The 54,263-nt window shown below is 72.6% G+C and carries 63 protein-coding genes (1 of these 63 cut by a window edge); 48 read left to right on the top strand and 15 right to left on the bottom strand.

From position 1 onward, the window contains the following. Positions 1-412 precede the first annotated feature (412 nt). Entirely contained in the window at positions 413-1,456 is a 1,044-nt protein-coding gene (locus tag K1J50_RS01770) for a uroporphyrinogen decarboxylase family protein (RefSeq protein ID WP_220115708.1), read from the bottom strand. Positions 1,457-1,655: 199 nt separating this feature from the next. Here K1J50_RS01770 and K1J50_RS01765 point away from each other — a divergent pair, with 199 nt between their 5' ends. From K1J50_RS01765 to K1J50_RS01755, 3 genes are all read left to right on the top strand, one after another. Then, the gene (locus tag K1J50_RS01765; RefSeq protein ID WP_220115707.1) at positions 1,656-2,627 is read left to right on the top strand and encodes a Bug family tripartite tricarboxylate transporter substrate binding protein; all 972 of its coding nucleotides are present in this window, start codon (positions 1,656-1,658) and stop codon (positions 2,625-2,627) included. A gap of 79 nt (positions 2,628-2,706) precedes the next feature. Further along, a complete protein-coding gene (locus K1J50_RS01760; RefSeq protein WP_220115706.1) occupies positions 2,707-3,633 on the top strand; it encodes a dioxygenase family protein in 927 nt (308 codons plus the stop codon). A 54-nt stretch (positions 3,634-3,687) separates the two neighbouring features. Next, on the top strand, positions 3,688-5,124 hold the full coding sequence (locus tag K1J50_RS01755; protein ID WP_220115705.1) for an NAD-dependent succinate-semialdehyde dehydrogenase: 1,437 nt from the start codon (positions 3,688-3,690) through the stop codon (positions 5,122-5,124). Positions 5,125-5,275: 151 nt separating this feature from the next. On the opposite strand, the gene K1J50_RS01750 is transcribed toward K1J50_RS01755, so the two are convergent. Then, positions 5,276-6,046, bottom strand: coding sequence for an enoyl-CoA hydratase/isomerase family protein (locus K1J50_RS01750; protein ID WP_220115704.1), 771 nt, complete (start codon positions 6,044-6,046; stop codon positions 5,276-5,278). After that, positions 6,043-6,495 (bottom strand): PaaI family thioesterase, encoded by a 453-nt coding sequence (locus tag K1J50_RS01745; protein ID WP_220115703.1) that lies wholly within the window; start codon positions 6,493-6,495, stop codon positions 6,043-6,045. The genes K1J50_RS01750 and K1J50_RS01745 overlap by 4 nt, the downstream gene beginning before the upstream one ends. 191 nt (positions 6,496-6,686) lie before the next feature. Here K1J50_RS01745 and K1J50_RS01740 point away from each other — a divergent pair, with 191 nt between their 5' ends. Further along, a complete protein-coding gene (locus tag K1J50_RS01740; protein ID WP_220115702.1) occupies positions 6,687-7,877 on the top strand; it encodes a CaiB/BaiF CoA transferase family protein in 1,191 nt (396 codons plus the stop codon). 28 nt (positions 7,878-7,905) lie between these two features. Here the strand turns inward: K1J50_RS01740 and K1J50_RS01735 are convergent, their stop codons facing one another. Together K1J50_RS01735 and K1J50_RS01730 are read right to left on the bottom strand one after the other, a co-directional pair. Beyond that, positions 7,906-8,241 (bottom strand): cupin domain-containing protein, encoded by a 336-nt coding sequence (locus tag K1J50_RS01735; protein WP_220115701.1) that lies wholly within the window; start codon positions 8,239-8,241, stop codon positions 7,906-7,908. A gap of 14 nt (positions 8,242-8,255) precedes the next feature. Then, complete coding sequence (locus K1J50_RS01730) at positions 8,256-8,651, bottom strand: RidA family protein (protein ID WP_220115700.1); 396 nt, start codon at positions 8,649-8,651, stop codon at positions 8,256-8,258. A gap of 243 nt (positions 8,652-8,894) precedes the next feature. Between K1J50_RS01730 and K1J50_RS01725 the strand changes: the two genes are divergently transcribed. Then, a complete protein-coding gene (locus tag K1J50_RS01725; protein ID WP_220115699.1) occupies positions 8,895-9,200 on the top strand; it encodes a DUF1330 domain-containing protein in 306 nt (101 codons plus the stop codon). Here the strand turns inward: K1J50_RS01725 and K1J50_RS01720 are convergent, their stop codons facing one another. The 3 genes from K1J50_RS01720 to K1J50_RS01710 are packed head-to-tail and all read right to left on the bottom strand — an operon-like array spanning position 9,201 to position 11,559. Continuing rightward, complete coding sequence (locus K1J50_RS01720; protein ID WP_220115698.1) at positions 9,201-9,503, bottom strand: putative quinol monooxygenase; 303 nt, start codon at positions 9,501-9,503, stop codon at positions 9,201-9,203. Between the two features lie 15 nt (positions 9,504-9,518). Then, the gene (locus K1J50_RS01715; protein ID WP_220115697.1) at positions 9,519-10,697 is read right to left on the bottom strand and encodes a vWA domain-containing protein; all 1,179 of its coding nucleotides are present in this window, start codon (positions 10,695-10,697) and stop codon (positions 9,519-9,521) included. Between the two features lie 13 nt (positions 10,698-10,710). Next, positions 10,711-11,559: an AAA family ATPase gene (locus K1J50_RS01710; RefSeq protein WP_369413498.1), complete on the bottom strand. Its 849-nt coding sequence runs from the start codon at positions 11,557-11,559 to the stop codon at positions 10,711-10,713. A gap of 152 nt (positions 11,560-11,711) precedes the next feature. Here K1J50_RS01710 and K1J50_RS01705 point away from each other — a divergent pair, with 152 nt between their 5' ends. Beyond that, positions 11,712-12,239 (top strand): thiamine pyrophosphate-binding protein, encoded by a 528-nt coding sequence (locus K1J50_RS01705; RefSeq protein ID WP_220115695.1) that lies wholly within the window; start codon positions 11,712-11,714, stop codon positions 12,237-12,239. Beyond that, on the top strand, positions 12,236-12,850 hold the full coding sequence (locus tag K1J50_RS01700) for a thiamine pyrophosphate-dependent enzyme (RefSeq protein ID WP_369413497.1): 615 nt from the start codon (positions 12,236-12,238) through the stop codon (positions 12,848-12,850). Before K1J50_RS01705 ends, K1J50_RS01700 begins: the two co-directional genes overlap by 4 nt. Before the next feature lie 83 nt (positions 12,851-12,933). On the opposite strand, the gene K1J50_RS01695 is transcribed toward K1J50_RS01700, so the two are convergent. Continuing rightward, on the bottom strand, positions 12,934-13,308 hold the full coding sequence (locus K1J50_RS01695; protein WP_220115694.1) for a response regulator: 375 nt from the start codon (positions 13,306-13,308) through the stop codon (positions 12,934-12,936). Between the two features lie 180 nt (positions 13,309-13,488). On the opposite strand from K1J50_RS01695, the gene K1J50_RS01690 reads away from it, so the two are divergent. The 4 genes from K1J50_RS01690 (at position 13,489) to K1J50_RS01675 (ending at position 17,839) form a co-directional block, all read left to right on the top strand. Continuing rightward, on the top strand, positions 13,489-14,718 hold the full coding sequence (locus K1J50_RS01690) for an acyl-CoA dehydrogenase (protein ID WP_220115693.1): 1,230 nt from the start codon (positions 13,489-13,491) through the stop codon (positions 14,716-14,718). Then, entirely contained in the window at positions 14,715-15,515 is an 801-nt protein-coding gene (locus K1J50_RS01685; protein ID WP_220115692.1) for an SDR family NAD(P)-dependent oxidoreductase, read from the top strand. Before K1J50_RS01690 ends, K1J50_RS01685 begins: the two co-directional genes overlap by 4 nt. A gap of 4 nt (positions 15,516-15,519) precedes the next feature. Next, positions 15,520-16,593, top strand: a complete 1,074-nt coding sequence (locus tag K1J50_RS01680) for a phosphotransferase (protein ID WP_220115691.1) — start codon at positions 15,520-15,522, stop codon at positions 16,591-16,593. 79 nt (positions 16,594-16,672) lie between these two features. Next, positions 16,673-17,839 (top strand): acyl-CoA dehydrogenase family protein, encoded by a 1,167-nt coding sequence (locus K1J50_RS01675; protein ID WP_220115690.1) that lies wholly within the window; start codon positions 16,673-16,675, stop codon positions 17,837-17,839. Positions 17,840-17,853: 14 nt separating this feature from the next. On the opposite strand, the gene K1J50_RS01670 is transcribed toward K1J50_RS01675, so the two are convergent. Then, the gene (locus K1J50_RS01670; RefSeq protein ID WP_220115689.1) at positions 17,854-18,330 is read right to left on the bottom strand and encodes an MmcB family DNA repair protein; all 477 of its coding nucleotides are present in this window, start codon (positions 18,328-18,330) and stop codon (positions 17,854-17,856) included. Between the two features lie 87 nt (positions 18,331-18,417). Here K1J50_RS01670 and K1J50_RS01665 point away from each other — a divergent pair, with 87 nt between their 5' ends. Beyond that, positions 18,418-18,831, top strand: a complete 414-nt coding sequence (locus K1J50_RS01665) for an Rrf2 family transcriptional regulator (RefSeq protein ID WP_220115688.1) — start codon at positions 18,418-18,420, stop codon at positions 18,829-18,831. Positions 18,832-18,888: 57 nt separating this feature from the next. Here K1J50_RS01665 and K1J50_RS01660 read toward each other — a convergent pair whose 3' ends face one another. Together K1J50_RS01660 and K1J50_RS01655 are read right to left on the bottom strand one after the other, a co-directional pair. After that, positions 18,889-19,560, bottom strand: coding sequence for an SDR family NAD(P)-dependent oxidoreductase (locus K1J50_RS01660; protein ID WP_220115687.1), 672 nt, complete (start codon positions 19,558-19,560; stop codon positions 18,889-18,891). Between the two features lie 35 nt (positions 19,561-19,595). Beyond that, positions 19,596-20,612 carry an alpha/beta fold hydrolase gene (locus K1J50_RS01655; RefSeq protein ID WP_220115686.1) on the bottom strand — a complete coding sequence of 339 codons (1,017 nt, stop codon included), beginning with the start codon at positions 20,610-20,612 and terminating at the stop codon, positions 19,596-19,598. A gap of 227 nt (positions 20,613-20,839) precedes the next feature. Here K1J50_RS01655 and K1J50_RS01650 point away from each other — a divergent pair, with 227 nt between their 5' ends. The 4 genes from K1J50_RS01650 (at position 20,840) to yddG (ending at position 26,199) form a co-directional block, all read left to right on the top strand. Next, positions 20,840-21,073: a zinc-finger domain-containing protein gene (locus K1J50_RS01650; protein WP_220115685.1), complete on the top strand. Its 234-nt coding sequence runs from the start codon at positions 20,840-20,842 to the stop codon at positions 21,071-21,073. Positions 21,074-21,155: 82 nt separating this feature from the next. Beyond that, positions 21,156-23,948 (top strand): DNA polymerase I, encoded by a 2,793-nt coding sequence (gene polA / locus K1J50_RS01645; RefSeq protein ID WP_369413500.1) that lies wholly within the window; start codon positions 21,156-21,158, stop codon positions 23,946-23,948. Positions 23,949-24,159: 211 nt separating this feature from the next. Then, positions 24,160-25,287, top strand: a complete 1,128-nt coding sequence (locus K1J50_RS01640; RefSeq protein ID WP_255574823.1) for a S1C family serine protease — start codon at positions 24,160-24,162, stop codon at positions 25,285-25,287. Positions 25,288-25,314: 27 nt separating this feature from the next. Then, on the top strand, positions 25,315-26,199 hold the full coding sequence (gene yddG / locus K1J50_RS19485; protein WP_220115683.1) for an aromatic amino acid exporter YddG: 885 nt from the start codon (positions 25,315-25,317) through the stop codon (positions 26,197-26,199). Between the two features lie 135 nt (positions 26,200-26,334). Here yddG and K1J50_RS01630 read toward each other — a convergent pair whose 3' ends face one another. From K1J50_RS01630 to gloB, 3 genes are all read right to left on the bottom strand, one after another. Beyond that, positions 26,335-26,949 (bottom strand): SAM-dependent methyltransferase, encoded by a 615-nt coding sequence (locus tag K1J50_RS01630; RefSeq protein ID WP_220115682.1) that lies wholly within the window; start codon positions 26,947-26,949, stop codon positions 26,335-26,337. A gap of 121 nt (positions 26,950-27,070) precedes the next feature. Further along, positions 27,071-27,673 (bottom strand): glutathione S-transferase N-terminal domain-containing protein, encoded by a 603-nt coding sequence (locus K1J50_RS01625; protein WP_220115681.1) that lies wholly within the window; start codon positions 27,671-27,673, stop codon positions 27,071-27,073. A 148-nt stretch (positions 27,674-27,821) separates the two neighbouring features. Next, the gene (gene gloB, locus K1J50_RS01620; protein WP_220115680.1) at positions 27,822-28,550 is read right to left on the bottom strand and encodes a hydroxyacylglutathione hydrolase; all 729 of its coding nucleotides are present in this window, start codon (positions 28,548-28,550) and stop codon (positions 27,822-27,824) included. A gap of 66 nt (positions 28,551-28,616) precedes the next feature. Between gloB and K1J50_RS01615 the strand changes: the two genes are divergently transcribed. The 32 genes from K1J50_RS01615 to secY form a co-directional block, all read left to right on the top strand. Next, positions 28,617-29,408, top strand: a complete 792-nt coding sequence (locus K1J50_RS01615; protein ID WP_220115679.1) for a class I SAM-dependent methyltransferase — start codon at positions 28,617-28,619, stop codon at positions 29,406-29,408. 138 nt (positions 29,409-29,546) lie between these two features. Beyond that, positions 29,547-29,981, top strand: a complete 435-nt coding sequence (rplK, locus tag K1J50_RS01610; protein WP_220115678.1) for a 50S ribosomal protein L11 — start codon at positions 29,547-29,549, stop codon at positions 29,979-29,981. A 4-nt stretch (positions 29,982-29,985) separates the two neighbouring features. Next, positions 29,986-30,708, top strand: a complete 723-nt coding sequence (gene rplA, locus K1J50_RS01605; RefSeq protein WP_220115677.1) for a 50S ribosomal protein L1 — start codon at positions 29,986-29,988, stop codon at positions 30,706-30,708. A 359-nt stretch (positions 30,709-31,067) separates the two neighbouring features. Next, complete coding sequence (gene rplJ / locus K1J50_RS01600) at positions 31,068-31,601, top strand: 50S ribosomal protein L10 (RefSeq protein ID WP_220115676.1); 534 nt, start codon at positions 31,068-31,070, stop codon at positions 31,599-31,601. Positions 31,602-31,710: 109 nt separating this feature from the next. Next, positions 31,711-32,100 carry a 50S ribosomal protein L7/L12 gene (rplL, locus tag K1J50_RS01595; protein WP_220115675.1) on the top strand — a complete coding sequence of 130 codons (390 nt, stop codon included), beginning with the start codon at positions 31,711-31,713 and terminating at the stop codon, positions 32,098-32,100. Positions 32,101-32,364: 264 nt separating this feature from the next. Then, complete coding sequence (gene rpoB / locus K1J50_RS01590; protein WP_220115674.1) at positions 32,365-36,555, top strand: DNA-directed RNA polymerase subunit beta; 4,191 nt, start codon at positions 32,365-32,367, stop codon at positions 36,553-36,555. A gap of 114 nt (positions 36,556-36,669) precedes the next feature. Next, positions 36,670-40,863, top strand: coding sequence for a DNA-directed RNA polymerase subunit beta' (gene rpoC / locus K1J50_RS01585; RefSeq protein ID WP_220115673.1), 4,194 nt, complete (start codon positions 36,670-36,672; stop codon positions 40,861-40,863). A gap of 344 nt (positions 40,864-41,207) precedes the next feature. Then, a complete protein-coding gene (gene rpsL, locus K1J50_RS01580; protein WP_188901519.1) occupies positions 41,208-41,579 on the top strand; it encodes a 30S ribosomal protein S12 in 372 nt (123 codons plus the stop codon). Between the two features lie 14 nt (positions 41,580-41,593). After that, entirely contained in the window at positions 41,594-42,070 is a 477-nt protein-coding gene (gene rpsG / locus K1J50_RS01575) for a 30S ribosomal protein S7 (protein ID WP_220115672.1), read from the top strand. Positions 42,071-42,098: 28 nt separating this feature from the next. Then, on the top strand, positions 42,099-43,289 hold the full coding sequence (gene tuf, locus K1J50_RS01570) for an elongation factor Tu (RefSeq protein WP_220115671.1): 1,191 nt from the start codon (positions 42,099-42,101) through the stop codon (positions 43,287-43,289). 29 nt (positions 43,290-43,318) lie between these two features. Beyond that, positions 43,319-43,627, top strand: coding sequence for a 30S ribosomal protein S10 (gene rpsJ / locus K1J50_RS01565; RefSeq protein ID WP_220115670.1), 309 nt, complete (start codon positions 43,319-43,321; stop codon positions 43,625-43,627). A 24-nt stretch (positions 43,628-43,651) separates the two neighbouring features. Further along, positions 43,652-44,344, top strand: coding sequence for a 50S ribosomal protein L3 (rplC, locus tag K1J50_RS01560; protein WP_220115669.1), 693 nt, complete (start codon positions 43,652-43,654; stop codon positions 44,342-44,344). A 23-nt stretch (positions 44,345-44,367) separates the two neighbouring features. Next, a complete protein-coding gene (rplD, locus tag K1J50_RS01555; protein WP_220115668.1) occupies positions 44,368-44,988 on the top strand; it encodes a 50S ribosomal protein L4 in 621 nt (206 codons plus the stop codon). A gap of 65 nt (positions 44,989-45,053) precedes the next feature. Next, positions 45,054-45,335, top strand: a complete 282-nt coding sequence (locus K1J50_RS01550; protein WP_220115738.1) for a 50S ribosomal protein L23 — start codon at positions 45,054-45,056, stop codon at positions 45,333-45,335. A 4-nt stretch (positions 45,336-45,339) separates the two neighbouring features. Beyond that, positions 45,340-46,176: a 50S ribosomal protein L2 gene (gene rplB, locus K1J50_RS01545; protein WP_220115667.1), complete on the top strand. Its 837-nt coding sequence runs from the start codon at positions 45,340-45,342 to the stop codon at positions 46,174-46,176. A 7-nt stretch (positions 46,177-46,183) separates the two neighbouring features. Continuing rightward, positions 46,184-46,465 carry a 30S ribosomal protein S19 gene (rpsS, locus tag K1J50_RS01540; RefSeq protein ID WP_220115666.1) on the top strand — a complete coding sequence of 94 codons (282 nt, stop codon included), beginning with the start codon at positions 46,184-46,186 and terminating at the stop codon, positions 46,463-46,465. A gap of 10 nt (positions 46,466-46,475) precedes the next feature. Beyond that, complete coding sequence (gene rplV, locus K1J50_RS01535; RefSeq protein WP_220115665.1) at positions 46,476-46,883, top strand: 50S ribosomal protein L22; 408 nt, start codon at positions 46,476-46,478, stop codon at positions 46,881-46,883. Positions 46,884-46,885: 2 nt separating this feature from the next. After that, positions 46,886-47,563 carry a 30S ribosomal protein S3 gene (gene rpsC / locus K1J50_RS01530; RefSeq protein ID WP_220115664.1) on the top strand — a complete coding sequence of 226 codons (678 nt, stop codon included), beginning with the start codon at positions 46,886-46,888 and terminating at the stop codon, positions 47,561-47,563. Positions 47,564-47,574: 11 nt separating this feature from the next. Continuing rightward, positions 47,575-48,000: a 50S ribosomal protein L16 gene (gene rplP, locus K1J50_RS01525; RefSeq protein ID WP_220115663.1), complete on the top strand. Its 426-nt coding sequence runs from the start codon at positions 47,575-47,577 to the stop codon at positions 47,998-48,000. Between the two features lie 4 nt (positions 48,001-48,004). Further along, entirely contained in the window at positions 48,005-48,223 is a 219-nt protein-coding gene (rpmC, locus tag K1J50_RS01520; RefSeq protein WP_220115662.1) for a 50S ribosomal protein L29, read from the top strand. Positions 48,224-48,239: 16 nt separating this feature from the next. Beyond that, positions 48,240-48,560 carry a 30S ribosomal protein S17 gene (gene rpsQ / locus K1J50_RS01515; RefSeq protein ID WP_220115661.1) on the top strand — a complete coding sequence of 107 codons (321 nt, stop codon included), beginning with the start codon at positions 48,240-48,242 and terminating at the stop codon, positions 48,558-48,560. Positions 48,561-48,573: 13 nt separating this feature from the next. Beyond that, on the top strand, positions 48,574-48,942 hold the full coding sequence (gene rplN / locus K1J50_RS01510; protein ID WP_220115660.1) for a 50S ribosomal protein L14: 369 nt from the start codon (positions 48,574-48,576) through the stop codon (positions 48,940-48,942). A gap of 4 nt (positions 48,943-48,946) precedes the next feature. Further along, positions 48,947-49,267: a 50S ribosomal protein L24 gene (gene rplX, locus K1J50_RS01505; protein WP_220115659.1), complete on the top strand. Its 321-nt coding sequence runs from the start codon at positions 48,947-48,949 to the stop codon at positions 49,265-49,267. A gap of 170 nt (positions 49,268-49,437) precedes the next feature. Next, positions 49,438-49,971: a 50S ribosomal protein L5 gene (rplE, locus tag K1J50_RS01500; protein ID WP_255574819.1), complete on the top strand. Its 534-nt coding sequence runs from the start codon at positions 49,438-49,440 to the stop codon at positions 49,969-49,971. A gap of 57 nt (positions 49,972-50,028) precedes the next feature. Beyond that, on the top strand, positions 50,029-50,334 hold the full coding sequence (rpsN, locus tag K1J50_RS01495; RefSeq protein ID WP_220115657.1) for a 30S ribosomal protein S14: 306 nt from the start codon (positions 50,029-50,031) through the stop codon (positions 50,332-50,334). Between the two features lie 19 nt (positions 50,335-50,353). Further along, complete coding sequence (gene rpsH / locus K1J50_RS01490) at positions 50,354-50,752, top strand: 30S ribosomal protein S8 (protein ID WP_220115656.1); 399 nt, start codon at positions 50,354-50,356, stop codon at positions 50,750-50,752. A gap of 15 nt (positions 50,753-50,767) precedes the next feature. After that, positions 50,768-51,301 carry a 50S ribosomal protein L6 gene (rplF, locus tag K1J50_RS01485; protein ID WP_220115655.1) on the top strand — a complete coding sequence of 178 codons (534 nt, stop codon included), beginning with the start codon at positions 50,768-50,770 and terminating at the stop codon, positions 51,299-51,301. Beyond that, entirely contained in the window at positions 51,301-51,666 is a 366-nt protein-coding gene (gene rplR, locus K1J50_RS01480; protein WP_220115654.1) for a 50S ribosomal protein L18, read from the top strand. The genes rplF and rplR overlap by 1 nt, the downstream gene beginning before the upstream one ends. An 11-nt stretch (positions 51,667-51,677) precedes the next feature. Beyond that, positions 51,678-52,379, top strand: a complete 702-nt coding sequence (rpsE, locus tag K1J50_RS01475) for a 30S ribosomal protein S5 (protein ID WP_220115653.1) — start codon at positions 51,678-51,680, stop codon at positions 52,377-52,379. Beyond that, positions 52,372-52,584 carry a 50S ribosomal protein L30 gene (rpmD, locus tag K1J50_RS01470; RefSeq protein WP_220115652.1) on the top strand — a complete coding sequence of 71 codons (213 nt, stop codon included), beginning with the start codon at positions 52,372-52,374 and terminating at the stop codon, positions 52,582-52,584. The genes rpsE and rpmD overlap by 8 nt, the downstream gene beginning before the upstream one ends. Position 52,585: 1 nt before the next feature. Further along, the gene (gene rplO, locus K1J50_RS01465; protein WP_220115651.1) at positions 52,586-53,083 is read left to right on the top strand and encodes a 50S ribosomal protein L15; all 498 of its coding nucleotides are present in this window, start codon (positions 52,586-52,588) and stop codon (positions 53,081-53,083) included. A gap of 198 nt (positions 53,084-53,281) precedes the next feature. Further along, positions 53,282-54,263 carry the 5' portion of a preprotein translocase subunit SecY gene (gene secY, locus K1J50_RS01460; RefSeq protein WP_220115650.1) on the top strand. It continues 389 nt past the right edge of the window, so only the first 982 of its 1,371 coding nucleotides appear in the window; it begins with the start codon at positions 53,282-53,284; the stop codon falls past the right edge of the window.

The following is a 54,263-nucleotide window of genomic DNA, read 5'->3' as shown; positions in this document are numbered from 1 at the left end:
TCCGCCGGTGCCGGCGCCGCCCCGCCGGGCACGAGCCGGCCGGTGCCCTCCCGGTCCGGGGCCCGCGCGCCGTCCCGCCGCCGCCACCGTCTCGCGCGGGTTCCCCGCCACCCCGCGCGCGACGCCGGAGGCGCGCCGCGCCCCGTCCGGCCCGTGGGGGAGAGGGATGCCGGTGCCGGTATCCGTGGCCGCCCGGCGCCTCGGCAGCGGCGCCGCGGTCGCGCGATGCCGCGCCAGGCGAACAGGGCCGGGCGGTGCGCTGCCGTCGCTCCCGCCTCGGCGGGCGGCCGGAGGCCGGTGCCGGCGCCGGGCTGCCGGGCCCGCGGGGGATGGCCGGGGCGTTGCGCGATCTTCCCGATCTCGCGCGGTGCGGCGGCGAAGCCGGCGCGGGGCGGGCAGCCCCGGCCGGGCGTCAGCCGGCGAGCTCGCGCCGCACGATCGCGGCGCCCTCGGCCAGGGCGCGCAGCTTGCCGAAGGCCCGGTCGCGCGGGAGGTACTTCATGCCGCAGTCGGGCGCCGGGACCAGCCGCTCCGCCGGCACGTGGCGGAGGCCGGCGCGGATGCGCGCCGCGACCTCCTCCGCCGTCTCCACCTCCGGCGTCCCGAGGTCGAGCACGCCGAGCAGGATCGTCTTGGGCGCGAGCTCGCGCAGGATGCCGAGGTCGAGCCGCGGCTGCGCCGCCTCGATCGAGATCTGCCCCGCCACGCAGTCGGCGAGCTGCGGCAGGAAGGAGTAGCCGCTGGCCGGCTTGTCCTTCACCTGGTGCGCGTAGCCGAAGCAGAGATGCACCACCGTCGGGCCGGGGACGCCTTCCAGCGCGCGGTTGATCGCCTTCACCGCGTAGCGCCGCGCCGCCTCCGGCCGCGCCTGCAGCCAGGGCTCGTCGAGCTGGATCACGTCGGCGCCGGCGGCCTTGAGCGCGCGCGCCTCCGCGGCGACGGCGGCGGCGTAGTCCATCGCCATCGCCTCCTCGTCGCCGTAGTGCGCGTCCACCGCCTGCTGCGACAGGGTGAAGGGGCCGGGAAGCGTGATCTTGATGCGGCGGTCGGTGTTGGCGCGCAGGAATTCGACGTCGCGCCGCTCGACCGGGCCGCGCCAGCGGATCGGGCCGACGACGCGCGGCACCTGCGTCGGCTTGCCGCCGCGGCTCGTGATCTCGCCCGGGTTCTCGGCGTCTATGCCCTCGAGCGCCAGGGCGAAGCGGTTGGAGTAGCTCTCGCGCCTGATCTCGCCGTCGGTGATGATGTCGATGCCGGCGCGCTCCTGGTCGCGGATGGCGAGCAGGGTGGCGTCGTCCTGCGCCTGCTCCAGCACCTCGGGGTCCACGCGCCAGATCTCGCGCGCGCGCACGCGCGGAACGAGGCGGCCGAGCAGGATGTCGCGACGGACCAGCCATTCGGGCTGGGGGTAGCTGCCGACGACGGTGGTGGGCAGCAGCGCGGGCGTGGCGGTCATGGGCGGGGTGTCCCTCTCGGCGCCGGTTGCCGAACCTATCGGGGATGACGCGCCCGGCGCCAAGCGCGCCGTGCCGGGCCCGCGCCGGCGGCCCCGGGGAGGCGCGGCTTGACCGCGCGGCGGCGCGCGGGGGAGAAGGCTTCCAGGGCCGGCGCGGGAGGCGCCGGGCCGGGGGAGGGGAGGGAAAGGCATGGGCCCGGTGGATCGTCGCAGCGTCCTCCTCGGCGCCGCCGCGCTCGCCCTGCCGCGTGCGGCGGCGGGGGCGGAGGAGTGGCCCGCGGCGCGGCCGGTGCGGCTCGTCGTCCCCTTTGCCGCCGGCACCACGACCGACAGCGTCGGCCGGCTGCTCGCCCAGCACCTGACCCGGACCTTCGGCCAGTCCTTCGTCGTGGACAACCGCAGCGGCGCGGGCGGCAACGTCGGCACGGCCCAGGTCGCGAAGGCGGCGCCGGACGGCTACACGCTGGTGCTCGGCACCATCGGCACGCACGCGATCAACGTCAGCCTCTATCCCGATCCGGGCTTCGATCCGGTGCGCGACTTCACGCCCGTCGCGCCCTTCGGCACCACGCCCGCGGTGCTCGCGGTGCGGCGCGGGCTGGAGGCGGAGAGCCTCGCCGGGCTGATCGCGCTGGCGAAGCGGCGCCCGGGGACGCTCACCTTCGCCTCGGCCGGGAACGGCACCACCGGGCATCTCTCGCAGGTGATGCTGAACCAGCGCGCGGGCATCGAGACCGTGCACGTGCCCTACCGCAGCGGGGCCCAGGCGGTGACCGACCTGATCTCGGGGAAGGTGGACGCGATGTTCTACCACTTCCTCGCCCTCGGCCCGCATATCCGCGAGGGCTCGATCCGCGCGCTCGCCGTCACCGCGCCGCGGCGCCTCGACGGGATGCCGGAGGTGCCGACCATGGAGGAGGCCGGCTTGCCCGGCTTCGTCGTGGTCGCCTGGTGGGGGCTCTACGCGCCGGCGGGGACGCCGGCCCCGGTTGTCGCGCGGCTGAACGCGGCGGCGAACCGGCTGCTCGACGATCCCGCGGCGCAGGCCAGCCTGCGGGCCCAGGGCGTGGAGCCGGTCGGCGGCCCGGCGGAGCGGCTCGCAACCCTGACGCGCGAGGAGGTGGAAATTTGGCGGCGCGTCATCGCCACGGGCGGCGTCCGCCCGGATTGATCGCCGCGCAGCCGCCCCGGCGGCGGCATGCGCCGGCCCGCCGCGCCGGGACCTGGCGCCGGCTGCACAGGAGGACGTCATGAAGGACCTCGACCGGTTCGCCATCACCGAGGCGGTGCTGGAGCAGATGGCGGGCACGCCCGACCCGCGCCTGAGGCGCATCATCGAGAGCGCGGTGCGCCACCTGCACGACTTCGCGCGCGAGGTGGAGCTGACGCCGGAGGAGTGGCTGGCCGGCATCGCCTTCCTCACCGCCGTCGGCCAGGCCTGCACGGCGCACCGGCAGGAGTTCATCCTGCTCTCCGACGTGCTCGGCCTGTCGCGCCTGGTGAACGTGATGCACGATGCGCGCAGCCGCGCCGAGGGCGCGACGGAGACGAGCCTTCTCGGGCCGTTCTACCGCGAGGACCCGCCGGAGGTGCCGCTCGGCGGGTCGCTCGCGCGGGCGGCGACGGACGGGAACAGGAAGGAGATCCTGCTGTTCGGGCGGGTGACCGACGCCGGCGGCGAGCCGGTCCCCGGCGCGGTGATGGATCTCTGGCAGACCAACGCGGAGGGGCTCTACGACCTGCAGGGGGAGGATCCCTCGGCGGTGGACATGCGCGGAAGGCTGCGCTGCGACGCCGAGGGGCGCTACCACGTCCGCACGGTGAAGCCGCGCGGCTACTCGGTGCCGATGGACGGGCCGGTGGGAAGGCTCGTGCGCCTGCAGGGGCGGCACGGGCACCGGCCGGCGCACATCCACGTGCTGGTCTCGGCGCCCGGCTATCAGGAGCTGGTCACCGCCCTCTACTTCGCCGACGACCCGCATGTGGAGAGCGACACGGTGTTCGGGGTTTCCGGCTCGCTGGTGGTGAGCGAGCGGACGGGCCTGCCGGACGCGCCGCGCCCGGACCTGCCGGCGGTGCGCTACGACTTCCGCCTCTCGCCCCTCGCCGCGGGGGCGGAGGGCGGGCGGGTCGGCGCCGACCCGTCGCGGATCGCCGAGGCCGCCCGGTCCGGGTGACGCCGGCCGCCCGCCGCGCTATCTGCAATCCCGCCTTCCGGGAGAGAGACCGCGATGAGCTACCCTGACGTCCTGCTCCACATCAACGGCGAGTGGCGCAAGAGCCGCTCCGGCGAGGCGCTGCCGGTGCTGAACCCCGCCACCGAGGAGCAGATCGGCACCGTCGCCAAGGCGACGCGGGCCGACCTCGACGAGGCGCTGGCGGCGGCGGAGAAGGGCTTCCGCGCCTGGAGCAGGGTGCCGGCCTTCGAGCGCTACAAGCTGATGCGCAAGGCGGCGGAGATCTTCCGCTCGCGCGCCGACGAGGTGGCGCGGCTCCTGACGATGGAGCAGGGCAAGCCGCTCGCCGAGGCGAAGATCGAGGTGCTGGCGGGCGCCGACATCATCGACTGGTTCGCCGAGGAGGGGCGGCGCGCCTACGGCCGCGTGATCCCGGCGCGCGGCGAGGGGATCTACCAGCTCGTGATCAAGGAGCCGGTCGGCCCGGTGGCGGCGTTCACGCCGTGGAACTTCCCGATCAACCAGGTGGTGCGGAAGCTCTCGGCCGCGGTGGCGACCGGCTGCTCGATCATCGTCAAGCCGCCGGAGGAGACGCCGGCCTCGCCGGCCGAGCTGCTGCGCGCCTTCCTCGACGCCGGGCTGCCGCCGGGGGTGGCGAACTACGTCTATGGCGTGCCGGCCGAGATCAGCGAGTACCTGATCCCGCATCCGGTGATCCGCAAGGTGACCTTCACCGGCTCGACCGCGGTGGGCAAGCAGCTCGCGGCGCTCGCCGGGCGGCACATGAAGCGGGTGACGATGGAGCTCGGCGGGCATGCGCCGGCGATCGTGTTCGACGACGCCGACCTCGACTACGCGGTGAGGCTGCTCGCGGGGGCGAAGTTCCGCAACGCCGGGCAGGTCTGCGTCTCGCCGACGCGCTTCCTGGTCCAGGAGAGGCTCTACGAGCCCTTCGTCGAGAAGTTCGTCGCCGCGGCCAAGGCGCTGAAGGTCGGCAACGGGCTGGAGCCGGGGACGCAGATGGGTCCGCTCGCGCACGAGCGGCGCCTCCCCTGGGTCGAGGGCCTGGTGGCGGACGCGCGGCAGAAGGGCGCCACGGTGCGGACCGGCGGCGAGCGCATCGGCAACAAGGGCTACTTCTACGCGCCCACGGTGCTGACCGACGTGCCGAAGGAGGCGCGCATGATGAACGAGGAGCCCTTCGGCCCCATCGCCATGATCGCGCCCTTCCGCGAGTTCGAGGAGGTGGTGGAGGAGGCGAACCGCCTGCCCTATGGCCTCGCCGCCTACGCCTTCACCCGCTCGGCCAAGACCGCGAACGCGATCGCGGCCAAGGTCGAGACCGGGATGATGACGATCAACCACCTCGGCCTGGCGCTGCCGGAGGTGCCGTTCGGCGGGGTGAAGGATTCCGGCTACGGCTCCGAGGGCGGGTCGGAGGCGATCGAGGCCTATCTGAACACGAAGTTCGTCACCCAGGCCGGGCTCTAGGGCGGAGCGCGGACGGCTGGGAACGGCCGGGGGCGCGAAGCCGCTCGGCGGACAACGCGCCGGAGCCGTCGCCGCGCGCACAGCCGGGCGGAGACGGCTCCAGGCCGGGTGCGGCCGCCGGCGCCTGGGCGCGCCGGCGGCGCGCGGCCATTCAGGTGCCGGTGAAGCGCGGCGCGCGCCTCTCCAGCCAGGCGGCGCGGCCCTCGGCCATGTCGTTGGAGCGCTTGGCCGCGGCCGCGCGCGCGGCGATCGCCGCGAGGTCGGCGTCGCCGCGCGCGATGTCGTTCAGCGCCGCCTTCATGCCCTGCACGGCGAGCGGCGCGTTCCCGGCGAGCCGCGCCGCGATCTCGGCGACGCGCGGCATCAGCCGCTCCGGCGGCACCAGCTCGTCGAGATAGCCGATGCGGAGCAGCTCCTCGGCCTCGAACCGCTCGGCGAGCAGGAACATGCGCTTGGCGGTGTTGAGGCCGAGCCGGCTGACGTAGCGCTGCAGGCCGCCCGGGTAGTAGTGCAGGCCAAGGCGCGCGGCGGGCATGAACATCGCCATCCCGGTGACGCCGATGCGGAAGTCGCAGGCCAGCGCGAGGTCGGTCGCGCCGCCATAGACCCCGCCGTTGAGCGCGCAGATGGTGGGCAGGCGCACGCGCTCCAGCCGGTCGGCGAAGCGGGCGAAGGCGTCCTCGTCCTGCGCTTCGCCGCTGCCCAGCGCGCCGATGTGGAATCCGGAGCTGAACGACTTGCCGCTGGCGGTGAGGACGAGGACGCGCAGCGCCGGCTCGGCCTCGATGCGGTCGAGCAGGCCGTGCAGCGCAACCAGGTCGGCCGGCTCGATGCGGTTGTGCACCGCGGGGCGGTTGAGCCGGATGGTGGCGACGGGGCCCTCGGTCGAGAGCGTCGGGATGCCGCCGGTCTCCGCCTTCATGCCATGCCTCCCTCGCCGCCTTCGCGGCGGCTGCTCTCCAGCACCTTCCAGATGCCGCTGGCGGCGAGCACGGCGCGCCCGCCGGCGAAAAGCTCGCCGCGCACGAAGACCACGGAGCGCGTCCGCCGCGTCACCTCGCAGCGCGCGGTGACGAACTCGCCCGGGGCGACGGGGGCGAGGTAGTGCAGGTCGAGCTGGATCGTCGCGCAGCGCTGCGGGCGCACGGCGTCGCCCACCGTCTTGCCGAGGGCGTGGTCCATGATGCTGGCGAGGATGCCGCCGTGCACCACGCCGCGGCCGTTGTTGTGGCGCGGGTCGGTGAGCACGCCGAAGAGCGGGCCGCCGTCCCGCTCGCGGCGCATCCAGAAGGCGCCGATGATCTCGGGGAAGCCGGAATCGGCCACCCTCTCCCAGCCGGCGGCGGCGGGATCCTCGATGCGGTCGTGCACGGCGCGGCAAGCTCCTCTCGTGGCGCCTTCTAGAGCAGATCGCTCCCGCCCGGAAGCGGCCGGGAGCGGGAACCGGCTCCGCGGGCAAAGGACCGGGGCGCTGCCGGCCGCGGACAAGCCGGACCGCTTGCGGCCGCACCCGCGGCATGGGTTGATGGACGCGCAGCGACCATCGCCGTGAGGATCCGTCCATGACCCGGCCGTTCGAGGGCATCCGCATCGTTGACGCGACGCATGTGCTGGCGGGACCGTTCGCCGCCTACCAGCTCGCGCTGCTCGGGGCGGAGGTGGTCAAGGTCGAGCACCCGGAGGAGCCGGACCAGAGCCGCGACAGCGGCGGCGACCTGGCGCTGAACCGCCGCGCCATGGGGACCTATTTCCTGACGCAGGGGGCGAACAAGCGCTCGCTCACGCTCGACCTCAAGACCGAGGGCGGGCGCGCGGTGATGCGCCGGCTGCTCGCCCGCGCCGACGTGCTGGTGGAGAACTACCGCCCCGGCGCCTTCGCGGCGCTCGGCCTCGGCTACGAGGAGGTGTCGAGGCTCAACCCGCGCCTCATCTACTGCTCGATCTCCGCCTTCGGGCAGGAGGGGCCGCGCGGGGGCCAGACGGCCTACGACCACGTGATCCAGGCGACCTCCGGCATCATGGCGACGACCGGGACGCCGGAGGTGAGCCCGCTCAAGTTCGGCTCTCCCGCGATCGACTACGCGACCGGGACGATGGGCGCCTTCGCGCTCGCCGCGGCGCTGTTCCAGCGCGAGCGGACCGGCCGCGGCCAGCGGATCGACCTCGCCATGCTGGACGTGGCGATGATGATGATGGCCTCGCACCTCACCGCCTATCTGCGGACCGGCAAGGTGCCGCGGCCGAACGGCAACGATCACCTGTACGCGACCAACAGCGCCTACCGGGCCAGGGACGGGCTGGTGATGCTGGGGGCAAGCAACCTGCGCCAGCAGAGGCGGCTCTGGGCCGCGCTCGGCCATCCGGAGATGGCGAAGACGAACAACGAGGCGCGCGTCGCCGACCGCGAGCGCGAGGCGGCGCTGCTCGGCGAGATCATGCTGACGCGCACCGCCGACGAGTGGGAGGCGTACCTCCAGGCCCGCCGCGTGCCGGCGGCGCGGGTGCGGAGGCTGGACGAGGCGATGGCCGATCCGCAGCTCGCCTCCCGCCACCTCGTGCACCGCTTCCCGGAGGGCGCGCCGGGCGTGGAGGGGCCGTTCGGCGTGCCGGTGGCGGCGTTCCGCTTCGCCCACGGCGGACCGCGGGTGGACAGCCCGCCGCCCCCTCTCGGCGCGGACACGGAGGCGATCCTCGGCGAACTCGGCTATTCGCGCGAGGAGATCGCGGCGCTGCGGGCGGAGCGCGCCATCTGAGGCAAGGCGCGCCGGGCGGCGCCGCGGCTCAGGCGCCCGCCACCGCGCGGAAGTCGTAGTCGCCCACGCCCTGCAGGAGCAGGAAGCGGCAGCGGCCGCCGTCGAGGCCGTGCACGAGATGCGCGGTCTTCGGCGGCACGGCAAGGCTCTCGCCGGCCCGCAGCACCCGCTCCTCGCGCGGCGCGCGGGTTTCGACCACCATCGGGCCCTCGAGGCAGAAGAACACGTCGGTGACTTCCGAGTGGTAGTGCCAGGGCACGCACTGGCCGGGGGCGAGCGTCAGCACGCTCGCCCGCATGTCCGCCCCCTCCATCACCACCTCCCGCTTCTCGAGCGGATAGGAGCCGCGGACGATGTCGCGCATGGCCGGTTCTCCCCTCAGGGCAGCACCGCGATTGCGCTGATCTCGATCAGCGCTTCCGGCAAGGTCAGCTTCGTCACCTCGACCATGGTCGAGGCCGGCGGGGTGCCGGTGAAGTAGGCGCGGCGCACCTCGTGGATGCGCTCGAAATGCTCCATGTTGCGCACGTAGACGTCCATGCGGCAGATGTCGTCCAGCGTGCCGCCGGCCGCCTCCACCGCGGCCTTGAGGTTCTCGCACACCTGCCGGGTCTGCGCCGCGACGTCGCCGATCCCGACCAGCCTGCCGTCCGGCCCCTTCGCCAGCATCCCGGAGATGAAAAGCAGGCGCCCGCGCGCCTCCGCGATCGTCGCCTGCGCGAAGTGTCCGCTCGGCGGCGGCAGACGCGCGGACGCGACCGGCTGCTTCGGCATGGCGTCCCTCCCTTGCGTGGGAACTGTGCCGCGGGGCGCCGCGGCGGGGAAGAGGCCTCGCGCGCGGCGGCCGCAGGGCCTATGCTTCCGGCGCGGCAGGCGGGTGGCCATGCGCGCCGGACCCCGTGCGGCGCGCGATGCCTGCCGCCGGTCCGGCGCAGGAGCGCAGGCATGCCCGGGCGGGAATGAGCGGCGCCCGAGGCGGATCCGTGTGTCGCGATGCGGCGCGCAGGGGAGGACACGATGCCGAAGGGCTACATCTTCGCCGAGATCGAGGTCACGGACCCGGAGACCTACGAGCGATACCGGCCGCTTGCCGCGGCGGCGATCGCCGCGCATGGCGGACGCTACCTGGTGCGGGGCGGCGAGCCCCGGGTGCTGGAGGGCGACCGTTCGCCGAAGCGCGTCGTGGTCCTGGAATTCGACAGTCCGGAGCAGGCGGAGGCGTTCTACCGCTCGGCCCAGTACCAGGAGGCGCTGGCCATCCGCCAGCGATCCTCCGAGGGCCATCTCTACCTGCTGGCCGGGGCCGACGCGCCGGCCGGCTGACTACAGCTCGCAGAGGGTCAGGGTGCGCGCCTCGATCAGCGGCGCGTAGGCCTCGCGCACCCTGGCGAGCCGCGGATTGCGGCCGTGCTCCTCGAAGGCGGCGCGGTCGCGGTAGACCTCGCACAGCATGATGCGGGTCTCGTCCCTGGCGCCCTCCTTCGTCAGCGGCTGCAGCACGTCGAAGCGCTCGCAGCCCGGCTCCTCCTGCAGGGTCAGCCGCGCGTGCTCGCGGATGATGCGGTCGAAGGCCGCGTGCTGGCCGGGCTTGATCCTGAACTCGACGATGATGCCGATGCGGGCCATGTGGCGTCTCCTCCTCTAGCGGACCAGTTCGCGCGCCATGTCGTCCAGGCCGCGCAGGGTGAGCGGGAACATGCGCCCCTCCATGATCTCGCCCACCATGCCGATCGAGGGCGTGTGCCCCCAGAAGTCCTGCGGCACCGGATTGAGCCAGGCGGAGCGGCGGAAGTGGCCGGTCAGCCGCTCCAGCCAGGCGCGCCCGGGCTCCTCGTTCCAGTGCTCGACGCTGCCGCCGACCTGGGTGATCTCGTAGGGGCTCATGGAAGCGTCGCCGACGAGGACGAGCTTGTAGTCCGGCCCGTAGGTGCGCAGCACCTCCGCGGTCGGCACCGTCTCGTCGCGGCGGCGGCGGTTGCTCCGCCACAGCCGCTCGTAGGGGCAGTTGTGGAAGTAGAAGTGGACCAGGTGCTTGAACTCCGACCGCGCGGCGGAGAACAGCTCGCTCGAGATCCGCACGTGGTCGTCCATGGAACCGCCGATGTCGAGCAGCAGCAGCACCTTCACCGCGTTGCGCCGCTCCGGCACCAGGCGGAGGTCGAGCGTGCCGGCGTTGTGCGCGGTGGAGCGGATGGTGCCCGGCATGTCGAGCTCGGTCGCCGCTCCCTCGCGGGCGAAGCGGCGCAGGCGGCGCAGCGCGATCTTCATGTTCCGGGTGCCGATCTCGACGTCGTCGTCGAGGTCGCGGAACTCGCGCCTGTCCCACACCTTCACCGCGCGGCGGTGGCGCGACCCGTCCTGGCCGATGCGCACGCCCTCGGGGTTGTAGCCGTAGGCGCCGAAGGGCGAGGTGCCGCCGGTGCCGATCCACTTCGAGCCGCCCTGGTGGCGGCCCTTCTGCTCGGCGAGGCGCCGGCGCAGCGTCTCCATCAGCGCCTCGAAGCCGCCCAAGGCCTCGATCCGCGCCATCTCCTCGGGCGTGAGCACCTTCTCGGCGACGAGGCGCAGCCACTCCTCCGGGATCTCCCCCTCGGGCGCGCCCGGCGGGCGTTCGAGGCCCCGGAAAACCTCGCCGAAGATGCGGTCGAAGCGGTCGAGGTGGCGCTCGTCCTTCACCAGCGCCGCGCGGCTCAGGTAGTAGAAGTCGTCGAGATCGTAGGCGGCGACCCGCGCCTTCATCGCGCCGAGCAGCGTCAGGTACTCGGTCAGCGAGACCGGCAGGCCCGCCTGGCGCAGCGCGAGGATGAAGGTCGCGAACACCGGCGCCGGGCCGTCAGGCGCCGGCGCGGCGCGAGAGGAAGGCGAGCCGCTCGAACAGGTGCACGTCCTGCTCGTTCTTCAGCAGCGCGCCGTAGAGCGGCGGGATGATCAGCTTGCCCTCCTTCGCGCGCAGCGCCTCGGGCGGCAGGTCCTCGACCATCAGCAGCTTGAGCCAGTCGAGCAGCTCCGAGGTCGCCGGCTTCTTCCTGAGGCCGGGCACCTCGCGGATCCGGAAGAAGACGTCCAGCGCCTCCCGCACCAGGTCCTTGCGCAGGCCGGGGTAGTGGGCCTCGACGATGCGCTCCATCGTCTCGCGGTCCGGGAACCGGATGTAGTGGAAGAAGCAGCGGCGCAGGAAGGCGTCCGGCAGCTCCTTCTCGTTGTTGGAGGTGATGATGACGACCGGGCGGTGCTTCGCGACGACCGTCTGCCGCGTCTCGTACACGTGGAACTGCATGCGGTCGAGCTCGAGCAGCAGGTCGTTCGGGAACTCGATGTCCGCCTTGTCGATCTCGTCGATCAGGACCACGACCGGGACGGGGGATTCGAAGGCCTCCCACAGCTTGCCGCGGACGATGTAGTTGGCGATGTCGTGCACCCGCGGGTCGCCGAGCTGGCCGTCGCGCAGGCGCGCGACCGCGTCGTACTCGTAGAGGCCGTGCTGCGCCCTGGTGGTGGACTTGATGTGCCACTCGATCAGGGGGAGGCCGAGCGCGCGCGCGACCTCGTGCGCCAGCACGGTCTTGCCGGTGCCGGGCTCGCCCTTGACGAGCAGCGGCCTCTGCAGCGCGATGGCGGCGTTCACCGCCACCTCGAGGTCGCGCGAGGCGACGTAGCGTTCGGTGCTCCTGAAGGCGGCCACCCGGCGTCTCCCTGATTCGGGGAAGGCCCGGGCAGTTTCGGCGGGGCGCCGCGGCCAGGCAAGGGGGCGGCGCGGCGGCGGGCGTCGGCGGGGCATTGCCGGCGCGCCGCGGCGGCGGCACATTGCGCGCCCTCCCGGAGGTGGGGCTGGAGATGGCGGACGCGACGACGAGGACCTGGCACGGGATCGTGCTCGATGTGCTGAAGCGGAACGAGGTGCGGCTCGTCACCTACGTCCCCGACAATGTGCTGCGGCCGGTGATCGAGGGCGCCCACGCCGACCCGTTCTTCACCACCTTCCCGACGGCGCGCGAGGAGGAGGCGGTCGGCATCGTCTGCGGCGCCTGGATGGCCGGGATGCGCGGCATCGTGCTGATGCAGACCAGCGGCTTCGCGACCCTGCCGAACGTGCTCGCCTCGCTCGCCTGCGCCTGCCAGATCCCGCTGCTGATGATGGTCTCGGAGCGCGGCACGCTCGGCGAGTTCAACCTCGGCCAGGCGCTGGTGTGCCGGACCATGCGCCCGGTGCTCGATGCCCTCGCCATCGAGCACCACACCATCACCCGGCTCGACGAGACGGAGTTCATCGTGGACCGCACGATCCGCCAGGCGGTGGGGACGCAGGCGCCGGCCTGCCTGATCCTCTCGCCGCTGCTGACCGGCGGCAAGGTGCTGGCGTGAGCGGGGAGGCGAGGGGGATGCTGCGCAACACCAAGGTGATGAACCGCTTCGACCTGACGCAGCTCCTGGTGGCGAAGCTGAAGGACGAGGCGGTGGTCGGCGGGATCGGCTACTCGAACTTCGACCTCTGGGCGAGCAGCGCGGGCCGGCCGCAGAACTTCTACATGCTCGGCAGCATGGGGCTCGCCGTGCCGATCGCGCTCGGCGTCGCCATCGCGCAGCCGCGGCGCAAGGTGTTCGCGCTGGAAGGCGACGGCTCGCTGCTGATGCAGCTCGGCTGCCTTGCCACCGTGGCGGCGCGGGCGCCGCGGAACCTCGCCATCGTCGTCTGGGACAACGGCGCCTACGCCATCACCGGCGGGCAGGCGACGCCGGCGGCGCAGGCGGGAACCGACATCGTCGCCATCGCCCGCGGCGCCGGCATCGCGCGGAGCAACTGGGCGAGCGACGAGGCGGAGTTCGAGGCGCTGGTGGAGCAGGCGCTCGCCGGAGACGGGCCGTGGCTGATCGCGGCGCGCATCGACGGCCAGCCGGCGGCGAGGCAGACGCCGCGCGATCCGGTGCTGCACCGCCAGCGCTTCATGCAGGGGATGGGCGTGCGCGAGGGCTGAGCGTGCGCCCCCGCCGCGGTGGCCGGAGCGGGGCGCGATCCCGCCGCGGCCGGAGAACGTTGCCGGCCTCTGACGCGGCGCCGTCAGGACAGCGGGCGCAGGCCGGCGCCGGTCAGGCCGCGGAGGACGGCGAGCAGGGCGTCGGCGGTGACGGGACGGGCGAGGAAGCGGTCCGTGCGGCCGAGCACGCGGCCGCGCAACTGCCCGCCGCGCTCGCCGGTCAGCACCGCCGCCATGCCGGGCCAGCGGCCGCGCAGGCGGCGCACCAGTTCGGACCCGTCCATGCCCGCGCCGAGAGCGATGGCGGTGACCAGCACCCGGGGCGGCGCCTGCTCGCGCGCGACGGCGAGGGCTTCCTCGCCGCTGTCCACCGCCACCGCGCGCAACCGCGCTTCGCGCAGCGCCTGCGCCAGCGCATCCCGGAGCGGCGCATCCGGCTCGACCAGCAGCACGTCCATCGTCGGCGCCTCCCGGGCGGCGCGGCAAAGGCCGCGCTGGCCGCAATGCGCGACCGGCGGGCGGGTTCCCGCCGCTCCGCGCCCGGGGCGGCGCTTGACGCGCAAATCCCCTCCTCCCTACGGTGCGCGCCGGACGCTGGCGCCTGCCTCGCGAGGCCTGGCGAACAAGGGAGAAGCGGCGTGGATTTCGCCTATTCCGAGAAGGTCGAGGCGCTGCGCGCGCGGCTGCTCGCCTTCATGGACGAGCACATCTACCCCAACGAGCCGGTCTATCACGCCCAGCAGGCGGCGATGGCGGACCGCTGGCAGCCGGTGCCGATCGTCGAGGAGCTGAAGGCGAAGGCGCGCGCGGCGGGGCTGTGGAACCTGTTCCTGCCGCATTCGGAACGCGGCGCCGGCCTCACCAACCTCGAATACGCCCCGCTCGCCGAGATCATGGGCCGCGTGCACTGGGCGAGCGAGGTGTTCAACTGCTCCGCGCCGGACACCGGCAACATGGAGACGCTGGAGCGCTACGGCACCGAGGAGCAGAAGCGCCAGTGGCTCGAGCCGCTGCTCGCCGGCGAGATCCGTTCCTGCTTCGCGATGACGGAGCCGGACGTGGCGTCCTCCGACGCCACCAACATCCAGACCCGGATCGTGCGCGACGGCGACCACTACGTGATCAACGGGCGGAAGTGGTGGTCTTCGGGCGCCGGCGACCCGCGCTGCAAGATCTTCATCGTCATGGGCAAGACCGATCCGGACAACCCGGACCGGTACCGGCAGCAGTCCATGATCCTGGTGCCGCGCGACACGCCGGGCCTCACCATCAAGCGCATGCTGCCCGTGTTCGGCTTCGACGACGCCCCGCACGGCCACGCCGAGCTGATCTTCGAGAACGTGCGCGTGCCCGCCTCCAACATCCTGCTCGGCGAGGGGCGCGGCTTCGAGATCGCGCAGGGCCGGCTCGGCCCCGGGCGCATCCACCACTGCATGCGCGCGATCGGCATGGCCGAGCGGGCGCTCGAGAAGATGTGCCGCCGCGCGCTGGAGCGGAAGCCCTTCGGCAAGCCGCTCGCCGACCAGGGCGTGACGCGCGAGCGCATCGCGCAGGCGCGCATCCTGATCGACCAGGCGCGGCTTCTCGTGCTGCACGCCGCCTGGCGGATGGACACGGTCGGCAACAAGGTAGCGCGGCGCGAGATCGCGGCGATCAAGGTCGCCGTGCCGGCCATGGCCTGCCAGGTCGTGGACTGGGCGATCCAGGCGCATGGCGGCGGCGGCGTGACCGACGACTTCGGCCTCGCCCAGATGTACAAGTACGCGCGCACGCTGCGCATCGTGGACGGCCCGGACGAGGTGCACCGCGACCAGCTCGCGCGGCTCGAGCTCAGCCAGTACCGCCCGCCGAGGAACACCCCCGCATGACCAGAAGCCTGGAAGGCACCCTGTTCGACCTCGCCGGCAAGGTCGCCGTCGTCACCGGCGGCTCCCGCGGCATCGGCCGCGCCATCTGCGAGCGCCTCGCGCAGCACGGGGCGAGGGTCGTCGTCTCCTCGCGCAAGCTCGAGGCGTGCGAGCAGGTGGCGGAGGCGATCCGCGCGCGCGGCGGCGAGGCGGTGGCGCAGGCCTGCCACATCGGCCGCAAGGAGGACCTGCAGGCGCTGGTGGACCGGACGATCGAGCGCTGGGGGCGGATCGACGTCCTGGTGTGCAACGCCGCGGTGAACCCCTACTACGGCCCCTCCCTCGGCATTCCCGACGAGGCCTTCGACCGCATCATGGCCTCCAACGTCAAGAGCAACCTCTGGCTCTGCAACATGGTGTTCCCGGGGATGGCGGAGCGGGGCGGGGGCTCGGCGATCATCGTCTCCTCGATCGGCGGCTTCCGCGGATCGGTCATGCTCGGCGCCTACGCGATCTCCAAGGCCGCCGACATGCAGCTCGCGCGCAACCTCGCCTGCGAGTGGGGGCCGAAGGGGATCCGCGTGAACTGCATCGCGCCGGGGCTGGTGCGCACGGACTTCGCGCGCGCGCTGTGGGAGAACCCGGAGAACGCGCGCAAGCGCATCCGCGAGACGCCGCTGCTCCGCCTCGGCGAGCCGGACGACATCGCCGGCGCCGCGGTGTTCCTCGCCGCGCCGGCGGGCGCCTTCATGACCGGGCAGACCATCGTGGTGGACGGCGGCGTGCTCGCCGGGCAGCCGGCGGCCGCCGACGCCTGACGCCATGGGCGCGCCGCCCACGGGGGGCGTCCCGGCGCTGGTCCCGGTGCTGCCGAACCACCGCTTCGACGAGGCGGCGCTGGTGCGCTACCTCGCCGGGCGGCTGCCGGGCTTCGACGGCGGGCCGGTGACGGTGCGGCAGTTCCGGGGCGGGCAGTCCAACCCGACCTTCCACGTGCAGACCGAGGCCGGCGCCTACGTCCTGCGCAAGAAGCCGCCCGGAAAGCTGCTGCCGAGCGCGCACGCGATCGAGCGCGAGTACCGCATCCTCAGCGCGCTGCAGGGGAGCGGCGTGCCGGTGCCGCGCACGCGGCTGCTGTGCGAGGACGCCGCGGTGATCGGCACGCCGTTCTTCGTCATGGACCACGTGCCCGGGCGCGTCTTCGCCGACCGCGTGATGCAGCCCGCCACGCCCGCGGAGCGCGCGGCGGTGTACGAGGACATGGCGCGCGTGCTCGCCGCGCTGCACCGCGTGGACTGGCGCGCGGCGGGTCTCGAGGGCTTCGGCCGGCCGGAGCGCTACATGGCGCGCCAGGTGGAGCGCTGGGCGAAGCAGTGGCAGGCCTCGAAGGCCGAGGAGATGCCGGCGATGGAGCGCCTCATCGCCTGGCTGCCGGCGCACCTGCCGCAGGAGGACGAGGCGGCGATCGCGCACGGCGACTTCCGCCTCGGCAACCTGATCCTGCACCCCACCGAGCCGCGCATCGTCGCGGTGCTCGACTGGGAGCTCAGCACCATCGGCCATCCGCTGGCCGATCTCGGCTATTGCTGCCTCACCTACCACATCCCGCCGGGGCCGGAGGGGATCGCCGGCACCTGGGGCACCGACCTCGCCGGCACCGGCATCCCGACGGAGCGCGAATTCGTCGCCCGCTACTGCGCCCACGCCGGGCGGCCGGTGCCGGAGCGGATGGACGCCTTCGTCGTCTTCTCGATGTTCCGCCTCGCCGCGATCGTCGCCGGGGTGTGGCGGCGGGCGCTCGACGGCAATGCCGCCGATCCGAGCGCGATCAACTACCGCGACCGCTACCGGGCGCTCGCCGAGCGCGCCCTGGAGATCGCGCAGGCGATGGGATGAGGAGGCAGAGGATGGGCATGGCCCCCGCGCGCCGCGCCGCGCCGTTCGCCGGTCCCGGACCCGCCTAGGACGCGCCCGCATGGACTTCGCCCTCACCCCCGAGCAGGAAGCCGTGCGCGACGCGGTCGCGCGCATCTGCGCCCGCTTCGGCGACGACTACTGGCTCGCGCGCGACCGCGAGGGCGGCTTCCCGGCCGAGTTCCACCAGGCGCTGGCACGCGACGGCTGGCTCGGCATCTGCATGCCGGAGAAGTACGGCGGCGCCGGCCTCGGCGTCGTCGAGGCGGCGATCATGATGGAGACGATCGCCCGTTCGGGGGCGGGCATGAGCGGCGCCTCGGCCGTGCACATGAACATCTTCGGCCTGATGCCGGTGGTCGTGTTCGGCACCGAGGAGCAGAAGGCCCGCATGCTGCCGCCGCTGATCGCCGGCCGCGAGCGCGCCTGCTTCGCGGTGACCGAGCCCAACACCGGCCTCGACACCACGCGGCTGAGGACGCGGGCCGAGCGGCGCGGCGACCGCTACGTGGTGCACGGGCAGAAGGTGTGGATCAGCACCGCGCAGGTGGCGGAGAAGGTGCTGCTGCTCGCCCGCACCACGCCGCTCGAGCAGGTGCGCAGGCGCACCGAGGGGCTCTCGCTGTTCTATACCACGCTCGACCGCAGCCGGGTCGAGGTGCGCGAGATCGAGAAGATGGGCCGCAAGGCCGTGGACTCGAACCAGCTCTTCTTCGACGGGCTCGAGATCCCCGTCGAGGACCGCATCGGCGAGGAGGGCCGCGGCTTCGCGTACATCCTGCACGGCCTCAACCCCGAGCGCATCCTGGTCGCCGCGGAGGCGGTGGGGCTCGGGCGCGTCGCGCTCGAGCGGGCGAGCCGCTACGCGAGGGAGCGCCAAGTGTTCGGCCGCCCGATCGGCCAGAACCAGGCGATCCAGCACCCGCTCGCCGAATGCTGGATGGAGCTGGAGGCGGCGTGGCTGATGGCGATGCAGGCCGCCTGGCGCTACGACCGCGGGCTGGAGTGCGGGGCGGAGGCCAACGCCGCCAAGTACCTGGCCGCCGAGGCGGGATTCAAGGCCTGCCAGCAGGCGGTGATGACCCACGGCGGCTTCGGCTACGCCAAGGAGTACCACGTCGAGCGCTACCTGCGCGAGGCGATGATCCCGCGCATCGCCCCGGTCAGCCCGCAGCTCATCCTCTGCTTCATCGCCGAGAAGGTGCTGGGGCTGCCCAAGTCCTACTGAGCCGGCGCCGCGCCTCACTCCACGCGCAGCGCGGCGCGCAGCTCGGCGACCCCGGTCGGGTCCTCGAAGGCCGCGAGCCGCGCCGCCGCCAGCGCGGCGAAGCGGTGGAGCAGCGCGCGGCGCCGCGCCGGGGCGAGCGGGTGCGCGGGCGCCTCGCGGACCAGCGCCGCCTCCGCCGCTTCCGCGACCACGAGGCCGACCTCCTCGGGCAGCAGCTCCTGCGGGAAGTCGAGGTCCACCGCGAAGAACAGGCGGTCGCAGTACGCCCGGTAGTCCGGCCACTTGGCGTCGCCCAGGAAGTCGCGGGGTCCCGACTTCACCTCGATGACGGCGAAGCCGCCGTCGGGCCCGAGGGCGAGGATGTCGGCGCGGCGGCCGTTGGGCAGGGGCATCTCGGTCACCGGCGCCCAGCCGCGGCGCAGGCAGAAGCGGACGGCGGCGCGGCGGATCAGGGCGGTGCGCGCGGCGCTCGGGGTGGGGGGCGCGGTCATGGTGCATTGTTCTCTCTTCGTTCGCGCTCCGGTCAAGACCGGCCAGGACGGGCGGGAACCGTTGCCCCGATCGGGCGTGAAAGCACCATGGTTGCCACGCGCTTCGCGGTCGCGGTGCACATCCTGCTGCTGCTCGCCATCGAGCGGACGGGCCAAGCCACCAGCGCGCGGATCGCGGCGAGCGTGAACACCAACCCCGTCGTCATCCGCCGCATCGCCGGCCGGCTCGCCCGGGCCGGGCTGATCCGGGTGCGGCGCGGCCCGGGCGGGGCCGAGCTGGCCAGGCCGCCGGAAAGCATCACCCTGGCCGAGGTCTGGCGCGCCATCCACCCGCCCGGGACGCCCCTGCTCTCGATGCACAGGCCGAACCGGGAGGACCCGGTCGGCGGGCGAGTCCCCGAGCTGCTCGGGCCGGCCTTCCGCGCCGCCGAGCAGGCCATGCTGGATCGCCTCTCGGGCACGACGCTCGCCTCGCTGCTCGAGGGGACGCGGCTGCCGTAGGAGTGAGGCGGCCGACGGCGCCCCCTGCCGCGCGACGGCACGGCCGGGCGCCGGCCGCTAGAACGGCTCGACCCAGGGCCTTAGCTCGATTTCCCAGCTCCAGGCGCTGCGCGGCTGGCGGATCAGGTGCAGCGCCGTGGCCGCGATCGCGTCCGGGTCGAGCAGGGAGTCCCCGCCCGCATCGGGCCGGCGCGCGCTGCGGATGCCGCCGTCTATGACGATGTGGACGACGTGCACGCCCTGCGGATGCAGCTCGCGCGCGAGCGACTGGGCGAGGCCGCGCAGCGCGAACTTCCCCATCGCGAAGGGCGCCGAGCGCGGGTAGCCCTTCACGCTCGCGCTCGCGCCGGTCAGCAGGATCGTGCCGCGCCCGCGCGCGAGCATCCGCCGCGCCGCCTGCTGCGCGACGAGGAAGCCGCCGAAGGCGCAGACCTCGAGCGCGCGCCGCACCTCGGCCGGGTCGAGATCGGTGACGGGCCCGCGCACCCGGTAGGAGGGATTGTACGCCACCACCTCCGCGGCCTCGCCCGCGGTGGCGAACAGCGCGGCGACCTGCGCCGGGTCGGCGGCGTCGCAGGCATGGGCGGTGGCGCCGGTCTCGGCGCAGAGCGCGGCGAGCTTCGCCGCATCGCGCGCGGCCAGCCGCACCGTGTAGCCCTCGCGCGCGAGCCGCCGCGCCAACGCGGCCGAGAACCCCTCCCCCGCCCCGACGATCAGCGCCTCCGCCATTCCCGCCCTCCCTTGCCTGCCGGTCGCCGCCGGGCTCAGGCCTCGCCGAGCCACGCCGCCGCGGCCGCATCGGCGCCGGAGGGGAGCGGGGCCGCGGGATCCTCGATCCAGGCGAGGATGTCGCGCGCCACGAGCGGGCCGTTGCGGTCGCGCAGGAGCTGGTGGTGCCCCTCGGCGTAGTAGCCGACGCGCGCCCGCGCGCTGGCCGGCAGCGTGCGCAGCACCCGCCGGGTGGGATCGGCGGGCACGAGCCGGTCGCGGGCGCCGTAGAGCAGCAGCGCCGGCGGGGGGCGCAGCGAGGCGGTGCCGAAGCGCGGCGCCGCCGCCACCGCCTCGTCCATCAGGTCCACGAGGCCCTTGGCGGCGTCCACGCGCGTCTCGCGGATGATCAGCGGATCGCGCGACCAGCGGCGCAGCGCCCCCAGGTTGTCGGTCGGCGTGATGCCGCCCGCGCTGTTCGGGAAGGCGACGAGCGGCACGGTCCGCGCCGCCGCGTCGAGGAGCCAGCGCAGCAGCGCCGGCATGGCGCCGCGCCCCCAGACCGCCGGGGCGAGCAGCACGTAGCCGTCCACCGGCGGCGGCTCGGCGGCGGCGGCGGCGACCATGATGACCGAGGCGCCCATGCTCTCGCCGAGCAGGATCAGCGGCGCCCCGGGATGGCGCGCGCGGATCAGCCGCGCGGCGGTGGCGGCGTCGTGCGCGAGGGTCGCGGCGCCGGCCCAGATGCCGCGGTGCGGCGCCTGGCCGAAGCCGCGCTGGTCGTAGGCGTAGACCGCGACGTCGGCGGCGGTGAACAGCGGCGCCGGGTCCTCGAGGAAGCTGCGGGCGTATTCGTTGAAGCCGTGCAGGCCGAGGATCACCGCGCGCGGCGGGCGGCCGCCCTCCGGCAGCCACTTGCGCAGCGGCAGGCGGGCGCCGTCCGCCATCACCAGCGCGTCCTCGGCGAGGCTCGGCTCGCCGATCGCGGGGCCCATCGGGATCAGGCGCGGCGTGCAGGCGCCCGCTGCCGCCGCGGCCAGGGCCGCGAGGAGCGGCCGGCGCCGCATCGTCATGCGGCCTCGGCGCGCCGGACCGCCGGCGCGGCCCTCCGGGCCGGGCAGGTCCCGCGTCGGCCGGCGATCACGATGGCGGGGGACGGGCGCTGGTTCATTCCGCTCGCGGGAACGTGCACGGAACACGATAAGGGAAAGCGCCGGGCTGGTCCACGCCCGCGCCGCTGGTATTGTGAGGCCGCTCGCCAGGCTTCCCCTTGCGCGACGAGACAGGCAGGAGCGCGGACGTGCGCGACGAGAGACAGACCGGATACGCACCGAAGCCCGTCGAGGGCATCACCCCGCTGCAGCGCATCGAGGTGACGAGCCGGAGCGTGCCCTGCGACGGCCGGATCGGCGAGGATGCCCTCGGCCACCCGCGCGTCTGGCTGCGCATCGCGGAGCGGGAGGTCACCTGCCCCTACTGCTCCATCACCTACGTCCTCAAGGACGGCGCGGGTGGCGACGACGGAGACCACTGAGGCCGAGCCGCTCCGCGCGCCGGAGGCCGGGCGCCCGCGCGGGCCGCTGACCGAGGGCGCGACGGCCGCCGCGGCCGAGGCGGTGCCGGTCACGGAGCCGGGGCAGAAGCACCTGATCCTGGTGGACGGCTCGGGCTACATCTTCCGCGCCTTCCACGCGCTGCCGCCGATGACGCGCCCGGACGGGACGCAGGTGAACGCCGTCTACGGCTTCGTCCAGATGATGGTGAAGTTCCTCTCGGAGCACCGCGGCAGCCACATCGCCGTCGTGTTCGACGCCTCGCGCCAGACCTTCCGCAACGACATCTACCCCGAGTACAAGGCCCACCGCCCCGAGCCGCCGCCCGAGCTGGTGCCGCAGTTCGCCCTGATCCGCGAGGCCGCCGACGCGCTCGGCGTCGCCAAGATCGAACGGCCCGGATTCGAGGCGGACGACCTGATCGCCGCCTACGCCAAGGCCTTCACGGCGGAGGGCGGGCGCGTGACCATCGTCTCCTCCGACAAGGACCTGATGCAGCTCGTCGGGCCGGGCGTGGAGATGCTCGATCCGATCAAGCAGAAGCCGATCCGCGAGGCGGAGGTGATCGAGCGCTTCGGCGTCCCGCCGGAGAAGGTGGCGGACGTGCTGGCGCTGGCCGGCGACGCGACCGACAACGTGCCCGGCGTGCCCGGCATCGGCATCAAGACGGCGGCGCAGCTCATCGCCGAGTACGGCAGCCTGGAGGCGCTGCTCGCCAACGCGGAGAAGATCAGGCAGCCGAAACGGCGCGAGGCGCTGCTCGCCAACCGCGAGCTGGCGCTGATCTCGAAGCGTCTGGTGAAGCTCGACGCCGACGCGCCGCTGCCCTTGCCGATCGAGGCGCTGGAGGCGCGGCCGCCGCCGCGCGCGGCGCTGGAGGGGTTCCTGCGCGAGAACGCCTTCCGCAGCATCCTCGTGCGCCTCGGCTTCGACGAGGCGGCCGGCGGCGCGCCGGCGCGGCGGGCGGAGGCCGCGCCGGCCCCGGCGCCCGCCCTCGACCGCCCCTACGGCCCCTACGAGACGGTGACCACGATCGCGGCGCTCGAGGCCTGGATCGCCGAGGCGCGCCGCGTCGGGGTCGTCGCCTTCGACACCGAGACGGCCGGGCTCGACGCGCTGAACGCGCCGCTGATCGGCCTCTCCCTCGCCACCGCGCCGGGGCGCGCCTGCTACGTGCCGCTGCGCCATGGCCGCGCCCCGGCCGAGGCGACGGCGGACATGCTGGCGCCGCCGCCGCCCGCCCAGCTCGCGCCGGAAGTGGCGCTCGCCGCGCTGAAGCCGCTGCTCGAGGATCGCACCGTGCTCAAGGTGCTGCATCATGCGAAGTTCGACCTCGAGGTGATGCTGCGCGAGCCCACCGTGCCGATCGAGGTCCGGCCGGTGGACGACACGATGATGATCTCCTACGCGATGGACGCCGGGCGCCACGGGCACGGGATGGACGAGCTGTCGCTGCGCCACCTCGGCCACCGCCCGATCCCCTACGACGAGGTGACGGGCACCGGCCGCGCGCGCCTCCCCTTCGCGATGGTGCCGCTCGACAAGGCCACCGCCTACTCGGCCGAGGACGCGGACGTGACGCTGCGCCTCTGGCTGCTGCTCCGGCCCCGGCTGCGGCCGGAGGGCGCGCTCGCCCTCTACGAGCAGGTCGAGCGGCGCATGATCCGCGTGCTGCGCGACATGGAGCTGATCGGGGTGCGCGTGGACGGCGCCGAGCTTGCGCGCATCGGCGAGGAGTTCACCGGCCGCCTCGCGGCGCTGGAGGCGGAGATCCACCGCCTCGCCGGCCGCCCCTTCGTCGTCGGCTCGCCCAAGCAGCTCGGCGAGGTCCTGTTCGAGGAGCTGAAGCTGCCCAGCGGCCGCAAGGGCAAGTCGGGCCAGTACTCCACCGACGTGACGGTGCTGGAGGAGCTGGCCGCGGTCACCGGCCACGAGCTGCCGCGCCGGGTGCTGGAGTGGCGCCAGCTCGCCAAGCTGAAGTCCACTTACGTGGACGGGCTGCTCGCCGCGATCGACCCGCGCGACGGGCGCGTGCACACGAGCTTCTCGATGGCCGTGACCAGCACGGGCCGGCTTTCGAGCAACGAGCCGAACCTGCAGAACATCCCGGTCCGCACCGAGGAGGGCGCGCGCATCCGCCGCGCCTTCGTCGCCGATCCCGGCTACGTGCTGATGAGCGCCGACTACTCGCAGATCGAGCTGCGGCTGCTCGCCCATCTCGCCGAAGTGCCGACGCTGCGCGAGGCCTTCGCGCGCGGCGAGGACATCCACGCCCGCACCGCCTCCGAGATCTTCCGCATCCCGCTCGATCGCGTGGACCGCGAGGCGCGGCGGCGGGCGAAGACGATCAATTTCGGCATCATCTACGGCATGTCGGCCTTCGGCCTCGCCGCGCGGCTCGGCATCTCGCCGGGCGAGGCGCGGCAGATCATCGAGGCCTATTTCGCGCAGTATCCCGGCATCCGCGACACCATGGAGCGGCTGAAGGAGGACGCGCGCATCAACGGCTTCGTGCTGACGCCCTTCGGCCGCAAGCTCTGGATCCCCGAGATCAACCACAAGGACCCGGCGCGCCGCGCCGCCGCCGAGCGGGCGGCGATCAACGCGCCCTTCCAGGGCGGCGCGGCGGAGGTAATCAAGCGCGCCATGGTGCGCCTGCCGAAGGCGCTGAAGGACGCCGGGCTCGAGGCACGCATGCTGCTGCAGGTGCACGACGAGCTGCTGTTCGAGGTGCCGGAGGCGGAGGTCGCGGCCACCGGCGCGCTGGTGCGGCGGGTGATGGAGGGGGTGGCGACGCTGCGCGTGCCGCTCGCCGTGGAGGTCGGCAGCGGGCGGAGCTGGGCCGAGGCGCATTGAGCGGCGGCGCGCCTCGGCCTGAGGGGGCCGCGCGGCTGCCGCCTGTGCCGGGGGCCGGCCGCCCGGCAGGCTGCGCGCGCCGCCGCCCGTGCGCAGGCGCAAGGCGCCCGGCGCGGGGCCGGCGCAGCGCGATGTGAGGGGCGCGACGTTGTTGAGCCGCCCGAACTGCCCTAGCCTGCATGGTCCAAACCGAGAACTGCCATTGCCGACCATGGTCCGCGGCCCGCTCCGCCTTCTCACCGCGCTCCTTGCGGCCGCCGGTGTTGCGCTCGGTGCCGCCTGCGCGCCGTCTGCCCCGCCTCCGCCCTATCTCGCCGCGCCCGCGGACCCCCGCCTGCCGGTCGGGCCGGCGGCCTGCGACACGCGCTTCCGGATCGCCAACGCCGCCTCCGTCCCGGTGATCCAGTTCTTCTTCAGCCCCGCGAGCCAGCGCGACTGGGGGCCGGACCAGTTCGGCGCGCAGGGCCTGCCGCCCGGCGCCGCGGTGATCTTCCGCGCCGCCCATCCCGGCGAGTACGACTTCCGCGTGGTCATGGCCGACCGCCGCAGCGCCGAGCTGCGGCGGGTGAACATCTGCACCGTGGTCGAGATCACCGTCACCGACACCGGGCTGCAGGCCAGCCACATCGGCGGAGCCACGGTCCGCGCGCCGCGGGGCCCGGGCGGGACCTACGCCGGAGCCTCTCCGCGCGGCGTTCCCCTCGGCCGGGTGTCCACCGGGACGGGCTTCGTCGTCGCCCGCGGGGCGGTCGTCACCAACCTCCACGTGGTCGAGGACTGCGGCCGCATCCTGGTTCGCGCCGCCGACGGGCGCGAGGTGGCGGTGCCGGAACCGGCACGCAGCGACGAGCGGCGCGACCTCGCCCTGCTCGCCGTGCCCGCCGACTTCGGGCCGCCGCTCAGCTTCCGCCCCGGGCCGGTGCGCCGCGGCGAGGGCGTGGTGACCTACGGCTTTCCGCTCGCCGGGCTGCTCTCCTCCGGGCCGACCCTGACCACGGGCGAGGTCTCGGCGCTCTCCGGCATCGGCGACAACCCGTCGCAGATCCAGATCAGCGCCCCGGTGCAGCCCGGCAGTTCCGGCGGACCGCTGCTCGACCGCCAGGGCCAGGTGGTCGGGATGGTGGTGGCCAAGCTGAACGCGGCGCGGGTCGCGGCGCGGCTCGGCGACATCCCGCAGAACGTGAACTTCGCGGTCCGCCACGAGGAGGTGCTGGATTTCCTCCGCGAATCCGGCCTCCGCCCGCATCTCGGCCCTCCGGGCGGGCACGGCGAGCGCAGCGCGGCGGAGGTGGGCGAGATCGCCCATCCCTCCACCGTGTTCATCCGCTGCGAGCGCTGAGGCGGCGCCGCCTTCCGCATCCGGTCCGTGCGACGGAGCGGCCGTCCGATCCGCGCCTCCTTCCGCGCCACCCTCGCCGGGTGCGGGGCGCTCGCCCTCTGGGCCTTCCTCGCCCTGCTCTCGCGCCGCGCCGCCGGGGTGCCGCCGCTCGCGCTCACCGCGCTCGGCTTCGCCGTCGGCGGGCTGCTCGGGCTCGCGGTGGTGGCGGGGCGCCGCGGCGGGCTGGCGCGGCTGCGTCAGCCGCCGCTCGCCTGGGCGCACGGGGTGGGCGGGCTGTTCGGCTATCACGCGCTCTACTTCGCCGCCCTGGCGCTGGCGCCGCCGGTCGAGGCGAACCTGGTCAATTACGCCTGGCCGCTGCTGGTGGTGCTGTTCTCCGCCCCCGTGCTCGGCATGCCGCTCGGGCCGCGGCGGCTCGCGGGGGCGGCGCTCGGCGCGCTCGGCTGCGGGGTGCTGATCGGGCCGGGGGTGGCGGGGGAGGGGGGCGCGGCGCCGGCGCTCGGCTTCCTCTGCGCGGCCGGGGCGGCGCTGGTCTGGGCGCTCTACTCCGTGACCGCCCGGCGCCTGGCGGCGGTGCCGACCGAGGCGGTGGCCGGGTTCTGCCTCGCCACAGCGGCGCTCGCCGGGCTTGCGCATCTCGCCGTCGAGCCGCCGCTGCCGCCGCTCGGCGCCGGGCAGTGGCTGGCGGTGCTGCTGCTCGGCGCGGGGCCGCTCGGCGCGGCGTTCTTCCTCTGGGATGTCGGGATGAAGCGCGGCGACCCGCGGCTGCTCGGCACCCTCGCCTACGCGACGCCGGTGGCCTCGACCCTGCTGCTGGTCGCGGCGGGGGAGGGGGCCTTCACTTGGCGGGTGGCGGCGGCGGTGGCGCGGGTGGCGGGGGGGGGCGGGCGGGCGGCTTCGGCGCGGGGATAGCCCGGGGCCCGGCCGCGCCGCCCGCGGGCGGCGCCGGAGCCCTGCCGCTCGGCCGTGCGCGCGGCCACGGCTCCGGCTCGTCCCCGGTCGAGCGGGCTCGCTCTCCCGGTCGTTTCCGGCTGTCCGCGATCCGCCCTACCGCGCGGGCCTGCGCAGCAGCGTGCGCACCACCTCCGCATGCCCCTGGTGGCGCGGCCCCTCGTCGAGCAGCACGGTGCCCTCGAGCAGCTCGACGATCTCCAGCGCGCCGCAGAACTCCGCCTCCACGATGGCCCGGCTCCAGAGCAGGGAGACGTCCTTCGGCCCCCCGCTCCGCCGGCCCTCCTGCGCCGGGGTGAAGCATTCCAGCGCCAGCATCCCGCCGGGGGCGAGGGCACGCAGCACGCCCTGCGCCGCGGCATGGCGATCGGCGGGCGGAAGGTGGACGAAGATCCAGGCGATGAGGTCGTAGGCCGCGACGGGCCAGTCCCAGCGCGCCGCGTCCGCCACCACCGTCTCCAGCGTCACCCCGCGCCGCGCGGCGAGCGCCTGCGCCTTGGCAAGGCCGACTGCGGACCAGTCGAGGCTGGTCACCCGCAGACCCTGCGCGGCGAGCCAGACGCCGTTGCGCCCCTCGCCGTCGCCCACCGCGAGCGCGCGCATCCCCGGCCGCAGCCGGGGGGCGAGGCTCTCCAGGTAGCGGTTCGGCGCCTCGCCGAACTGGAACCCCTCGCCCGCGTAGCGGGCGTCCCAGGCGGCGGCGTCGCTCATGGCGCGGTCGGGCGGGAGGCGTTGCCGCCCCCCCGCCCCCGTTCCGGCGCTTCCGGCCGTCCGCGGCCGTCCGTGGCGGCCGCGCCGCGGCGCGCGCCCGCCGGCGCCGGCCCGTGCGCGCTCACAGCGCGACGGGGACCGTGCGCGCGAGCGGCGGCAGTTGCGAGACCGCCGCGAACCAGGCCGCAAGCCGCGGCCGCTCGGGCCGCCACGGTTCGTGCGCGAAGCGGAAGTCGAGATAGCCGAGCGCGCAGCCGATCGCGATGGCGCCGATGTCGTCGAGGCCGGCCGGCGGATGCGCCTCCAGCCGGTCGAGGGTGCGCTCGATCGCCGCCTTCTGGCGCGCATCGTAGGCCCGCCGCCCGTCGTCCTGCGGCCAGACCATCTGCATGCGCCGGCCGACCGCGGCGTCGAGGATGCCGTCCGCCATCGCCTGGCGCACCAGGGCGCGGAACCGCTCCGGCGTGCCGGGCGGCGGGAAGAGCGGCGGCGCGGCGCCCAGGGTGTCGAGGTATTCGCAGATCACCGGGCTGTCGAACAGCGGCGTGCCGTCGAGCGCGATCAGGCACGGCACCTTGGAGAGCGGGTTGTCGCGCAGGAGGTCGGGCGGCGAGGCGTGCGGGTCGCACGGCACCGCCTCGATCTCGTGGTCGATGCGGCGGGCGATGGCGCAGGCCATCACCTTGCGCACATAGGGGCTGGTGGGGGACCAGTAGAGCTTCATCGGGCGGGTCACTCCTCCTCGGTTCGTGGCGGCGCGGCTCCGCGGGATGCGGGGCGCCGCTTGCGCTCGGCCGGGCTCGCGGCAGCGGCTCCGGCCCGGTGCCGGCCGGGCGGATTCGCGCCCCCGGCCGTTCCCGACGGTCCGCGATCTAGCGGAAATTGTCCTTCGCCGCGCGGAGGCGCGCGAAGCTTGCCACGTCCGGGGCGCGCAGGAAGGGGTTGGTGGCGAGCTCCTGGGCGATCGTCGTCGGCACGGTGGGCCGGCCGGCGGCGCGCTGCGCGCGCGCCTCCTCGGCGCGGGCGCGCAGCGCCGGGTTGTCGGGCTCGACGGTCAGGGCGAAGCGGGCGTTGCTCTCGGTGTATTCGTGGCCGCAGCAGACCAGTGTCTCCGGCGGCAGGGCGGCGAGCGCGCGCAGGCTGCGGAACATCTCCTCCGCCGTGCCCTCGATCAGCCGGCCGCAGCCGAGCGAGAACAGCGTGTCGCCGCACAGCACCAGCGCCCCGGCGGCGAAGTGGTAGGAGATCCCGCCCCGCGTGTGGCCGGGACAGGCGATGACCGCGGCCGCCGACCCGCCGAAGCCCACCGTGTCCCCCGGCGAGACGGCGAGGTCGAGCGGCGGCAGGCGATGGGCGTCCGCCCCGTTCCCGACCACCCGCGCGTCCGGGAAGCGCTGCTTCACCGCCGCCACCCCGGCGACGTGGTCGCCGTGATGATGGGTGAGGAGGATCAGGTCGAGCCGCCCCCCAGCCTCCTCCACCGCGGCGATCGCCGGCCCGGCCTCGCCGGGGTCGCAGAGCGCCACCTCGCCGCGCGCGCCGCGGAGGAGCCAGATGTAATTGTCCTGAAGGCACGGCACCGGCGCGACGGTGATCGTCATGGCTCTCGCTCCTCCTGCGGGGGCGCCCCATCCCGGCGCGGCCCCGCCCGTCCTATATCCCCCGCCATGACGGGGGAGGTCCATGCCGGCCTCGGCGCGTTCTACGCCACCCCGGCCGGGCAGGTCGCCGCCCGGCTGGTGCGGGCGCGCCTGGGCGCGCTCTGGCCGGCGCTGCACGGGCAGTCCGTGCTCGGCCTCGGCCATGCCGGTCCCTATCTCGATCTCTGGCGCGGGCAGGCGACGCGGCTGGTGGCGGTGCGGCCGCGCCAGCTCGGCCTGCCGCGCCACCCGGGCGGCCCCTGCCGCGCCCTGGCCCCGCTGCCGGGGGAGGGGGGCGACGGCGGGGGCCTTGCCCTGGTCGAGGAGGAGGCGCTGCCCTTTCCCGACCTCAGCTTCGACCGGGTGCTGCTGATCCACGGCCTGGAGGTGGCCGAGAACGCCCGCCGCCTGCTGCGCGAGGCCTGGCGGGTGCTCAAGGACGACGGCCGGCTGCTGGTGGTGGTGCCGAACCGGCGCGGCCTCTGGGCCCATGTCGAGAGCACGCCGTTCGGCCACGGCCAGCCCTACTCGGCGGGCCAGCTCGGGCGGCTCCTGGCGCGGCACCTGTTCCGCGTCGAGCGGCGCGACGCGGCCCTGTTCCTGCCCCCGGTCCGGCACCGCCTGCTGCTGCGCGGCGCGGACCTGTGGGAGCGGGCCGGGCGCGCGCTCTGCCCGCCGCGCTTCGCCGGGCTTGCCATCGTCGAGGCGACGAAGGACCTGTTCGCCGGCCAGCCCGCCGGGGCGGCGGCGCCCGCCCTTGCCGTGGTGGCGGCGCGCCGGCCGGCGCGGGCCGTGACCGAGGCGCCGGCGGCGGCGTAGGGCGCCCCTCCGCACGATCCCCCCTTTACTCCCGCCCGCTTCGCCCCTATACGCCGCCGCTCTCAACGATTCGGGACGCGGGAGGTCCTCGCCAGGGCCGCCGGCACCGCGCATCCCTGACCCCACCAGGGACGGACAATGGCGAAGAAGATCGTCGGCTACATCAAGCTGCAGATTCCGGCCGGGAAGGCGAACCCGTCCCCGCCGGTAGGCCCCGCGCTCGGCCAGCGCGGCCTCAACATCATGCAGTTCGTCAAGGAGTTCAACGCGGCGACCCAGAACATGGAGCCGGGGACTCCGACGCCCGTCGTCATCACGGCCTATTCCGACCGCACCTTCACCTTCGTCACCAAGACCCCGCCCAACACCTACTTCCTGCTCAAGGCGGCGAAGCTCGAGAAGGGCAGCTCGACCCCGGGGCGGGGCGGGCCGATCGGGCGCGTGACGAAGTCGCAGCTGCGCGAGATCGCGAAGATCAAGATGCGCGACATGAACTGCTACGACGAGGAGGCGGCGATGCGCATGCTCGCCGGCTCGGCCCGCTCCATGGGCCTCGCCGTGGTGGAGGGCTGAGCCCATGGCGAAGCTGGGCAAGCGGCTGCGCGCCTGCTACGCGAGCTTCGACCGCACGCGGAGCTACCCGCTCGAGGAGGCGCTGCGGATCGCCAAGGCCAACGCCAAGGCGAAGTTCGACGAGACCATCGAGATCGCGATGAATCTCGGCATCGATCCGCGCCATGCCGACCAGATGGTGCGCGGCGTGGTCGGGCTGCCGCACGGCACCGGCAAGACCGTGCGCGTGGCGGTCTTCGCCCGCGGCCCGAAGGCGGAGGAGGCGCGCGCCGCCGGCGCCGACGTGGTGGGGGCCGAGGACCTCGCCGCGCAGGTGCAGGAGGGCAAGATCGACTTCGACCGCTGCATCGCCACGCCCGACATGATGGGCATCGTCGGGCGGCTCGGGAAGATCCTCGGGCCGCGCGGGCTGATGCCGAACCCGCGCCTCGGCACCGTGACCATGGACGTGAAGGGGGCGGTGCAGGCGGCCAAGGCCGGCCAGGTCGAATTCCGCGCCGAGAAGGCGGGCATCGTCCACGCCGGCATCGGCAAGGCGAGCTTCGACGAGCGCAAGCTGGTCGAGAACGCGCGCGCCTTCATCGAGGCGATCCAGCGCGCCCGGCCTCCCGGCGCGAAGGGCGCCTACGTCAAGAAGGTGGCGGTCACCTCGACCATGGGCCCCGGGGTGCGGGTGGATGTGGCCTCGCTGGCCCAGGCGGCCGCGCCGGCCGGCGGAGGCGACTGACGAACGAGATACGCCCGCCGCGCCGGTGCCGGCCGACGACGAGTCGGCGGCCGCCGCGGCGGGCGGGCAGGGGCCGGTGACCGGAAGCGGCAGGCGCCGCTGCCGGAGGGAGTCGGCTCCGAACCTGTCCGAGACCCCCTGTGGCCCTGCGGGGCCTTGATGCGCCGGCCGGCGCGCAGGGGATAGACGGGGCGTCGAGGCGATCCGTCCCCTTGGGTCACGGGCCCGGGGACGGCTTGGCTTGGTCTTCCCGCTCAGACAGGCCAGCCGGGCAGGCGGCGGCGCAGGGCTGCCGGCTGCCCCCGTGTGAACCGGCCGGGGCCCCTCCACCAGGCCCGGGCCCATGTTGGAGACGGGACGTGGACCGTACGGAGAAGCGCGAATTCGTCGCCAGGCTCCAGGCGGTGCTCGCCGATGCGTCCATGGTGGTCGTCACCCGCAACGCCGGGCTGACGGTCGCCGATTCGACGGAGCTGCGGCGCCGCATGCGGGCGGCCGGGGCGACCTTCAAGGTCGCCAAGAACCGGCTGGCCGTCCGTGCCCTCGACGGCACCCGCTTCGCCGGGATCGCGCCGCTGCTGAAGGGGCCGACCGCCCTCGCCTGGTCGCGGGACCCGGTGGCGGTGGCGAAGATCTGCGTGGATTTCGCCCGGGCGAACGACCGCTTCGTCGTCCTGGGCGGGGCCCTCGGCGAGCGGGTGCTGGATGCCGACGGCGTGAAGGCGCTGGCCGAGCTGCCGAGCCTCGAGACGCTGCGGGCGCAGCTCCTTGGCCTGATCCAGACCCCGGCGACGCGTCTTGCCGCGGTGCTGCAGGCCCCGGGGGCGCAGCTCGCCCGGGTGCTCTCGGCCTACGCGCGGAAGGGCGAAGGGGGCGAGGCCCAGGCGGCCTGAGCCGCAGCGGAAGGGCCGGAACGGCATGGAACGCGAACGGTTCCGGGCGGTGCCGGAACCGGGTGTTGCAAAGACCAAGTCAAGCCATTAGATCAAGGAGCACCCAGACATGGCCGATCTCGCGAAGCTGGTGGACGAGCTCTCCAGCCTGACCGTCCTGGAAGCCGCCGAGCTTTCCAAGATGCTGGAGGAGAAGTGGGGGGTCTCCGCCGCGGCGCCGGTCGCGGTGGCGGCGGCCCCGGCGGCTGGCGGCGCCGGTGCGGCGGCCGCGGCGCCGGCAGAGGAGAAGACGGAGTTCACCGTCATCCTCGCCAAGGCCGGTGACAAGAAGATCAACGTGATCAAGGAGATCCGCGCCATCACGGGCCTCGGCCTGAAGGAGGCGAAGGATCTCGTCGAGGGCGCGCCCAAGGTGGTCAAGGAGGGCGTGAGCAAGGAGGAGGCGGAGAAGATCCGCAAGGTGCTGGAGGAGAACGGCGCCACCGTCGAGATCAAGTAGCGCGAAGGGCGCGCACGGCGGATATCGCGAGCCGGTTCCGGGCATCCGCTGCCGGGGCCGGTCGGGCGAGGCGGGCGGACGCCGCCGCGGGAGCCTCGCCGATGTGATGGCACGAGAGCGGGCGGGATTCCGCGGGAATCCTGCCCGCGCTTGCGTTTCTTCCGGCCGGCGGGGCGGCGAGCGCCCCCGGGGCGGAGGTGGCGCGCAGCGGAACCCGGCCGGCCCGGGGCATCCAAGGCCGGAGACGAGGGAAGCGGGACAGGCATGAACGCTATCACGAAGTCCTTCACCGGACGCAAGCGCATCCGCAAGAGCTTCGGCCGGCTGCCCGAGGTGGCGCCGATGCCGAACCTGATCGACGTGCAGCGCGCGTCCTACGAGGCCTTCCTGCAGATGGGCGTGAACCCGGACAGCAGGTCGCACACCGGCCTCCAGGAGGTCTTCAAGTCCGTCTTCCCGATCGACGACTTCGCCGGCCGCGGCCGGCTCGAGTTCATCCACTACGAGCTCGAGGAGCCGAAGTACGACGTCGAGGAGTGCATGCAGCGCGGCCTGACCTACGCCGCGCCGCTCAAGGTGCGCCTGCGCCTGATCGTGTGGGACGTGGACGAGGACACCGGCTCGCGCTCGGTCCGCGACATCAAGGAGCAGGACGTCTACATGGGCGACATGCCGCTCATGACGGACAACGGCACCTTCATCATCAACGGCACCGAGCGCGTCATCGTCTCGCAGATGCACCGCAGCCCGGGCGTGTTCTTCGACCACGACAAGGGCAAGACGCACTCCTCGGGCAAGTACCTGTTCGCCGCCCGCATCATCCCCTACCGCGGCTCGTGGCTCGACTTCGAGTTCGACGCCAAGGACATCTGCTACGTCCGCATCGACCGCAAGCGCAAGCTGCCGGCGACGACGCTGCTGATGGCGCTCGATTCGGCCTACACCGAGAAGCTGCGCGCGGAGCGGGGGCCGAATGCGGAGCTCGCCCCGCATGAGATCCGCGGCATGGACGCCGAGGAGATCCTCAACAGCTTCTACGGCCAGGTGGTGTTCACGCGCGGGCCGAAGGGCTGGTCGCGTCCCTTCGATCCGGAGGCGTTCCGCGGCGTCAAGCTGGCCGAGAACCTGGTGGACGCCAGGACCGGGGAGGTGGTGGCCGAGAAGGACACCAAGCTCACCCCGCGCATGGCGCGCAAGATCGCCGAGAGCGGCGTGACCGAGGTGCTGGTCGGCGAGGCCGACCTGATCGGTCGCTACGTGGCCGAGGACCTGGTCGACATGGAGACCGGCGAGATCTGGGCCGAGGCCGGCGAGGAGCTGACCAAGACCAAGCTCGCCCTGCTCGAGGAGGTCGGCGTCGAGCGCCTGCCGACGCTCGCCATCGACCAGAGCGTCGGGCCCTGGATGCGCAACACGCTCGCGGTGGACAAGAACGCCAACCGCGACGAGGCGCTGATGGACATCTACCGGGTGATGCGCCCGGGCGAGCCGCCGACGCCGGAGACCGCCGAGGCCCTGTTCAAGGGCCTGTTCTTCGACCCGGAGCGCTACGACCTCTCCGCGGTCGGCCGCGTGAAGATGAACATGCGCCTCGGCTTCTCGATGGAGGAGGTGCCGGACACGGTCCGTACGCTGCGCAAGGAGGACATCATCGCCACGCTGCGCGTGCTGATGGACCTCAAGGACGGGCGCGGGCAGATCGACGACATCGACAACCTCGGCAACCGCCGGGTGCGCTCGGTCGGCGAGCTGATGGAGAACCAGTACCGCGTCGGCCTGCTGCGCATGGAGCGCGCGATCAAGGAGCGCATGGGGTCGGTGGACATCGACACCGTCATGCCGCACGACCTGATCAACGCCAAGCCGGCGGCGGCGGCGGTGCGGGAGTTCTTCGGCTCCTCGCAGCTCAGCCAGTTCATGGACCAGACCAACCCGCTGTCGGAGGTGACGCACAAGCGGCGCCTCTCGGCGCTCGGGCCCGGGGGCCTGACGCGCGAGCGGGCGGGCTTCGAGGTGCGCGACGTGCATCCGACGCACTACGGCCGCATCTGCCCGATCGAGACGCCGGAGGGGCCGAACATCGGCCTGATCAACTCGCTCGCCACCTACGCGCGGGTGAACAAGTACGGTTTCATCGAGACGCCCTACCGCCTGGTCAAGGACGGCAGGATCGTCGGCGAGCCGCGCTACCTCTCCGCCATGGAGGAGGAGCGGCTGGTGGTCGCCCAGGCCGACGCGCAGACCGAGAAGGCGGACGGCGTGGAGCGGCTGGCGGGCGATCTCGTCTCGGTGCGCCAGGGCGGCGACTTCCGCCTGGTCAAGCCGGAGGAGGTGACGGCGATCGACGTCTCGCCCAAGCAGCTCGTGAGCGTGGCCGCGGCGCTGATCCCGTTCCTGGAGAACGACGACGCCAACCGGGCGCTGATGGGCTCCAACATGCAGCGCCAGGCGGTGCCGCTGATCCAGACCGAGGCGCCGCTGGTCGGCACCGGGATGGAGGCGCCGGTCGCGCGCGACTCGGGCGCCACCATCGTCGCGCGGCGCGACGGCATCGTCGATTCCATCGACGGCGCGCGCATCGTGGTGCGCGCCACCGGCGAGGACGGCACGACGCGGGGCGTGGACATCTATCGCCTGCGCAAGTTCCAGCGCAGCAACCAGTCCACCTGCATCAACCAGCGCCCGCTGGTGAAGGTGGGCGACCGCGTGCGCGCCGGCGAGATCATCGCCGACGGCCCCTCGACCGAGCTCGGCGAGCTCGCGCTCGGGCGCAACGTGCTGTGCGCCTTCATGCCGTGGAACGGCTACAACTTCGAGGACTCGATCCTGATCTCGGAGCGGATCGCGCGGGACGACGTCTTCACCTCGATCCACATCGAGGAGTTCGAGGTGATGGCCCGCGACACCAAGCTGGGCCAGGAGGAGATCACCCGCGACATCCCGAACGTCGGCGAGGAGGCGCTGCGCAACCTCGACGAGGCGGGCATCGTCTACATCGGCGCCGAGGTGAACCCCGGCGACATCCTGGTCGGCAAGGTGACGCCGAAGGGCGAGAGCCCGATGACGCCGGAGGAGAAGCTGCTCCGCGCCATCTTCGGCGAGAAGGCGTCCGACGTGCGCGACACCTCGCTTCGGCTGCCGCCGGGCGTCTCCGGCACGGTGGTGGACGTGCGCGTGTTCAGCCGTCGCGGCGTGGAGAAGGACGAGCGCGCGCTGGCGATCGAGCGGGCCGAGATCGAGCGGCTGGCGAAGGACCGCGACGACGAGAAGGCGATCCAGGAGCGCAGCTTCTACTCGCGCCTGCGCGAGAAGCTGCTGAACAAGAAGGCCTCGGGCGGGTTCCGCGGCATCAAGGCGGGCACGGTCATCACCGACGAGGTGCTGGACCAGTTCGCCAAGGCCACCTGGCGCCAGATCGGCGTCGCCGACGACGCGACGATGGCGGAGATCGAGGCCCTGAAGCGCGAGTTCGACGCCGCGATCGAGCGGCTGCAGAAGCGCTTCGAGAGCAAGGTCGAGAAGCTGCAGCGCGGCGACGAGCTGCCGCCCGGCGTGATGAAGATGGTCAAGGTGTTCGTCGCGGTGAAGCGCAAGCTGCAGCCCGGCGACAAGATGGCCGGCCGCCACGGCAACAAGGGCGTGGTCAGCAAGGTCGTGCCGATCGAGGACATGCCGTTCCTCGAGGACGGGACGCCGGTCGACATCGTGCTGAACCCGCTCGGCGTGCCCTCGCGCATGAACGTCGGCCAGATCCTGGAGACGCACCTCGGCTGGGCCTGCGCCAATCTCGGCCGGAAGATCGGGGAGCTGGTGGAGGAGTATCGCCGCACCGGCGCGGCGCGGCAGGATCTGCTCGACCGGCTGCGCGACATCTACGGCGAGGAGACCTTCGCGCGCGAGATCGCCCCGCTCTCCGACGATCAGCTCGTGGAGCTCGCCGAGAACCTGCGCCGGGGCGTCCCCGTCGCGACGCCGGTCTTCGACGGGGCGCGGATGGACGACATCGAACGGATGCTGGAGAAGGCGGGCCTCGACACCTCCGGCCAGGTCACGCTGATCGACGGCCGCACCGGCGAGCCGTTCGAGCGCAAGGTGACGGTCGGCTACATCTACATGCTGAAGCTGCACCACCTGGTGGACGACAAGATCCACGCCCGCTCGATCGGCCCCTACAGCCTCGTCACCCAGCAGCCGCTGGGCGGCAAGGCGCAGTTCGGCGGCCAGCGCTTCGGCGAGATGGAGGTGTGGGCGCTGGAGGCCTACGGCGCCGCCTACACGCTGCAGGAGATGCTGACGGTGAAGTCCGACGACGTCTCCGGCCGCACCAAGGTCTACGAGGCGATCGTGCGCGACCAGGACACCTTCGAGGCCGGCATCCCCGAGAGCTTCAACGTGCTCGTCAAGGAGCTGAAGTCGCTCGGCCTGAACGTGGACCTCGAGACCCGCGCGCCCTGAGGCCGCGATGACCGCCAGCGCCGCCGTGCCGCGCGCAGCCGGCCGGCGGCGCGGGCATCCCGATTTCTCGGCTGCCCGCGGCGGGCGGGCGGCCGGCCGGACGGAGAGGACGGCATGAACGAGCTGATGAAGATCCTGGGCCAGACCGGGCAGGCCCTGACCTTCGACCAGATCAGGATCTCGATCGCGAGCCCGGAGCAGATCCGCTCCTGGTCCTACGGCGAGATCAAGAAGCCCGAGACCATCAACTACCGCACCTTCAAGCCGGAGCGGGACGGCCTGTTCTGCGCCCGCATCTTCGGCCCGATCAAGGACTACGAGTGCCTGTGCGGCAAGTACAAGCGGATGAAGTTCCGCGGCATCATCTGCGAGAAGTGCGGCGTGGAGGTGACGCTCGCCAAGGTGCGGCGCGAGCGCATGGGCCACATCGAGCTCGCCTCGCCGGTGGCGCACATCTGGTTCCTGAAGTCGCTGCCGAGCCGGATCGGGCTCATGGTGGACATGAGCCTGAAGGAGCTCGAGAAGATCCTCTACTTCGAGAACTACGTGGTGCTCGAGCCGGGGCTCACCGACCTCAAGCTGCACCAGCTCCTGACCGAGGAGCAGTACCAGGCGAAGCTCGACGAGTTCGGCGAGGACGCCTTCACCGCCGGCATCGGCGCCGAGGCGATCAAGCAGATGCTCGCCGCGATCGACGTGCGGGCCGAGGCGACGAAGCTGCGCGCCGAGCTGAAGGAGACCACCTCCGAGGCCAAGCGCAAGAAGCTCGTCAAGCGCCTGAAGCTGATCGAGAACTTCGCCGAGAGCGGCGCGCGGCCGGAATGGATGATCATGGACGTCATCCCGGTGATCCCGCCCGAGCTGCGGCCGCTGGTCCCGCTCGACGGGGGCCGCTTCGCCACCTCCGACCTCAACGACCTCTACCGCCGCGTCATCAACCGCAACAACCGCCTGAAGCGGCTGATCGAGCTGCGCGCCCCCGACATCATCGTGCGCAACGAGAAGCGCATGCTGCAGGAGGCCGTTGACGCGCTGTTCGACAACGGCCGCCGCGGGCGCGCCATCACCGGGGCGAACAAGCGGCCGCTGAAGTCGCTCTCCGACATGCTGAAGGGCAAGCAGGGCCGGTTCCGCCAGAACCTGCTCGGCAAGCGGGTGGACTACTCGGGCCGGTCGGTCATCGTGGTCGGGCCGGAGCTGAAGCTGCACCAGTGCGGCCTGCCGAAGAAGATGGCGCTCGAGCTGTTCAAGCCCTTCATCTACTCCAAGCTCGAGAAGTACGGCCACGCCACCACCATCAAGGCCGCCAAGCGGATGGTGGAGAAGGAGCGGCCGGAGGTGTGGGACATCCTCGAGGAGGTGATCCGCGAGCACCCGGTGCTGCTCAACCGCGCGCCGACGCTGCACCGCCTCGGCATCCAGGCCTTCGAGCCGGTGCTGATCGAGGGCAAGGCGATCCAGCTCCACCCGCTGGTCTGCACCGCCTTCAACGCCGACTTCGACGGCGACCAGATGGCCGTGCACGTGCCGCTGTCGCTGGAGGCGCAGCTCGAGGCGCGCGTGCTGATGATGTCCACCAACAACATCCTCAGCCCGGCGAACGGCAAGCCGATCATCGTTCCGAGCCAGGACATCGTGCTCGGCCTCTACTACCTCTCGCTCGAGACGCCGGAGTTCAAGGCGACCGAGGACAAGGACGCGCCGGCCTTCGCCGACATGGGCGAGATCGAGCAGGCGCTGGCGGTGAAGGTGATCACGCTGCACACCAAGATCCGCGCCCGCCGCCGCACGCTCGGCCCGGACGGCCGGCCGATGACGGAGCGGGTGGTGACGACGCCGGGCCGCATGATGATCGGCGCCCTGCTGCCCGAGCATCCGAACCTGCCGTTCAGCCTGGTCAACCGCCTGCTGACGAAGAAGAACATCTCCGACGTGATCGACGCGGTGTACCGCCACTGCGGCCAGAAGGAGACCGTGATCTTCGCCGACCGGCTGATGAGCCTCGGCTTCGCCCAGGCGGCGCGGGCGGGCATCTCCTTCGGCAAGGACGACATGGTCATCCCGCGCGAGAAGGAGGAGCTGATCGCCCGCACCAAGGCCGAGGTGAAGGAGTACGAGCAGCAGTACCTCGACGGCCTGATCACCGCGGGCGAGCGCTACAACAAGGTGGTGGACGCCTGGTCGCGCTGCACCGACGAGGTCGCGGCGGCGATGATGCGCGAGATCTCCAAGCAGGAGCCCGGCAAGCCGGTCAATTCGATCTGGATGATGTCGCACTCCGGCGCCCGCGGCTCGCCGGCGCAGATGCGCCAGCTCGCCGGCATGCGCGGCCTGATGGCGAAGCCCTCGGGCGAGATCATCGAGCAGCCCATCATCTCCAACTTCAAGGAGGGGCTGACGGTGCTGGAGTACTTCAACTCCACGCACGGCGCGCGCAAGGGCCTCGCCGACACGGCGCTGAAGACCGCGAACTCCGGCTACCTTACGCGGCGCCTGGTGGACGTGGCGCAGGACTGCATTATCGTCGAGCAGGACTGCGGCACCGAGCGCGGCCTCACGGTGCGCGCGGTGCTCGACGGCGGCGAGGTGGTGTCCTCGCTCTCCGAGCGGATCCTGGGCCGCACGGCGCAGGAGGACGTGCGCGACCCGGCGACGGGGGAGGTGATCGTCGCCCGCAACGCGCTGATCGAGGAGGCCGAGGCCGAGCGCATCGAGCGGGCGGGCGTCGAGTCGGTGAAGATCCGCTCCGTGCTTACCTGCGACTCGCGCACCGGCGTCTGCGCGCTCTGCTATGGGCGCGACCTCGCGCGCGGCACGCCGGTCAACGTGGGCGAGGCGGTGGGCGTCATCGCCGCCCAGTCCATCGGCGAGCCGGGCACGCAGCTCACCATGCGCACCTTCCACATCGGCGGCGCGGCGCAGCGCGGCGCCGAGCAGTCGTCGGTCGAGGCGACGACGGACGCCACGGTGCGCATCGCCAACCGCAACGTCGTGGTCAACAGCCAGGGCATGCCGGTGGTGATGAGCCGGAACTGCGAGATCTCCCTGGTGGACGCCGCGGGGCAGGAGCGCGCGCGCTTCCGGGTGCCCTACGGCGCCCGCCTGCTCGTGGACGAGGGGGCGCAGGTCACGCGCGGCCAGAAGCTGGCCGAGTGGGACCCGTTCACCCTGCCGATCATCACCGAGCGTTCGGGCACCGTGGAGTTCGCCGACCTGATCGAGGGCGTCACCCTGTTCGAGGAGACCGACCCGGTCACCGGCCTCTCCTCCAAGGTGGTGCGCGAGCCGGTCGACAAGGCGAAGAACGCCAACCTCCGCCCGCGCATCCTGCTGCGCGGCGAGGGCGGCCCGGCCGAGACCGCCCAGTACTTCCTGCCGCCGGCCTCGATCCTGAACGTCGAGAACGGCGCCAGGGTGAATGCCGGCGACGTGCTTGCCCGCCTGCCGCGCGAGAGCTCCAAGACCCGCGACATCACGGGCGGCCTGCCGCGCGTGGCGGAGCTGTTCGAGGCGCGCCGCCCGAAGGATCACGCGATCATCAGCGAGATCGACGGGCGCGTGGAGTTCGGCAAGGACTACAAGGCGAAGCGCCGCATCCTGGTCGTCCCCGACCCGGTCGGGGACGAGCAGCCGCCGCCGCGCGAGTACCTGATCCCCAAGGGCAAGCACGTCAGCGTGCAGGAAGGCGACTACGTCAAGGCCGGCGACCCGCTGGTGGACGGGCCGCGCGTGCCGCACGACATCCTGCGCGTGCTCGGCGTCGAGGCGCTGGCGAACTACCTGGTCAACGAGATCCAGGACGTCTACCGCCTGCAGGGCGTGAAGATCAACGACAAGCACATCGAGGTGATCGTCCGCCAGATGCTGCAGAAGGTGGAGATCGTGGACCCGGGCGACACCACCTACCTGGTCGGCGAGCAGGTGGACCGCATCGAGTTCGAGATCGAGAACGAGCGGCGGATCGCCGCCAAGGAGCGCCCGGCGCGGGCGGAGCCCGTGCTGCAGGGCATCACCAAGGCGAGCCTGCAGACGACGAGCTTCATCTCGGCGGCGTCCTTCCAGGAGACGACGCGGGTGCTGACCGAGGCGGCGGTGGCGGGCAAGGTGGACACCCTTGCGGGGCTCAAGGAGAACGTGATCGTCGGGCGGTTGATCCCGGCGGGCACGGGCGCGGTGATGAACCGGCTGCGGGCGATCGCCGCGCAGCGCGACCGCGGCCGCCTGCCGCCGGCGGCCCCGGCCCTCGCCGGGCCGGCGGAGCGCCAGGCGGGTGCCGCCACGCCGCCGGGCCGCCAGGCGGCCGAATAGGCCCCGGCGCGCAGGCGAGGCCATGGTGGGGGCCGGTCCCGCGAGGGGCCGGCCCTTCGCGTTCCCTGGCGCGGGAGGGCTGACGAGGTGTTGACACCCCCCTGGCCGGCGCGTAGATAGCGCGCCCTTGGCGGGGCTCGGCGCCAGTTGCGGCCGCGGCCCTCCAGGTCTTTTGGTCCACAACGCTGCGCCACCGGCGCCGCTGCCCAGCCCGAGGCGGGGCGGCCGAGGCCGGAGGCGGGATGGACGCCCGCAGGGGCGCGCGATCGGCGCGCCGTCGCTGCGGGCGCTCCCCGTTTGGTGCGGTGTTCGCGCGGCCGTGAGAGCAGGCACGAAGGGGCGTCATGCCGACGATCAACCAGCTCATCGCCAAGGGGCGTGAGCGCAAGCCGAGCCGGAACAAGGTGCCGGCGCTGCAGGGCAGCCCGCAGAAGCGCGGTGTGTGCACGCGCGTCTACACGACCACCCCGAAGAAGCCGAACTCGGCGCTCCGCAAGGTCGCCAAGGTGCGCCTGACCAACGGCTACGAGGTGGTGAGCTACATCCCGGGCGAGGGGCACAATCTGCAGGAGCACTCGGTGGTGCTGATCCGCGGCGGGCGCGTGAAGGACCTGCCGGGCGTGCGCTACCACATCCTGCGCGGCGTGCTCGACACCCAGGGCATCGCCAAGCGTCGCCAGCGCCGTTCGCTCTACGGCGCGAAGCGGCCGAAGTGAGGAGGCGCTGAGGGATGTCGCGTCGCCACCGCGCCGAGAAGCGCGAGGTCCTGCCGGACCCGAAGTACGGCGACGTCGTGCTCAGCCGTTTCATGAACGTGCTGATGTACGACGGCAAGAAGAGTGTCGCCGAGCGCATCGTCTATGCCGCGCTCGACACGCTGAAGCGCCGCGGCGGGCCGAACAGCGACCCGCTGCGCCTGTTCCACGAGGCGCTGGACAACGTGAAGCCGGCCGTGGAGGTGCGGTCCCGCCGCGTCGGCGGCGCCACCTACCAGGTGCCGGTCGAGGTCCGGCCGGAGCGCCGGCAGGCGCTGGCGATCCGCTGGATCATCGAGGCCGCGCGCAAGCGCGGCGAGCACACGATGGAGGAGCGCCTCTCGGCGGAGCTGATGGACGCGGCGAACAACCGCGGCGCGGCCGTCAAGAAGCGCGAGGATACCCACCGCATGGCGGAGGCCAACAAGGCCTTCAGCCACTATCGCTGGTAAGGCACAGACCGATCGAGGAACCCGCACCATGGCGAAGGCAAAGTTCGAGCGCACCAAGCCGCACTGCAACATCGGCACGATCGGTCACGTCGACCACGGCAAGACGTCGCTGACCGCGGCCATCACGAAGGTGCTGGCGAAGACCGGCGGCGCGACCTACACGGCCTACGACCAGATCGACAAGGCGCCGGAGGAGAAGGCGCGCGGCATCACGATCTCGACGGCGCACGTCGAGTACGAGACGCAGAAGCGCCACTACGCGCACGTGGACTGCCCGGGCCACGCCGACTACGTGAAGAACATGATCACCGGCGCGGCGCAGATGGACGGCGCGATCCTGGTCGTCAGCGCGGCCGACGGCCCGATGCCGCAGACCCGCGAGCACATCCTGCTCGCCCGCCAGGTCGGCGTGCCGGCGCTGGTCGTGTTCATGAACAAGGTGGACATGGTGGACGACCCCGAGCTGCTCGACCTGGTCGAGCTCGAGGTGCGCGAGCTGCTGAAGTCCTACCAGTTCCCGGGCGACGAGATCCCGGTGATCCGCGGCTCGGCGCTGTGCGCGCTCGAGGATCGCAACCCCGAGATCGGCGAGCAGGCGATCCTGAAGCTGATGGAGGCGGTGGACGAGTACATCCCGCAGCCGGAGCGCCCGAAGGACCGGCCGTTCCTGATGCCGATCGAGGACGTGTTCTCGATCTCGGGCCGCGGCACGGTGGTGACGGGGCGCATCGAGCGCGGCGTCGTCAAGGTCGGCGACGAGGTGGAGATCGTCGGCCTGCGCCCGACGCAGAAGACGGTGGTGACCGGCGTGGAGATGTTCCGCAAGCTGCTCGACCAGGGCGAGGCGGGCGACAACATTGGCGCGCTGCTGCGCGGCACGAAGCGCGAGGAGGTGGAGCGCGGCCAGGTGCTGGCGGCGCCCGGCTCGATCACGCCGCACACCAAGTTCAAGGCCGAGGCCTACGTGCTGACGAAGGAGGAGGGCGGGCGGCACACGCCGTTCTTCACCAACTACCGGCCGCAGTTCTACTTCCGCACCACCGACGTCACCGGCATCGTCAAGCTGCCGGAGGGCGTGGAGATGGTGATGCCGGGCGACAACGTGACGCTGGATGTCGAGCTGATCGCGCCGATCGCGATGGACGAGGGCCTGCGCTTCGCCATCCGCGAGGGCGGGCGGACGGTCGGCGCCGGCGTCGTCGCCAAGATCGTCGAGTGAGCGCGGCTGGGGGAGACGGGTCTTTCGGCATGGACAGCCAGAGCATCCGCATCCGCCTCAAGGCGTTCGACTACCGCGTGCTGGATTCCAGCGCGCGGGAGATCCTGAACACCGCGAAGCGGACCGGCGCGCGGACGCGGGGCCCGATCCCGCTGCCGACCCAGATCGAGCGGTTCACGGTGAACCGCTCGCCGCACATCGACAAGAAGAGCCGCGAGCAGTTCGAGATCCGCACGCACCGGCGGCTGCTGGACATCGTGGACCCCACGCCGCAGACCGTGGACGCGCTGATGAAGCTCGATCTCGCGGCCGGCGTGGATGTCGAGATCAAGCTGTAGGGCGCCGGGGGGGGGCAACCTGCCATGGCCGCGACAAACGGCCGCACAGGCCTGATCGCGAGAAAGCTGGGCATGACCCGGCTGTTCAACGAGGACGGCTCGACGGTGCCGGTCACGGTGCTGCACGTGGAGGACGTGCGCGTCGTGGCCGTCCGCACGGCCGAGCGTGACGGCTACACCGCGGTGCAGCTCGGCATCGGCCATGCCAAGCCGAAGAACGTCTCGAAGCCGCTGAAGGGCCACTACGCCAAGGCCGGGGTCGAGGCGCCGCGCAAGGTGGTGGAATTCCGCGTCGCCGCCGATGCGCTGCTCGAACCGGGCACGCGGCTTTCCGCCGCGCATTTCGTGAAGGGGCAGCTGGTGGACGTGACCGGCACGACCATCGGCAAGGGCTTCGCGGGCGCGATGAAGCGGTGGAATTTCGCGGGCCTCGAGGCGTCGCACGGCGTCTCGATCAGCCACCGCAGCCACGGTTCCACCGGCAACCGGCAGGATCCGGGGCGGGTGTTCAAGAACAAGAAGATGGCCGGCCATCTCGGTGCCGAGCGCGTGACCACGCAGAACCTCGAGGTCGCGCAGGTGGATGCCGAGAGGGGGCTGTTGCTGGTCAAGGGCACGGTGCCCGGCGCGGAGGGCAGCTTCGTGCTGGTGCGCGACGCGGTGAAGCGGCCGCGTCCGGCCGACGCGCCCTATCCGGCGGCGACCGTGGCGGCCTGAGGTACGGACGGACGAACGCGCCGATGCAGGTTCCTGTCGTCACGCTCGACAACGCCCCGGCGGGGGAGATCGAGCTTCCGGATGAGATCTTCGCGGCGGAGCCGCGGGGCGACATCCTCGCGCGCGTCGTGCACTGGCAGCTCGCCAAGCGCCGGGCCGGCACGCACAAGGCCAAGGGCATGGGCGAGGTGCAGGGCACCACCAAGAAGCCCTGGCGCCAGAAGGGCACTGGCCGCGCCCGCCAGGGCAGCCTGCGCGCGCCGCAGTTCCGCAAGGGCGGCGTCGTGCACGGGCCGGTGGTGCGCGAGCACGGCTACGACCTCAACAAGAAGGTACGCCGCCTCGGCCTGATCTACGCGCTCAGCGCCAAGGCGAAGGAGGGCAAGCTCGTCGTCCTCGACGCCGCGGTCGGCGCGCCGGACGGCAAGACGAAGCAGATGGCGGCGCGCGTCAAGGCGTTCGGGTGGAAGAGCGCGCTGGTGGTGGACGCGACGGTGGACGAGCATTTCGGCCGCTGCGTGCGCAACCTGCCGAACCTGCACGTGCTGCCGAGCGTCGGCGCCAACGTGTACGACATCCTCAACCACGACGTTCTGGCGCTGACCCGTGCGGGCGTCGAGGCGCTGAAGGAGCGGCTGTCGTGAGCGAAGCGGCGCAGCAGCAGGGCAAGGGCGCGGCGCGACGCGGTCCGGCGCTCTCGCGCGAGCGGATGTACCAGACCATCCTCTCGCCGGTGATCACCGAGAAGGCGACGCGCCTCGGCGAGCAGAACCAGGTCGTGTTCCGCGTGCCGATCGAGGCGACCAAGCCCGAGATCAAGGCCGCGGTTGAGGGGCTGTTCGGCGTGACGGTCGTCGCGGTGAACACCCTCACCGTGAAGGGCAAGACGAAGCGGTTCCGGGGCCGGCCTGGCCGGCGCTCGGATTGGAAGAAGGCGATGGTGCGGCTCGCGCCGGGCCAGAGCATCGACTTCACGACGGGGCTGGCGTGACGCCATGGCACTGAAGACGTTCAATCCGGTCACGCCGAGCCTGCGCGGCACGGTGCTGGTGGACCGCTCCGAGCTGTGGAAGGGCAAGCCCGTCAAGGCGCTGACCAGGGGCAAGCACTCGACGGGCGGGCGCAACCACCACGGCCACATCACGGTGCGCTTCCGCGGCGGCGGCCACAAGCGCGCCTACCGCCTGGTGGACTTCAAGCGGCGCGCCAAGTTCGGCGTGCCTGCGACGGTGGAGCGGCTGGAGTACGACCCGAACCGCAGCGCCTGGATCGCGCTGATCCGCTACGAGGACGGGGAGCTTTCCTACATCCTCGCGCCGCAGCGGCTGAAGGCGGGCGACCAGGTGATCAGCGGCGAGCGGGTGGACATCAAGCCGGGCAACGCCATGCCGCTGGCCGCGATCCCGGTCGGCACCATCATCCATAACGTGGAGATGAAGCCGGGCGCCGGCGGCAAGATCGCGCGCGCCGCGGGGACCTACGCGCAGCTGGTCGGCAAGGACCAGGGCTACGCGCAGATCAAGCTGATGTCCGGCGAGCTGCGGATGGTGCGCGCCGAGTGCATGGCGACCGTCGGCGCGGTGTCGAACCCGGACAACAGCAACCAGAAGATCGGCAAGGCCGGGCGCAAGCGGTGGCTGGGTTTCCGTCCGCACAACCGCGGCGTCTCGATGAACCCGATCGACCATCCCCACGGCGGCGGCGAGGGGCGCACCTCCGGCGGGCGGCATCCGGTGACGCCGTGGGGCATTCCGACCAAGGGCAAGAAGACGCGCAACAACAAGCGGACGGACCGGCTGATCCTCCGGCGCCGCCACGCGACGAAGGGCTGAGGCGAGGATGGGTTCGCGCAGCGTATGGAAGGGGCCGTTCGTGGACGGCTACCTGCTGGCAAAGGCGGAGAAGGCCCGCGAGTCCGGGCGCAACGAGATCATCAAGATCTGGTCGCGCCGCTCGACGATCCTGCCGCAATTCGTGGGACTCACCTTCGGGGTGTACAACGGCAAGAAGTTCATCCCGGTGCAGGTGACGGAGAACATGGTCGGCCACAAGTTCGGCGAGTTCTCGCCGACCCGGACCTTCACCGGCCACGCGGCCGACCGGAAGGCGAAGCGGGGCTGAGCAGCACGCCATGAGCAAGCCGAAGATGCCGCGCAGGCTGTCCGAGACGGAGGCGCAGGCGGTCGCGCGCAACATCCGCGTCAGCCCGCGCAAGCTCGCCCTCGTCGCCGGCCTGATCCGCGGGCAGAAGGCGCAGGAGGCGCTTGCGCGCCTCACCTTCTCCAAGCGCCCGATCGCGCGCCAGGTGAAGAAGACGCTCGAGAGCGCGATCGCGAACGCCGAGAACAACCACCAGCTCGACGTGGACCAGCTGGTGGTGAGCCGGGTCGAGGTCGGGCGCTCGGTGGTGATGAAGCGCTTCCACGCGCGCGCCCGGGGCCGCGCGGCGCGGATCGAGAAGTGGCTCAGCCACATGACCATCGTGGTGGCGGAGCGCGCGCCGCAGGCGTCCGCGTCCGCGCAGGAGGGGGCCGCGTAAGCATGGGCCAGAAGGTGAACCCGATCGGGCTGCGGCTCGGCATCAACCGCACCTGGGACAGCCGCTGGTACGCGGACGACGACTATGCCCAGATGCTGCACGAGGACATCAGGCTCCGGGAGATGCTGCGCGAGCGCCTGAAGGGCGCCGGCATCTCGCGCGTGGTGATCGAGCGCCCGGCGAAGAAGCCGCGGGTGACGATCCACGCGGCGCGCCCCGGCGTGATCATCGGCAAGAAGGGCGAGGCGATCGAAAGCCTGCGCAAGGACCTGCAGAAGATGGCCGGCGCCGAGGTGGCGTTGAACATCCTGGAGATCCGCAAGCCCGAGATCGACGCGCAGCTCGTTGCCGAGAGCATCGCCCAGCAGCTCGAGCGCCGGGTGGCCTTCCGCCGGGCGATGAAGCGGGCGGTGCAATCGGCCATGCGCCTCGGCGCCCAGGGCATCCGGATCAACTGCTCCGGCCGCCTCGGCGGGGCCGAGATCGCGCGCATGGAGTGGTATCGTGAGGGACGCGTGCCGCTGCACACGCTGCGCGCGGACATCGACTACGGCCAGGCGACGGCCAAGACCACCTACGGCACCTGCGGCGTGAAGGTGTGGGTGTTCAAGGGCGAGATCATGGCGCACGACCCGATGGCGCAGGACAAGCGCGCCGCGGAGCAGGCGCCGCAGCGGTGATGTGAAGAACGATGCTGCAGCCCAAGCGCACGAAGTTCCGCAAGGCCCACAAGGGCCGCATCCACGGCCTCGCCAAGGGCGGCTTCACGCTCAACTTCGGCGCCTACGGCCTGAAGGCGCTGGAGCCCGAGCGGGTGACGGCACGCCAGATCGAGGCGGCGCGGCGCGCGATCACGCGCGCGATGAAGCGCGCCGGCCGCGTCTGGATCCGCGTCTTCCCCGACGTGCCGGTCACCACCAAGCCGGCCGAGGTCCGCATGGGCTCGGGCAAGGGCTCGCCGGAATACTGGATCTGCCGGGTCAAGCCGGGACGCATCATGTTCGAGGTGGACGGCATTCCCGAGGAGACGGCGCGCGAGGCGCTGGCGCTCGGCGCGGCGAAGCTGCCGATCAAGACCAAGATCGTCACGCGCCTCGGCGCGGGGGCGGAGGCCTGAGGCGATGAAGATCGGCGAGGTGCGGGCGAAGACGCCCGACGAGCTGAAGGCGCTGCTGCTTGATCTGCGCAAGGAGCAGTTCAACCTGCGCTTCCAGCGCGCCACCGGCCAGCTGGAGGCGGTCAGCCGCATCCGACAGGTGCGGCGCGACATCGCGCGGGTGAAGACGGTGATGAACGAGCGGCGCCGCGCCGAGGCGGCGTCCGCTGGCAGGCATGGCTGAGAGGAGACCGGCGGCGATGCCGAGGCGAGTCCTCACGGGCCGGGTGGTCAGCGACAAGATGGACAAGACCGTCACGGTGCTTGTCGAGCGTCGCGTCATGCACCCGCTCTACAAGAAATTCATCAAGCGCTCGAAGAAGTACGCGGCGCACGACGAGGGCAACGTCTGCAAGGAAGGCGACCTCGTGCAGATCGAGGAGTGTCGCCCGATCAGCCGGCGCAAGACCTGGCTGGTGGTCGGCCGCAACGGCCAGCCGGTGGAGCGGCCCGCCCTCGTGAAGGGCAAGCCGCTCGGCGCGCCGCCGGCGGGCGGCGGCGCCGCGGCGGCGCAGGCGTGAGGAGAACGCGGCGGTGATCAGCGTCGAAACCAATCTCGACGTCGCCGACAATTCCGGCGCGCGGCGCGTGCAGTGCATCAAGGTGCTCGGCGGCTCGAAGCGCAAGACCGCGAGCGTGGGCGACGTGATCGTGGTCTCCGTCAAGGAGGCGATCCCGCGCGCCAAGGTGAAGAAGGGCGAGGTGCACCGCGCCGTCATCGTCCGCACCGCCTATCCGGTGCGGCGCGGCGACGGCACGGCGATCCGCTTCGACAGCAACGCTGCCGTGCTGATCAACAAGCAGGGCGAGCCGATCGGCACCCGCATCTTCGGGCCCGTGGTGCGCGAGCTGCGGGCGAAGAAGTACATGAAGATCATCAGCCTCGCGCCGGAGGTCCTGTAGGGCCATGGCGGCGAAGATCCGGAAGGGCGACCGCGTGCAGGTGCTCAGCGGTCGCGACAGGGGCAAGCGCGGGGAGGTGATCTCCGTGATGCCGAAGGAGCAGCGCGCCCTGGTGCGGGGCGTGAACATGGTGAAGCGCCATCAGAAGCCGCGCGGCCTCAACCAGCCGGGCGGCATCATCGAGAAGGAGGCGCCGATCCACCTCTCGAACCTGGCGCTGATCGATCCGAAGTCCGACCGGCCGACGCGCGTCGGCTTCCGCGTCCTGGAGGACGGGAGGAAGGTGCGCTACGCCAAGTCCTCGGGTGAGGTGCTCGACGCATGAGCGGGACGAAGGGCAAGGGCGGCGCCCCGGCGAAGGGCGGCGCCAAGGGCGGCGGCGCGCGGCCGCAGGCGGCGCGCGGGCAGCAGCAGGCGCCGGCCGGCGCCGAGCGGCAGGTCGCGGCCGTCGCCACGGCGGCCGAGGCGCAGGCCGCGCCGCCCGAGGCGCCGCGGCTGCGTCGCTACTACGACGAGGTCGTGCGCAAGCGGCTGATCGAGGAGTTCGGCTACACGAACCCGATGGCCGTGCCGAAGCTCGAGAAGATCGTCATCAACATGGGCGTCGGCGAGGCGGCGGGCGACCCGAAGAAGCTCGACGCCGCGGTGGCGGACCTGACGCTGATCAGCGGCCAGAAGCCGGTGCGCACCCTCGCCAAGAAGGCGATCGCGGGCTTCAAGATCCGCAAGGGGCAGGCGATCGGCTGCAAGGTCACGCTGCGCAAGGCGCGGATGTACGAATTCCTCGACCGGCTCGTCACGATCGCCCTGCCGCGGGTGCGCGACTTCCGCGGCATCCCCGGCAACAAGGGCTTCGACGGGCGGGGCAATTTCGCGCTCGGCCTGAAGGAGCAGATCATCTTCCCCGAGATCAACTACGACAAGGTGGACACGATCCGGGGCATGGACATCGTGTTCGTCACCACGGCGAAGACGGACCGGGAGGCGAAGGCCCTGCTCAAGGCCTTCAACCTTCCTTTCGCCGGTTGAGCTTGGAAAACCGCCGGCCCCGCGGGCGGCCGGCAGGTTCCGGAGGATCATGACCGAATGGCCAAGAAGTCGGCAGTCGAGAAGAACAAGAGGCGCGAGCGGCTCGCGAAGCTGCACGCGGCGAAGCGTGCGGCGCTCAAGGCGGTGGTGATGAACCGCGCGCTGCCGATCGAGGAGCGCTTCGAGGCGACGCTCAAGCTCGCCCAGCTTCCGCGCAACGGGGCGGCGAGCCGCGTGCGGCTGCGCTGCGCGATCACCGGCCGCCCGCGGGGCAATTACCGCAAGTTCCGGCTCTGCCGGAACATGCTGCGCGAGCTCGGCTCCAGGGGCCAGCTTCCCGGTCTGGTGAAGGCGAGCTGGTAGGAAGAGGGGACGACGCGCGATGTCCATGTCCGATCCCCTCGGCGACATGCTGACCCGCATCCGCAACGCGCAGCGCGCGCGGAAGAGCCACTGCGTGGCGCCGCACAGCAAGCTGCGTGAGAGCGTGTGCGAGGTGCTGAAGCGCGAGGGCTATATCCGCGCCTGGCGCGCGGAGGAGGTGCGCCCGGGCGTGCGCCAGCTGCAGATCGAGCTGAAGTACAGCGAGGGCGAGCCGGCGATCCGCGAGATCACCCGGGTCTCGAAGCCGGGGCGGCGGGTCTACTCGAAGATCAGGGAGCTGCCGAAGGTGTACAACGGCCTCGGCATCTCCATCCTCTCCACCCCGCGCGGCGTCATGAGCGACGCCGAGGCCCGCGCCGCCAATGTCGGCGGCGAGGTCCTCTGCCGCGTGTTCTGAGCGGAGGCGCGCGACATGTCTCGCGTCGGCAAGTACCCGGTGGCGATCCCCGCGGGCGTCCAGGTGGCGCTGCAGGGCCGCACCCTGGTGGCCAAGGGCAGGAACGGCGAGCTCAAGCTCGACCTGACGGACGAGGTGGAGGTCGAGATCGGCAACGGCCAGGTGGCGGTGAAGCCGCGCCGGGACGACCGCCGCTGCCGCACCATGTGGGGCACCACGCGCTCGCTGATCCAGGGCATGGTGACGGGCGTCTCCACCGGCTTCGCCAAGTCCATGGAGATCACCGGCACCGGCTACCGCGCCGCGGTGCAGGGCAAGGAGCTGGTGCTGAACCTCGGCTACAGCCACGAGATCCGCTATCCGATCCCGGAGGGGATCAGGATCACCACGGAGCGCCCGACCGCGATCAGGGTGGAGGGCGCGGACAAGCAGCGCGTCGGCCAGGTGGCGGCGGAGATCCGCGCCTTCCGCCCGCCCGAGCCCTACAAGGGCAAGGGCATCCGCTACACGGACGAGGTGATCCTCCGCAAGGAGGGCAAGAAGAAGTAATGGCGACCGACAAGCTCGCATTGGAGGAGCGCCGCCGCCGGCGGCTGCGCTACTCGCTGAAGATCAAGTCGCACGGGCGGCCGCGGCTTTCCGTGTTCCGCTCGGGCCGGCACATCTACGCCCAGGTGATCGACGATGCGCAGGGGCGCACGCTCGCCGCGGCCTCGACGCTCGAGAAGGATCTGCGCGAGCAGCTCCGCACCGGCGCCGACAAGGCGGCGGCGGCGGTCGTCGGCAAGCGCGTGGCGGAGCGCGCGCTGGCCGCGGGCGTCACCAAGGTCGTCTTCGACCGCGGTCCCTACCTCTATCACGGCCGGGTCAAGGCCCTGGCGGACGCGGCCCGCGAGGGCGGGCTGTCGTTCTGAGGAGCAGTCGTATGGCACGTGAACCGACGAATCCGGCCGAGGCGGCGGCTGCGACGGGCGCCGAGCCCCCGGCCGGCGACCAGCCGCAGCGCCGCCGGCGCGGCGGGGGCGGGGGCAGCGACCGCGACCGCGCCCGCCGGGACAGCCAGCGCGAGCGCGAGCGCGGCGAGGGCGGCGAGGAGCTGCAGGACAAGCTCGTCGCGATCAACCGCGTCGCCAAAGTGGTCAAGGGCGGCCGGCGCTTCTCGTTCGCCGCGCTCGTCGTCGTCGGCGACCAGAAGGGGCGCGTCGGCTGGGGGGCGGGCAAGGCGCGCGAGGTGCCGGAGGCGATCCGCAAGGCCACCGAGCAGGCCAAGCGCAGCATGATCCGGGTGCCGATGCGCGAGGGCCGCACCCTGCACCACGACGTGATCGGCGAGTTCGGCGCCGGCCGGGTGATCCTGCGCTCCGCGCCGCCGGGCACCGGCATCATCGCCGGCGGCCCGATGCGGGCGGTGTTCGAGACGCTCGGCATCAGCGACGTGGTCGCGAAGTGCACCGGCTCGACCAACCCGCACAACATGGTCAAGGCGACCTTCGCGGCGCTCGCGAAGTGCACCAGCCCGCGCGCGGTGGCGGCGCGGCGCGGCAAGAAGGTCTCCGACATCCTCGGTCCGCGGCCGGGCGAGCAGCGCGCGGCCGCCGCGGCGGCGCAGGAGGCGCACGGTGTCTGACGCCCCGAAGAAGACGATCCGCGTGACGCAGATCGGATCGCCGATCGGCCGCAAGTCCGACCAGCGCCAGACGCTGATCGGACTCGGCCTCAACAAGATGCATCGCACGCGCGAGCTCGAGGACACGCCCGCGGTGCGCGGCATGATCCGCAAGGTCGCCCACCTGGTGAAGGTGGAGGAGACCGTGGCGGGGCAGGGTGGCTGAGATGAAGCTGCACGAGATCCGCGACAATCCGGGCGCGCGCAAGAAGGCCAAGCGCATCGGCCGGGGCATCGGTTCGGGCAAGGGCAAGACCGGCGGGCGCGGCGTCAAGGGCCAGAAGGCGCGCACCGGCGTCCGGCTGAACGGGTTCGAGGGCGGCCAGCTCCCGATCTACCGGCGCCTGCCGAAGCGCGGCTTCGTCAACCGCTCGCGCAAGGTGTATGCGCCGCTCAACCTCGGCGTGCTCGACAAGGCGATCGAGGCCGGGCGCCTGCCCGCCGACCGGCCGATCGACGAGGCGATGCTGCGCGCGGCCGGCGTGGTGCGGGCGGCGCCGAAGTACGCCGGCGTGCGGCTGCTCGCCAAGGGCGCGATCCGGCGTCCCGTGACGATCACCGTCTCCGGCGCCTCCGCCGCGGCGATCGCGGCGGTGCAGGCGGCGGGCGGCAGCGTGACGACGACGGCCGCCGCGCCGGCCGAAGCCGGCGCCGCGACGGCCTGAGGGGGGCGCGGCGAGGCGGCGGGGCCACAGGGAACGAGCCGCCGCTGCGTCGTCGCCCCGGCGCGCGCCGGGCGCGGGGGACCGCGCGGTGCGCTTGCCCCACCGGGCGCCGGGCCGCAATTGAGGCGTAGGAACGCGCGGCGGCGGCGTGGACGGGAAGCGAACGTTCCGCCGGCGCCGCCGCGAGGAGGATCGCTGATGGCATCCGCCGCCGAGCAGCTCGCGGCCAATCTCAACCTCGGCGTCCTGGCCAAGGCGACCGAGCTCAAGAAGCGCATCTGGTTCACGCTGGGGGCGCTGATCGTCTACCGAATCGGCACCTACGTCCCCGTCCCCGGCGTGGATCCGGCGGTGATGGGCGAGCTGCTGCGCCAGCACGGCGGCGGCATCCTCGGCATGTTCGACATGTTCACCGGCGGCGCGCTCGGGCGCATGACGGTGTTCGCGCTGAACATCATGCCCTACATCTCGGCCTCGATCATCGTGCAGCTGATGACGGCCGCGATCCCCGCCTGGGAGCAGCTCAAGAAGGAGGGCGAGCAGGGGCGGAAGAAGCTCAACCAGTACACGCGCTACCTCACGGTGCTGATCGCGGTGTTCCAGGCCTGGGGCATCGCCATCGGGCTCGAGGGGATCCGCGGCCAGTTCGGCGCGGCGGTGTACGACCCGGGCTGGTTCTTCCGCATCTCCTGCGTCGTCTCGCTCACCGGCGGCACGATGTTCCTGATGTGGCTCGGCGAGCAGATCACGGCGCGCGGGGTGGGCAACGGCATCTCGCTGATCATCTTCGCCGGGATCGTCGCCAACCTGCCGAGCGCGCTGGTCGCGACGCTGGAGCTGGCGCGCACCGGCGCGCTCTCGACCTTCTTCGTGCTCGCCTTCCTCGCCATCGCGCTGGCGGTGATCGCCTTCGTGGTGTTCGTCGAGCGGGCGCAGCGCCGCATCCCCGTGCAGTACCCGAAGCGCCAGGTCGGCAACCGGATGTTCGGCGGCGAGAGCACGCACCTGCCGCTCAAGATCAACACCTCCGGCGTGATCCCGCCGATCTTCGCCTCCTCGCTGCTGCTGCTGCCGGCCACGATCGCCGGCTTCTCGACGGACGTGGCGGCGGAGCCCGGCCTGCTCCGCACCATCGCCGACCTGCTCGCGCACGGGCAGCCGCTCTACATGGCCCTCTACG

The organism is Caldovatus aquaticus (genome assembly GCF_019458025.1).
GTDB lineage: Bacteria > Pseudomonadota > Alphaproteobacteria > Acetobacterales > Acetobacteraceae > Caldovatus > Caldovatus aquaticus.
Note: the sequence above shows the minus strand (reverse complement) of the source record. Positions and strands in the feature narration are given on the sequence as shown.

Coding starts and splice junctions, on each gene's coding strand:
- K1J50_RS01685 (WP_220115692.1), top strand. CDS start 14,715: ATGACCAGAAGCCTGGAAGGCACCCTGTTCGACCTCGCCGGCAAGGTC.
- K1J50_RS01750 (WP_220115704.1), bottom strand. CDS start 6,046: ATGAAGGCGGAGACCGGCGGCATCCCGACGCTCTCGACCGAGGGCCCC.
- rpsL (WP_188901519.1), top strand. CDS start 41,208: ATGCCGACGATCAACCAGCTCATCGCCAAGGGGCGTGAGCGCAAGCCG.
- rplX (WP_220115659.1), top strand. CDS start 48,947: ATGGCGGCGAAGATCCGGAAGGGCGACCGCGTGCAGGTGCTCAGCGGT.
- rplV (WP_220115665.1), top strand. CDS start 46,476: ATGAGCAAGCCGAAGATGCCGCGCAGGCTGTCCGAGACGGAGGCGCAG.
- K1J50_RS01740 (WP_220115702.1), top strand. CDS start 6,687: ATGACCCGGCCGTTCGAGGGCATCCGCATCGTTGACGCGACGCATGTG.
- rplF (WP_220115655.1), top strand. CDS start 50,768: ATGTCTCGCGTCGGCAAGTACCCGGTGGCGATCCCCGCGGGCGTCCAG.
- rplP (WP_220115663.1), top strand. CDS start 47,575: ATGCTGCAGCCCAAGCGCACGAAGTTCCGCAAGGCCCACAAGGGCCGC.
- K1J50_RS01640 (WP_255574823.1), top strand. CDS start 24,160: ATGGTCCGCGGCCCGCTCCGCCTTCTCACCGCGCTCCTTGCGGCCGCC.
- rpsH (WP_220115656.1), top strand. CDS start 50,354: ATGTCCATGTCCGATCCCCTCGGCGACATGCTGACCCGCATCCGCAAC.
- K1J50_RS01680 (WP_220115691.1), top strand. CDS start 15,520: ATGGGCGCGCCGCCCACGGGGGGCGTCCCGGCGCTGGTCCCGGTGCTG.
- K1J50_RS01725 (WP_220115699.1), top strand. CDS start 8,895: ATGCCGAAGGGCTACATCTTCGCCGAGATCGAGGTCACGGACCCGGAG.
- K1J50_RS01660 (WP_220115687.1), bottom strand. CDS start 19,560: ATGGCGGAGGCGCTGATCGTCGGGGCGGGGGAGGGGTTCTCGGCCGCG.
- K1J50_RS01615 (WP_220115679.1), top strand. CDS start 28,617: ATGACGGGGGAGGTCCATGCCGGCCTCGGCGCGTTCTACGCCACCCCG.
- rpsQ (WP_220115661.1), top strand. CDS start 48,240: ATGCCGAGGCGAGTCCTCACGGGCCGGGTGGTCAGCGACAAGATGGAC.
- rplL (WP_220115675.1), top strand. CDS start 31,711: ATGGCCGATCTCGCGAAGCTGGTGGACGAGCTCTCCAGCCTGACCGTC.
- K1J50_RS01670 (WP_220115689.1), bottom strand. CDS start 18,330: ATGACCGCGCCCCCCACCCCGAGCGCCGCGCGCACCGCCCTGATCCGC.
- gloB (WP_220115680.1), bottom strand. CDS start 28,550: ATGACGATCACCGTCGCGCCGGTGCCGTGCCTTCAGGACAATTACATC.
- K1J50_RS01755 (WP_220115705.1), top strand. CDS start 3,688: ATGAGCTACCCTGACGTCCTGCTCCACATCAACGGCGAGTGGCGCAAG.
- K1J50_RS01730 (WP_220115700.1), bottom strand. CDS start 8,651: ATGCCGAAGCAGCCGGTCGCGTCCGCGCGTCTGCCGCCGCCGAGCGGA.
- K1J50_RS01665 (WP_220115688.1), top strand. CDS start 18,418: ATGGTTGCCACGCGCTTCGCGGTCGCGGTGCACATCCTGCTGCTGCTC.
- rpsJ (WP_220115670.1), top strand. CDS start 43,319: ATGGACAGCCAGAGCATCCGCATCCGCCTCAAGGCGTTCGACTACCGC.
- rplC (WP_220115669.1), top strand. CDS start 43,652: ATGGCCGCGACAAACGGCCGCACAGGCCTGATCGCGAGAAAGCTGGGC.
- rplO (WP_220115651.1), top strand. CDS start 52,586: ATGAAGCTGCACGAGATCCGCGACAATCCGGGCGCGCGCAAGAAGGCC.
- rplR (WP_220115654.1), top strand. CDS start 51,301: ATGGCGACCGACAAGCTCGCATTGGAGGAGCGCCGCCGCCGGCGGCTG.
- rpmC (WP_220115662.1), top strand. CDS start 48,005: ATGAAGATCGGCGAGGTGCGGGCGAAGACGCCCGACGAGCTGAAGGCG.
- K1J50_RS01655 (WP_220115686.1), bottom strand. CDS start 20,612: ATGACGATGCGGCGCCGGCCGCTCCTCGCGGCCCTGGCCGCGGCGGCA.
- rpsN (WP_220115657.1), top strand. CDS start 50,029: ATGGCCAAGAAGTCGGCAGTCGAGAAGAACAAGAGGCGCGAGCGGCTC.
- K1J50_RS01770 (WP_220115708.1), bottom strand. CDS start 1,456: ATGACCGCCACGCCCGCGCTGCTGCCCACCACCGTCGTCGGCAGCTAC.
- rplA (WP_220115677.1), top strand. CDS start 29,986: ATGGCGAAGCTGGGCAAGCGGCTGCGCGCCTGCTACGCGAGCTTCGAC.
- K1J50_RS01675 (WP_220115690.1), top strand. CDS start 16,673: ATGGACTTCGCCCTCACCCCCGAGCAGGAAGCCGTGCGCGACGCGGTC.
- K1J50_RS01760 (WP_220115706.1), top strand. CDS start 2,707: ATGAAGGACCTCGACCGGTTCGCCATCACCGAGGCGGTGCTGGAGCAG.
- K1J50_RS01695 (WP_220115694.1), bottom strand. CDS start 13,308: ATGGACGTGCTGCTGGTCGAGCCGGATGCGCCGCTCCGGGATGCGCTG.
- rplD (WP_220115668.1), top strand. CDS start 44,368: ATGCAGGTTCCTGTCGTCACGCTCGACAACGCCCCGGCGGGGGAGATC.
- K1J50_RS01625 (WP_220115681.1), bottom strand. CDS start 27,673: ATGAAGCTCTACTGGTCCCCCACCAGCCCCTATGTGCGCAAGGTGATG.
- K1J50_RS01705 (WP_220115695.1), top strand. CDS start 11,712: ATGGCGGACGCGACGACGAGGACCTGGCACGGGATCGTGCTCGATGTG.
- rpoB (WP_220115674.1), top strand. CDS start 32,365: ATGAACGCTATCACGAAGTCCTTCACCGGACGCAAGCGCATCCGCAAG.
- K1J50_RS01550 (WP_220115738.1), top strand. CDS start 45,054: ATGTACCAGACCATCCTCTCGCCGGTGATCACCGAGAAGGCGACGCGC.
- rpsS (WP_220115666.1), top strand. CDS start 46,184: ATGGGTTCGCGCAGCGTATGGAAGGGGCCGTTCGTGGACGGCTACCTG.
- rpsC (WP_220115664.1), top strand. CDS start 46,886: ATGGGCCAGAAGGTGAACCCGATCGGGCTGCGGCTCGGCATCAACCGC.
- tuf (WP_220115671.1), top strand. CDS start 42,099: ATGGCGAAGGCAAAGTTCGAGCGCACCAAGCCGCACTGCAACATCGGC.
- rplB (WP_220115667.1), top strand. CDS start 45,340: ATGGCACTGAAGACGTTCAATCCGGTCACGCCGAGCCTGCGCGGCACG.
- K1J50_RS01720 (WP_220115698.1), bottom strand. CDS start 9,503: ATGGCCCGCATCGGCATCATCGTCGAGTTCAGGATCAAGCCCGGCCAG.
- rpsG (WP_220115672.1), top strand. CDS start 41,594: ATGTCGCGTCGCCACCGCGCCGAGAAGCGCGAGGTCCTGCCGGACCCG.
- rpoC (WP_220115673.1), top strand. CDS start 36,670: ATGAACGAGCTGATGAAGATCCTGGGCCAGACCGGGCAGGCCCTGACC.
- rplK (WP_220115678.1), top strand. CDS start 29,547: ATGGCGAAGAAGATCGTCGGCTACATCAAGCTGCAGATTCCGGCCGGG.
- rpsE (WP_220115653.1), top strand. CDS start 51,678: ATGGCACGTGAACCGACGAATCCGGCCGAGGCGGCGGCTGCGACGGGC.
- K1J50_RS01630 (WP_220115682.1), bottom strand. CDS start 26,949: ATGAGCGACGCCGCCGCCTGGGACGCCCGCTACGCGGGCGAGGGGTTC.
- K1J50_RS01735 (WP_220115701.1), bottom strand. CDS start 8,241: ATGCGCGACATCGTCCGCGGCTCCTATCCGCTCGAGAAGCGGGAGGTG.